Below are 57,671 nucleotides of genomic sequence, written 5' to 3'. Positions count from 1 at the left end.
TCACGAAGAAGGAGCTAAAACAGTTAGAAGAATCACTTCATATTGTGCAAAAATTGGCGTAAAATATCTAACTTTATATGCTTTTTCAACTGAAAATTGGGAAAGACCAAAACTTGAAGTAGAATTTTTGATGAAACTTCTGGATAGATATTTAAAAAATGAATTAAATGTTTATTTAGAAAATAATATAAGATTTAAAGCAATTGGAGATTTAAGTAAGTTTTCAAAGAATTTACAAAAAACGATAACTGAAACAGAAATAAAAACTTCAAATTGCACGGGTTTAACCCAAGTTTTAGCTTTAAATTATGGTTCAAAAGATGAAATTGTTCGAGCTATTAAAAAGTTAAATGATTTAAATCTTGAAATAAATGAAAAAAATTTAGAATCTTGTCTTGATACAGCAGGTATGGGTGATGTTGATATTTTAATAAGAACAAGTGGAGAAATTAGACTTTCAAACTATCTTCTATGGCAAAATGCTTATGCAGAAATGTTTTTTACTCAAACTTATTGGCCTGATTTTACTGAATCTGAACTAGATGATATTTTAAGTGATTTTAGTAAAAGAGAGAGACGTTTTGGAGGTATTTAGTTTTATTTTTGGTATCTGTATAGGTTCTTTTTTAAATGTTTTAATCATAAAACTTCCTAAAAATGAATCTATATTTACAAAAACTAGAAGTAAATGCCCTTCATGTAATCATACAATTCTTTGGTATCATAATATCCCATTATTCTCTTATTTATTTTTAAAAGCTCATTGTGCTTATTGTGGAGTAAAAATCTCATTCCAATATTTTTTAGTTGAATTGTTAAGTGGAATTATTACTTTATTATTATTTTTAAAATTAGGATTAACTTTAGAATTTGTTTTTATGATGATTTTATCTTATGTGTTAATTGTTTTATCTTTTATTGATTTGAAATACAAAGCAGTTCCTGATTATCTACTTTTAGTGGCTTTAATTTTGTCTTTTTTTGCCACAAATTTTTCTATGACAGAAGCTTTTTATAATGCTTTTTTATTTAGTGGAGCAGTTGTTTTACTAAATTTTGTAATAACTTTTTATATTCAAAATATAAAATCAAAACTTTTAAAAGATGAAAGTTTAAAAACGCAAGAAGCTTTAGGAGAAGGAGATATTCCAATCATTGCAATGATTGGAGTCATCCTTGGAAATGCAGGTGTATTTGCTATATTTTTAGCTGCTTTTTTTGCTATAATACCTGCAATCTATTCAAATATAATAAAAAAAGATATTCAAACTCCATTTATTCCTTATTTAGTTTTGGGATTTTATACTGAATATTTTTTTAATTTAAAAACATTTATAAAGGTCTTTTTTTGAAATTAAACCAGTATTTATATTCCCAGTTAGCAGTCACGTTTTTCCCTATTTTTTTAGGATTATTTTTTATCACATCAATTGTATTTTTAGTTAAAATTGCATCTTTAACATCAATCATTACTATAAATTTTATTGAATTATTTACTTTATATGCTTATGTTGTTCCTCAAATTATATTTTATACTATGCCAATATCTTTTTTTATATCATTAGTTATAACTTTAGCAAAACTTGCAAGTGAGTATGAGCTGACTGTTATTACTTCTTTTGGATTAAATCCAATAAATATTTTAAAAATATTTTTACCTATTACGTTACTTTTATCAGCTTTACTCTTGATTGTTTCTGTTGGACTTATTCCTAAAACAAAATTTTTAACAAAACAGTTTTTAGATGTTAAAAAGAAAGAGGCAAATTTTAATATAAAAGCTAGTGAATTTGGACAAAAATTTGGTGATTGGCTTATTTATATTAGTGGTAAAGAAGATAAAGTTTATGAAAATGTAAAATTATTTAAAACAGAAGATAAAAAAGACCAATTTATTGTAAGTGATACAGCTATTTTAGATAATGACAAAGGAAGCTTAAGTTTTAAATTATTAAATGGAAAAGCTTTTATTATTGATGAAAATGAATTTAATCAAATTGATTATAAATCAATGTATATAAATGATTCAATAGCAGATAGTAAAATAGGAGTTTTTACAAATACCTATGAATATTGGAAAAATAATATAAAAAAGAATATTGATATTGATGATTTGACATTTTATATTTTAACTTCATTATTCCCTTTAGTTTCGCTATTTTTAGTAATAACTTTTGGATATTTTAATCCAAGATATGAAAAAAATAGAGCGATAGTTTATTCTCTTATTGCTGTTGTTTTATATTATGTTTTAATAAAAGCAATAGGTGATAAATTACTTTTACATACACTTTATATAATTCCAACTATTTGGCTTATAGGAACATATATTTTATATTCAAAAACAATCAAAAAAGAGTATTGATTCTTATGAATTTAAAATTTATTGTTGCTTATGATGGAAGTTCATATTTAGGAAGTCAAAAGCAACCCAATAAAAATACAATAGAAGATGAATTACTTAAAGCTTTTAAAACTCTAAATATTGATACTTCAATAGTTCTAAGTGGGCGAACAGATAAAGAAGTTCATGCAACAGGACAAGTTTTTAACTGTGTAATTCCAGATTTTTGGACAGATTTTTTTAAATTACAAGAAATTTTAAATAAAAGATTACCTAGTTCTATACAAATAAGACATATAGTAAAAGTAAATGAAGATTTTCATTCAAGATTTCATGCAAAAAAAAGAGTTTATAGATATATAATCACAACAAAGCCAACAACTCCTTTTAATGATAAATTTATTACTTTCGTAAAATCTGTAGATGAAAAACTTTTAAAAGAAGCAATAAAAGAGTTTATTGGTGTTTATGATTTTAAATATTTTCATAAAACAGGAAGTGATAAAGATGTTACAATAAGAGAAATTTTTGAAACAGCTTTTTATAAATATAAAGATATTTATGTTTTTAAATTTGTTGCAAACTCTTATTTACGTTCTCAAATTAGATTAATGGTTGGATTTTTATTAGCAATTAATGATAAAAGATTGACTATCGAAGATTTGAAAATACAGTTGAATTGTGAGAAAAATTTATTTAAAACTCCTATTAAGGCAAATGGATTATACCTAGCTAAAATAAAATACTAAGGGTTAAAATGTTTTTTAAGAAAAAGAAGTTTTATACACTTTTAGATATAAAAAATAAGATAATTTATACACCTTTAATATTTGTTTTATTTCTTTCAGTTATCTCATTTATCTCTATATTCTTGTTTTTAGAATATGAGAAAAAAAATAGGATAAATATTCTTATTCAAAATGAAAATTTTTATAAAAATGATGTTTTAAAAACTTATATTTCAAGTATAAAATATAATACAAGTGCAAATTTTGATGATATTGAAAATGATTTAAGTAATTCAATTTATGAGATTATTGGATTTATAAAAGCAAATCTAAAAGATGGAAAACCTTTTAATATGAGTTTTTTAGAACCATATCTAGATGAAGTAGAAAAACAAAGAAATATAAATTTTTTACTATTTGATAATATTAATTATAAATTATTACATGGTGAGAAATTATTAGAGAGTTTAACAGAACTTACAAATTCTGAAAATAAAACAGCGAAATTTAAATATTATATGTTAAGAAATATTGAATATATCGGTGATAATAACCTGATGTATAGTGTTGATAATCAAAAAAGAAACATACAATTAAGTTTTATAAAATATATAGATTTTTTGAATATTTATATTGGAGCTTATTCAAAAATTGATGATATGAAAGTTCTTACAGAAAAAGCAATTTTTGATTCAATCATTGCAAAAAGTAAAACTTTAAATAACTCATATTTCTATTTTTATGATTTTCACGAAAATAGAGTTTTTAACTACAAAATGAGTGGAAAAATTGAAGATATAAAGGATATAAAAGATTTCGAAGAAAAAAGTGCAAATGATTTTTCATATACATTTCCTAAATATCAATATAAAATTTTTGTAAGAACAAGTGAAAAGAACCAAGAGTTAAAAAATATAAAAGAAGAATATGAAACAAAACTTGTTGGATTTTATCTTTTAGTTACATTTATTGCTTTATTACTTATTACCTCTTTTAATATTTTTGGAAAATTTATTAATACAATTTTTAATAGATACAACAAAAGATTAGAGAGAAAAAATTTCCTTTTTAAAAAATGGAAAGAGAGATATGAGCTTGCAATCATTGCTTCAAATGATGGTTTGTGGGATATGGACTTAGAAACAAATGAAATTTTCTTTTCAAATAAATGGCTTGAGATGTTTGGTTATAAAAGAAATGATATTCAAACTTTTGAAGAATGGTTGAGTTTAATACATAAAGATGATAAATTAAAAGTTATCAAGGAGTTTGAAAAACATATAAATAAACAAAGTGAGCATTTTATTTGTGAATACAGATTAAAAGACAAATGGAATAATTATAAATGGATTTTAGTTCGAGGAAAAGTTTTTAACTCAAATAGAGTTTTAATGATGTCAATGAATATTGATGATAGAGTAAAACTAACAAAAGAATTAAGAGATGTAGAGCTTTTAACTGAACATGGAAGAATTGTAATTTTCAGATGGGAAAATGATGAAAATTTAACTGTTAAATTTGTTTCAAAAAGTATTAATGATTATGGTTATGAAGTAAATGATTTTGAAAATAAAAACAATTTTTTTAAATTTGTTTATAAAGATGATGTTAAACCATTAAAAGATGTTATTAAAAAAGCAGTAAAAGATGACAGCGATTCATTTAATTGTATTTTTAGAGTTATAGATAAACAAAGTAATATAAAATGGGTTTATACAAGAGCTATTTTAATCAAAGATGATTATTCAAATGTTATAGGTTTTTACGGTTATTTAAATGATATAACAAAACTTAAAATGAATGAAGAAGAGTTAAAACAAAAAATTGAAGAAGAAGTTGAAAAAAATCTTGAAAAAGATAGATTATTAGTTCAGCAAAATAAATTAGCTTCAATGGGTGAAATGCTTGGAAATATCGCTCATCAATGGCGACAACCACTAAATAATATAAATCTTTTGATTTATTATATACGAGATTCTTATGGATTGATTTCAAAAGATGAATTAAATGAAACAATAAAAAATGCAAAATTACAAATAGATTTTATGTCACAAACCATTGATGATTTTAGAAATTTTTATAAACCATCAAAAGAAAAAAAAGTCTTTAATATAAAAGACTCAATTATTCAAAGTTCAAAAATAGTGAAATCATCTTTGGAAAAAAATTCAATAGAATTGCTTATAGATGCAATTGATGTTGAAGTAGAAAATTATGAAAATGAATTTGAACAAGTAATTGTAAATATTCTAAATAATGCAATTGATGCCAAAATTATAAAAGATAAAACTATAAAGTTTAAAGCAAGAATAGAAATAAAAATTTATAAAGAAAAAGAAAATATATTCATATCAATTTTTAATAATTGTGGAAATATAGATGAAACAATTATCGAAAGAATTTTTGAACCATATTTTACAACTAAATTTGAAAATCAAGGTACAGGAATTGGACTTTATATGACAAAAGTAATCATTGAAAAAAATATGAATGGCAAAATAGAAGCTGTAAATAAAGATGATGGAGTAGAGTTTTTAATAAAACTAAATGCTTAAAAGCAATTTTGATATAATCTATTTATAATACAAAATAAAGAGAAAATATGCAGAAATTTAAAACAAAAGTTTTATTAGTAGAAGATGAAGAGTTAGCTAGAAAAACTTTAGCTTTTTATCTTAATACAATTTTTGATGAAGTTATTGTTGCTTGTGATGGAGCGGATGCCCTTGAAATTATTCAAAAAAGTTTTGATAATAAAGAGAATTTCGATTTAGTAATTACAGATTTGAATATGCCAAATATAAATGGCATGCAGATGATTGATGAAATATTAAAACTTATTCCAAATCAGAGATTTATCATTGTAAGTGCTCATAAAAATGAAGAAGATTTATTAAAGCTTATAAATTTAAGAGTAAGTGGATATTTTGTAAAACCTTTAAATATTGACAATATGATGGAAATGCTTCAAAAAGCAAAACAAGAAGTTCTTTTGGATAAACAACCAAAAGTTCTTAATGAAATAAGTAATTTAATTAAATTGAATAATAGTTATATGTATGATATGGAAACAAGTAAATTATATAACAATAATATAATTGTTAAATTATCAAAAAAAGAATCAGAAGTATTAGATGTATTGATAAAAAATATTGGAACATTAATCCCAATTGAACGATTTAAAAAAGAGATTTGGAATGATATTTCAATAAATGATTCATCTTTTAGAACGGTAATGAAGAGATTAAAAGATAAAATAAAAGATAATGATTTTATTATCTCTCATAAAGGTTATGGATATATAATAGAAAAAGTGTTATTGAAGTAAAAAGAAAAGAGAATTTCTCTTTTCTCTTTTCTTTTTTATATAGAAGCCTCTTTTTTAACTCTTCTTTTTTGAACTAAATAAATTCCAACGATGATAGCAATACCAATTAAATATGAAATATAATGGTTTGGTATTGGAAGATATGTTTCTATTACTTTTGGTAAAAACATAAAAGGAACAGGAACTAAAAATAATAATCTTTCTAATAATGTAGTTTTTGTTACAAAATATCCAATCATAAATGAAGAGAAAGAAATCATTCCTATAAATGCAGTTGTAAAAATAACAGCTATATCAATTGGATTTGTAATCCATATCCAACCGTGAGGATCACTTGGATTTAAAGGATCAACTCCTGAGATAAGTAGTAATTCTGGATTAAAGAAGAACATAAATGGTAATATGGCTGTTCTAATATTATACATAAATCCAATAATTCCTGTTTTTATAGGGTCTGCTTTTGCAATTCCAGCTGCTGCATAAGCTGCAAGCCCAACAGGTGGTGTAACATCTGCTAAAATACCAAAATAAAATACAAATAGATGTGCAGCAATTGCAGGAATTAAAAATCCATTATCAGCAGCAAGTGTTAAAATAACAGGTGCTGTTAATGAAGCCATAACAATATAGTTTGCTGTTGTTGGAAGACCCATACCTAAAATCAATGAAATAAGTGCAGCAAGTAATAAAATTGCAAAAATATTTCCATCTGCTAAAGTTTCTACAACATCAAGTAAAACTTGTCCTAATCCTGTAAGTGTTATTGAACCAACTACTATCCCTGCAAGAGCTGTTGCAATCGCAATTGGAATCATATTTTTAGCACCACTTATCATTCCAGCTAAAATATCAACAAATCCTGAAAGCCAAATATCTTTAGTAATCTTTTCTTTTGCTAAAAAAGCTCTAAAAGGATGTTGTACAATCATTAAAATCATTAAAAGCATAATTGCATTAAAAGCAGCACTAGCAGCACTTTGTCTTAAGACAACTAATGTATATAATAAGAAAAAAATAGGAATTAAATAGTGAATACCTTGTAAAAAAGTTTTTAGTTTTTCAGGTAAATCCTCTTTCTTTAAACCTTTTAGACCTAGTTTTAAAGCTTCTAAATGAACTATATAAAATAGTGCAAAATAAGAAACAAAAGCAGGAATAAATGCACTAATAATAACATCTGTATATGCCATACCCAAAAATTCTGCCATAATAAATGCAGCAGCTCCCATAATAGGTGGCATCAATTGTCCAATAGTTGAACCTGCAACCTCTACTGCTCCTGCTTGCTCTGGTCTAAATCCTGTTCTTTTCATAAGTGGAATTGTAAATGTTCCTGTTGTTACTGTATTTGCAATTGAACTTCCACTCATAATTCCTGTAAATCCAGAAGCTACAATAGCAGCTTTAGCTGGACCTCCTCTATATTTACCAAGCATTGAAAATGCTAAATTTATAAAATATTCACCAGCACCAGCTTTATCTAAAAGAGAACCAAATAAAACAAATAAAAATACAAATCCTGCAGACACTCCAAGAGGAACACCAAATATCCCTTCTGTTGTGAGATACATATGCCCAGCAAGTTTATTTAAACTAGCACCTTTATGAATAATTAACTCAGGCATATATGGACCTAATAAATCATAAGCTAAGAAAAAAATAGCAATTATACTTAAAGCAAGTCCTAAAACTCTTCTTCCTGCTTCCAATAAGATTATAACAGCAATAACAGCCATAACAATATCTAAAGAAGTATAATCACCAGGTCTTAAAGAGAGTTCTTCATAAAAGTAAGCGATATAAGCAGCAGTAACTAAACCAATAGTTGCTAATGTATATCCAAACCATCTAATTTTTAATAAAAAATATGGTTTTCTTATCATTGGATAAATTAAAAAAGCTAAAATCATTGCAAATGATAGATGCACTGATCTAACTATTGTAGAGTTAGTTGGCTCAACAACAATATATAATTGAAATAAAGACCAAGCAAGAGCAATAATAGAAATTAACCAAAATTCATAGTGTTCTCTTCCAAATACCCTTTGTCCTTCCATTTCATTTAATCTAGCTTCTGTTTCATTAGCCTCTTCGACTTCTAATTGGGAAATTTTATGGGGTTTTTCTTCATAAATCGCCATAGGTTTATATCCTTTGTATATTTTAAATAATATTTTTGTTCTCATACTTCATCTAAAATTCTTTAAATGAAGTATGAAAATAAAAACTAAGGAGTTTTCTCCTTAGTTTAGTTATTTTATTAATCCAATTTCTTGGTAATATTTTTTTGCACCTTCATGTAATGGAGCAGATAATCCATCTAATAAAGATTCTTTTGTGATATTTGCATAAGCTGGATGTAATTGTTTAAATTCATCAAAATTTTCTAATATAGCTTTTACTACAGTATAAACAGCATTTACACTTACATCATCACTTGTTACAAGTACAGCTTTTACCCCAAATGTTGGAATATCAGTATCATTTCCTTTATACATTCCACCAGGAACATTTGCTTTTGCAAAATATGGATATCTTTTAATTAGAGAATCAACATTTGCACCTTCAATTGGAGTAATTTTTACATCAACAGAGTTTGATGCATCTTTGATATTTGCTGTTGGATGTCCTACCATATAAAAATATCCATCAATTTTATTATCTCTTAAGGCATCAGGCATTTCAGAAGCTTTTAATGCACCTGCAAATTTTAAGTCAGATTTTTTGATTCCACTCTCTTCAAATAATCCTAAAACAGTTGCTTCATTTCCACTTCCAGGATTTCCAATATTAATTCTTTTCCCTTTTACATCTATTAAAGAGTTAATATTTGCATCTTTTCTAGTAACTAAAGTAAGTAATTCTGGATAAATAGCCATAACTGATTTTAGTTTTGGAATAGCAGCACCTTCAAAAGCACCTTCTCCTTTACTTGCTTGATAAACAACATCTGATTGCACAATACCAAAATCTAATTCTCCATTTTTAATAGTATTTACATTGTATACTGAACCACCAGTTGACTCAACTGAACATCTTAATTTAGTATCTTTTTTATATTGATTAACTAATCTACAGATTGCTCCTCCTGTTGGATAATAAGTTCCAGTAACTCCACCTGTTCCAATTGTAACAAACTCAGCAGAAAATGCAGGGATTGATAACATTCCAATCAAAGTAGCAGTTGCAATTTTTTTACCATTAAATTTCATAATTTACTCTCCATATTTTAAATTTATTTAATATCGAAACAATTATATCTTTAAAATAAAATGATTTCTATATTAATAGTGTATAAATTATATATAAATTACATAAAAATTGCAATTTTTTATGAATAAATTTTAAAAATCTTTTCAATTTTAAAAATTAAATAAAAAATTAAAAGATAATATAAAAATACTTGACAAATATTGACTCAATAGGTTATAATTCTTTAGCAGTTTAAGAGATAGAGTGCTAAAATACTGGAGTAACATTTTATGTTAGATAAAAAAGAGTTTTTATTACAATCAATTATTAGAGCTTACATTGAGCATTTAGAGCCAATAGGTTCAACTCAATTAAAATCTATGTACGATATAACTTATTCACCTGCAACTATTAGAGGTTATTTTAAAAAACTAGGTGAAGAAGGATATTTAGCTCAAGAACATATAAGTAGTGGAAGAACTCCTACAAGTGAAGCTTTAAAACAGTATTGGAAATCAAAACTTAATTTTAAGCTAAAAGGGATAAATTTACGAGCTTTAGAATATTTTGCATCTCAAATAGGACTGTCTGTTTTTATAAAAAAAGAAAAAAGTGATATATTAAAAAATATTTTGAATGTAGAAAATAAATATATGATATTAGAATTTTCTTCATTTGCAATTAGTGTTAAATATTCCGATGCTCTTTATAGATTTTTGAGAGATATGATAGATATAGATTTAAAAGATATTATAAAAATCTCAAAAGATGTGGGTGCTTATGAGGTTTATGAAGCAATAAACCAAAATATACAAAATACAGATTTTCAAATTTTTAATTATAGAGAATTTCTAAATTTGGCTTTAAATTACAATTTTGATGAATATACAATAAATAGTTTTTTAAAGGGACAAGTATTAGATGATTTGAAAGAAGGATTATATTTTGAAAATTTATTGCCAATAAATTACATAGGTGTTTGTAATTATTGTAAAATAAACAATGAAGATGTAAAGATGTTGGTTGTTGGTGAATTGCCCAAAGATTATGAATTTTTTTATGAAAAAATTACAACTTTTTAGGAGATAACAGTGAGTGAAGAAAAAAAAGAAGAATTAGTAGAACAAGAAAAGATTCAACAAGAAGAGTCATCAGTTGAAACAACAGAAGAAACAGTTTCAAAAGAAGAGAGTTTAGAAGAAAAAGTTGCAAGGCTTGAAGATGAACTAAAGAAAAGTGAAGAAAAATATCTAAGAGTTCATGCAGATTTTGAGAATATCAAAAAAAGACTTGAAAGAGAAAAATATCAAGCTATAGATTATGCAAGTGAAAAATTTGCTAAAGATTTATTAGCTCCAATTGATACTCTTGAAATGGCTTTACATTCAGCAAATGCTGAACTTGATGCATCTGAACTTTTAAGAAAATTAAAAGAAGGAATTGAACTTACTATTAAAAATTTCAATACTACTTTTGAAAAACACAATATTACAAAAGTTGAAACAGATGGTGAGTTTGATCCAAATGTTCACAATGCAGTAATGCAAGTAGATAGTGACAATCATGAATCAGGACAGATTGTTCAGGAATTACAAAAAGGCTATAAGTTAAAAGATAGGTTATTAAGGCCTTCAATGGTTAGTATAGCTAATTAGTCTTAGATAATTTTCTGACCGTGATGTCATAAAACTAGATAGATTTGAAAAATTATAAATTAAATTAAAATAAAACTTTGATAAAGGATTAAAAATGAGTAAAGTAATAGGTATAGATTTAGGAACAACAAACTCTTGTGTTGCAGTTTATGAAAATGGGGAAGCAAAAATTATCCCTAATAAAGAAGGAAAAAATACAACTCCATCAATTGTTGCTTTTACAGATAAAGGTGAAGTATTAGTAGGAGATCCTGCTAAAAGACAAGCGATTACAAATCCAGAAAAAACTATTTATTCAATCAAAAGAATTATGGGTCTTATGATGAATGAAAAAAATGCTCAAGAAGCACAAGGTAAAGTTGGATATAAAATTGTTGATAGAAATGGGGCAGCAGCAGTTGAAATCGCTGGAAAAATTTATACTCCACAAGAAATTTCAGCAAAAATTTTATCAAAATTAAAAGCTGATTCTGAAGAATATTTAGGACAAACAGTAACTGATGCTGTTATTACAGTACCAGCTTATTTTAATGATGCACAAAGAAAAGCTACTCAAGAAGCTGGAACAATTGCTGGTCTTAATGTATTAAGAATTATCAATGAGCCAACAGCTGCATCTCTTGCATATGGTTTAGATAAAAAAGGTGAAGAAAAAGTTCTAGTTTACGATTTAGGTGGAGGAACTTTTGACGTTACTGTATTAGAAATTGGTGATGGAACATTTGAAGTTTTAGCTACAGATGGAAATGCTTTCTTAGGTGGAGATGATTTTGATAATGCAATCATTGATTGGTTAGCAAAAGAGTTCAAAGATGAAAATGGTTTTGATATTAAAAATGACAAAATGGCATTACAAAGACTAAAAGATGCAGCAGAAAACGCTAAAAAAGAGTTAAGTTCAGCTGAATCAACAGAAATCAATTTACCATTTATTTCTATGGGAAGTGCAGGACCAATTCACTTAGTTAAATCTTTAACAAGAGCAAAATTTGAATCTATGACTGAGCATTTAATTGATGAAACTTTAGACCATATTAAAATTGCATTAAAAGAAGCTGGATTAAATAAAGGTGATATTGATGAAATTATTATGGTTGGTGGATCTACAAGACTTCCAAAAGCTAATAAAGTAGTTAAAGAGTTCTTTGGTAAAGAGTTAAATAAAGGTGTAAATCCTGATGAAGTTGTAGCAGCAGGAGCTGCAGTTCAAGCTGGAGTTTTAAAAGGTGATGTTAAAGATGTATTATTATTAGACGTTACTCCATTATCTTTAGGAATTGAAACTTTAGGTGGAGTTATGACTAAATTAATTGAAAAAGGTACAACAATTCCTGTTAAAAAATCTCAAGTATTTAGTACAGCAGATGATAACCAACCAGCAGTTTCAATTCACGTAGTTCAAGGTGAAAGAGAATTTGCAAAAGATAATAAATCTTTAGGTATGTTTGAACTTTCTGATATTCCAGCAGCTCCAAGAGGTGTGCCTCAAATTGAAGTAACATTTGATATTGATGCAAATGGTGTTTTAAATGTATCAGCAAAAGATAAAGGAACTGGAAAAGAAAATAAAATTACAATTTCAGGTTCATCTGGATTAAGTGATGCAGAAATTGAAAAAATGGTTCAAGAAGCTGAAGCAAACAAAGAAGCAGATGCTAAGAAAAAAGCTGTAATTGAAGTAAGAAATCAAGCAGATGCATTATTACATTCAACTAGAAAAACTTTAGAAGAAAATGAAAATGCTGTTTCTGAAGATGAGAAAAAAGCAATTATTGATGCTGCAGCTGATTTAGAAGAAACTTTAAAAAATGAAAATGCAACTAAAGAAGAGATTGAAGCAAAATTAAAAACTTTAACTGAAAAATCTCATAAATTAGCAGAAGCTATGTATGCAAAAGAACAAGGTGGAGCACAACAAGGTCAACCAAATCAAAAAGCTAAAAAAGATGACGATGACGTTATCGATGCAGAAGTAGAGTAACAAACTCTGCTTCATGCAAACTCTTATTTTTATATTAATACTTTTCCTTATTTCTATCTTTTCTGTTCTTTTATATTTTAAAACTAAAAAAAGTAGATTAGATTTATTAAATAGTGGAGAATGTCCAACTTGTAAAGCAAAAACAAAAACTTTTTTTGACAAAAATACAAATACAACTTTTACTTCAGAAGTTATAAATAGTAGAATTTTAAGAAATCATGGCTGTTCAGGAGTTGTAGAAATAGAATATTCTTGTAATAATTGTGGTCTAAAAGAAATTCATTCTATAAACTCTTCATCTTGTTGTTAATGAAAAATTTTATATTTATATTTTTTTTACTTATTCTAATAGCAGGATGTTCTTCTAAAAAAGAGATAATTGAAAAAAAAGAAATAACTCCCCAAAAAGAAGTTTTAAATAAAACAGAACCAATATCTTTTAATGAAATTGAAGGTTTTTTTGATGATGATTTAAATTATGCATTAGATATTTTTAAAAAAGATTGTAAAAGATCAAAAAGATATGAATTATTTAAAGAAGTTTGTCAAAAAGCTGAATTTCAAAGTAATGGAAAAGAATTTTTTATAACAAATTTTCAGCCTTATAAACTATATAATAGTAAATCAAGTGATGAAGGTACTATAACAGGATATTATGAACCACTTTTACATGGAAGTTTGAAAAAAACAAAAAGATATAAATATCCAGTTTATAAAATTCCAAAAAATTTGATTGTTTCTGATGACCCAAATCTGCAAAATTACAAATCTAGAGGAAAAATTGTAAATAATAAGATAGTTCCGTATGATACAAGAAAAGAGATAGAAGACAATCCTAAAAATCCAAATTTAGAAGTAATTGCTTATGTTGATGATAAATATGATTTATTTTTTCTTCATATACAAGGCTCAGGAAAAATTCAACTTGACAATGGAAAATTAATAAATATAGGTTATGCAGAACAAAATGGTTGGCCTTATACAGGAATTGGTAATTATATGCTTGAAAAAGGCTATTTAATTAAAAATGATTTATCAATTCAAGGTATGAAGAAATTTTTTATAAATAATCCTACAAAAATAGATGAAGTATTAAATATAAATGAGAGTTATATTTTTTTCAAAATTTCTAAAGATGGGGCAAAAGGAAGTCTTGGTAGTGTATTAACTGCAAAAAGAAATTTAGCAGTCGATAGAAGTTATATTCCACTTGGGATTCCTGTTTTTATTAATACAAAAAATCCTATAACAAAAAAACCTATAAATCAATTGATGGTTGCAGCAGATGTAGGTGGCGCAATAAAAGGTGAAATTAGAGCAGATTTCTTTTGGGGATTTGGTTCAACTGCTTTTGAGTATGCAGGAAGAATGAAAGAAAAAGGAAAAATGTATATTTTAATGCCTAAAAAATAGTTGTTGCTTACATGCAACAACCATTTCCACAACAATCAGGTTTTAGCTCTTCTTTATAAAATGAGATTACAAAGTTATTAAACATCTCTTGAAGTTCAAAAGAGTGCTTTTTACAAAATTTACTATTCATTATATCTCTCATTTCAATTGCTTTTGTTAATGCTTCCTCTTTTGAATCAAAAGTTAAATTATTTTCTAAATTACTCTCTTTGAAGCAAGAACATTGATTTGCCACAACTATTTTATACATAAAAATATCCTTAAAAATTTTATAAATTATTATGGAAGAGTAGCTAATTTTTTATTAAAGCAATTTAAGAAGAAAAAAAGGATAAAATAATAACTTAACTGATTAAAAAAGGAAAATAATGCATATCACAAATCTAATTTCTCAATACTTTGGAAAATTTGCGAAAAAAGAGTTCCCAACATTTATTCAAAAAATAATAAATGCTAGTTATGTAAAATTAATGGGACTTGATATGAGTGAATTTAAACATTCTAGGTATTATAAATCGTTGAATGATTTATTTACTAGAGAATTAATTTTAAAAAGAGAAATTGATAAATCAAGTGATATTATAATCTCTCCAGCAGATAGCTTAATCACAGAATGTGGAATTTTAAGTGAAGATATAGCCTTACAAATAAAAGGTATGGAATATAGTGTTGAAGAGTTACTAACTTTTTACTGTACAGATAATTTTGAAAAAATAAAAAATGGTTCTTTTATGAATTTTTATTTATCACCAAAAGATTATCACAGATATCATGCCCCTTGTGATTTTAAATTAAATAAACTAATTCATGTTCCTGGGAAACTTTATCCTGTAAATTTAAAATATCTAAATAAAGAGTTCGAACTTTTTGTTCAAAATGAGAGAGTAATTTTAGAGTGTGAAAACAATGGAAAACTATTTTATATGGTTTTTGTGGGTGCATTAAATGTAGGACAAATGGTTTTTGAATTTGAAAATAGAGTAGAAACAAATACTGATGCAAAAGAGATAAAAGTTTATAATTATGATAATATTGAAATAACAAAAGGTGAATGTTTAGGATATTTTAAAATGGGTTCAACTGTTGTTATGCTTTGGGAAAAAGATTCTGTTCAAATAGATGATTTATTGAATAAAAATATTAAATTTGGTCAGAGAATAGGTAAAATGTAAATTCTAAAGAAGTAAGTAATGAATACAAAAATTTTTCTAAAAATTGCTTGGTTGTTTATTTTAGGTCTTTTGACTTATTTGGTTTTTGTAGTTTTTTTTCTATCTCCTAAAATAAATAATTTTTTAAGTGAAACTGAAATAAAAAATACAAAAATTCAATTTGATAAGATAGTTTCAGTAATAAATGAAAAATCTAGAACACTTACTGATAAAGAAGTCTTAAAAGAAGAAATTGAATTACTGCTTTCAGGAGTTACTTTAGGTAAAGCTGGTTATGCTTTCATTTTTGATAATACAGGAAAAATTGTTTTTGATCCTAGTGGTGAATTTTCATCAAAAGAGTTTGATAAAATAGTAATTCCAGGATTAGAAAAAAGATATTTATATGAGGAACTAAAAAAAGCATATTTAAAAAAAGACTCTTTTGAATATGAATGGAATAGAATTTATGATCCATATAATTATACTTATAAAAAATTATCTTGGATACAATACAATCCTCAATTAGATTGGTATATTGTTTCAAATATTTATAAAGATGATTTTGATACTTTTATTGAAGGAACTAATTCTTTAATATTAAATATTTCTATGGTTTTATTTATAGTTTTATCAATGATTGGTATTTTTATTACAATTAAAATAATTACACCAATTAATAAAATGTTTGAAGAAGTTCAAAAAGCAAATGTTCCATCAAATGAGTTAGAAAATGCAGTTAAATCAAAAGATGAAATAGGTTTTTTAGCAACTCAATTTAATACCTTACTTGATCAAGTTGAAAATAATAGAAAAAATTTTGAAGAACAAGTTCAAGTAAAAACTAAAGAGATTCAAGATAGATTATATTATGATGAATTGACAAACTTGAAGAATAGAACAGCTTTAGAAGATGATATAAAAGATAATGATTTTGTTTCAATTGCTTTAATTGATGTTGATTCTTTTGGTGATATAAATGAACTTTATGGGTTTTCAACAGGAAATTTAGTTTTAATTGAAATTGCAAAAGTTTTAAGTGAATTTGCTACAAAATTTAGTGTTAGTCCATATAGAATTTATGGAAATGTTTTTTGTTTAGCAGATAAAAAAATGATGGGCTTTTCAAGATATGATGAGTTTATAAGTGAACTTTGTAAAATATTTAAAAATAGAGCAATACATATTGAAGAGTTAGATATAGATGTATTTATAAATATAACTTTAGGTATTTCAATCGCTCAAGAAGAACCTATAAAAGCTGCAAGTATTGCATTAAAAAAAGCAAAAAAATCTAATATGAAGTTTTTTGTATATAACAATGAAATTGATACAAAAGAGATGATAAAAAAATCTATGTATTGGCGTGAAAAAATAAAAATAGCAATAGAAAAAGATGATGTTATTCCTTTTTATCAACCAATTTATAATAGAAATAATGAAATTGTAAAATATGAAACTTTGATGAGAATAAAAGATATAAATGAAAAAGGTGAAACTGTTTATCTAAGTCCTTATTTATTTCTTGATATTTCTGTAAAAACAAAACAGTATTTACAACTATCAAATCAAATAATATCTAAAGCATTTGCAGATTTATCAAAAACAAAAAGACAAATATCATTTAATTTAAGTTTTAAAGATATTTTAGATGGAGATTTTATAATTTCTTTAGATAAAAATATTGATAAATTAGATAGTGAAAATAGGGAAAAAGTTGTTTTTGAAATATTGGAAAGTGATTATATTTCAGATTATAGTTTATTAGAAGAGTTTATTTTAAAATATAGAAAACAAGGTGTAAAAATTGCAATTGATGATTTTGGGACAGGATATTCGAATTTTGCACATATTCTGAAAATTAGACCAAATTATATAAAAATTGATGGCTCTTTAATAAAAAATATTTATAACGACAAAAATTCTTATGAAATGGTAAAATCAATTATAGATTTTTCAAAAGCTTTAAATATAAAAGTAATTGCAGAGTTTGTACACTCAAAAGATGTTTATAATACTCTATTTGATTTAGGTGTTGATGAGTTTCAAGGTTTTTATTTAGGTGAACCTTCATTAAAAATTGAGTAGTTTTACTTAATCAAAAGCTTATTTAAGTACAATTTAAATTAAAATAATAAAGGATTAACATGTCTACTATTACAGAATTAGGAACACTAGCACTAGCAGGTACAAAAAAAGGAAAAATTTCTATATCTAATGTGACTGAACCTTATGGAAAAGATACTCCTGATATTATTAGTATCGGTATTTCATTAAATGGACAAGATATTCAATGGAAATCACATATCCCTTATGAAAACTTAGAAGAGGTGATTACAATATTACAAAAAGCACTTGATGCCAAAAAGTAATTTATTGTAGTTTTTCTGGAATTTTTTTGTGATATAATTATCTTTTTAAGAGGTAAAATATGTCACAAAAAAAAGTTATAGGAAGAAGAGAAATAGTTGATATTTTAGATTTAGAGTTATTTGACCTAGATGCTAAAATTGATACTGGTGCAGATTCAAATTCGTTACACTGTGATGATATTTTTATAGATAATGACAATAAGTTTGTTTATTTTACATTATTAGATAAAGTTCATCCTGCTTACCATGGCAAAAAAATAAAGATGCCACTTTACAAAATAAAAAAAGTCAAAAGTTCAAATGGAATTATTCAATTAAGAGCAACTATCCAAGTAAGTGTCTCTTTTTTTGGAAAAAAATATAAAACAGATATATCCTTAACTGATAGATCAGATATGAAATATCCGATGTTAATAGGAAGAAAGTTTTTAGCCAACCGTTTTTTAGTTGATGTTTCTAAAGAATATCTAACAAAAGCTATATAAAAAGAGGATTATATGAGAATTTATATATTGTCAAGAAATAAAGATTTATTTTCAACAAAAAGATTAGTTGAAGAAGCAAATATAAAAGGTTGGGATGTAAGAGTAATAGATTATTTAAAATGTACAATTGAAATTATGAAAGGGGAATTAGTTGTAAACTATGAAGGAAAAGTTTTGCCAACTCCTGATGCTATAATTCCTAGAATTGGTGCAAGTAGAACTTATTATGGTGCTGCAATGGTGCGACACTTTGAGATGTTAGATGTATTTAGTACAACAGGAAATTTAGCACTTACACGAAGTAGAGATAAACTTAGAAGTTTACAAGTTTTATCAAGAAATGGTGTAGATATGCCAAGAACAGTTTTTGCTTCAAATAAATCAAATGCGAAAGATGTAATAGCTTTAAGTGGTGGAGCACCTTTAGTTTTAAAAATTTTAGAAGGAACACAAGGTGTAGGAGTAGTTTTAGTTGATAGTGAAAAAGCTGCTAAATCAGTTCTTGATGCTTTTTATGGAATGGATGTAAACTTACTTGTTCAAGAATATATTGAAGAAGCAGGTGGTGCAGATATTAGAGCTTTTGTTGTGAATAATGAAGTAGTTGGTGCAATGAAAAGACAAGGTGCAGAAGGAGATTTTAGATCAAACTTACATCAAGGTGGAAGTGCAACATCATATAAATTAAATAGAAAAGAAAAAGCAACAGCAATTGCAGCAGCAAAGGCAATGGGGCTTGGAGTTTGTGGAGTTGATATGATACCATCACGTAGAGGACCTCTTGTAATGGAAGTAAATTCTAGTCCAGGTCTCGAAGGAATAGAAAAATCTACAAATATAAATATTGCAGCTAAAATAATGGATTATATTGAAAATAGTATAAAACCAAGATGCTCAATTAATCCTAAAAAAAGAAAAATTAAAAAAGATAATATTGGAGCATAGGAGTTTTTTAAACTCCTAATTTTGAAAAAAGTTTATAAGGAACAGTTTCTCTTTGTTCTTGCTCCCATAAAGCCATTCCTCCAAATAAATGAGCACAGTTTTTATATCCTTGTTCTATCAAAAAATTTCCAATGTTTCTAGTTCTATTTGCATGAGCGCAAATTAATACAAAAGTTTGGTCTTTAGAAGTTACAAGCTTTTCAAACTCTTCCATCCATTTTTCTATATTATAATCACCAAATTCATCAAAAAAAGTTAATAAGTGAGCATTTTTTATAACGCCTGTTCTTGCCCATTCATCAGGTCGTCTAACATCTATCATAACTATATTATCATTTATCATTTTTTCAACAATTTTTGGTTGTAAATCTACTAAATTATTCATAAATTTCCTTTTATTAAAATTGGATATTAACATAAAATCTATAATAAAATCTTATAAGTGATAATAAATAGAAAATTATAAATTTCTTATAAACAAACTCTTTATAAAGATTAAATATAATAAATCAAAAATTTTAAGAGTAATAAGGTAAATAATGAAAAAAGTAGTTTTATCAATATTAGTTAGTGCTATTTCAGTTTTTGCATATGAAAACTTGACAATAGATAATTTTGAGTCAAAAATAAAAGATAAAAATGTAATTGTAGATTTTTATGCTACTTGGTGTCCACCATGTAAAATATTAGCAAATAATTTAGAAGATTTTGATGTAATCAAACCAGATAATGTTGAAATTTATAAGGTTGATATTGATGAACAGCTGGTTTTAGCAAAAAAATATGGTGTTTCAAAATTGCCAACGTTATTATATTTCCAAGATGGTAAAGCAATAAAAGAATATGTTGGAGTTTTAAGTAAAGAAGAGTTACTTCAAACAACAAAAGAAGATTTTAAATGAAAAAGATTTTACTATTTTTATTGATTTTTGTTTATTCTTTTTCTTTAGATTTAAACCCAAAGATTTTAGAACCTGAAGAGGCATTTAAAACTACTTTTATAAAAAATCAAGATAATTTAAACATAAAATTGGAGTTAGGTGATAATATATATTTATATGATGATAAAATAAAAATATTTATATCAAAACCACAAAAAATTGATATTACACAAAATATAAATATTCCTGAACCTATATCTTATGAAGAGTTTATTGTTCATTTTAATAGTTTAAATTTGACTATTCCATTTGAATTATTAAAATCAAAAATTGATACAAACAAATATGAAATTGAACTTCATTTTCAAGGATGCTCAAAAGCAGGACTTTGTTATGCGCCAATTAGTGAAAAATATCTTCTAACTTTTGATGAAAGTGCAAAAAAAGAAGAAGTTAAAAAAGAGGTTGAGCAAAAAGTTTCTAATGCTCAAAATTTAAATGAAACAGATACTATTGCAAATAGTTTAAAAGATGGGAATTTACTTTTAGTTTTAGCAACATTTTTTGGATTTGGATTACTTTTATCTTTAACTCCTTGTGTTTTCCCAATGATTCCAATTTTATCTTCAATAATTGTAGGTGCTTCTCAAAAAGAGAGTATGACAGCTAGTCGAGGATTCTTTTTATCTTTAGTTTATGTACTTTCTATGAGTGTTGCTTATACTATTGCAGGAATTATTGCAGGAGTTTTTGGAGCAAATTTACAAGTTGCACTTCAAAATCCTTATGTATTAGTTGTTTTTGCTTTAATATTTGTAGCTCTAGCTTTTTCTATGTTTGGTTATTTTGAAATAAGACTTCCTCAAGCTATTCAAAATAAAGTAAATAAAACAACAGATGGAAAAGAAAAACAAGGAATAGTTGGAATTGCTATTATGGGATTCTTATCAGCATTAATTGTTGGACCTTGTGTTGCTCCACCACTTGCAGGAGCTTTAGTTTATATTGGTCAAACAGGTGATGCGCTTCTTGGTGGAATGGCTTTATTTGTTATGAGTTTAGGTATGGGTGTTCCTTTACTTCTTATTGGTTTAGGCGCAGGTAAATTTATGCCAAAACCTGGTGGTTGGATGGAAGGAATCACTAGAATATTTGGAATAGTGATGTTGGGAGTTGCAATTTGGCTTCTTGATAGAGTTTTAGATGCAACTATTATTATGTATTTATGGGCATTATTACTTCTTGGAAGTGCTATATATTTAAAGATTTATCAACATATTATTGCTCAATTAATAACTGTTGTTTTATTCCTTTTAGGTGGAATATTATTTATTGCAGCAATTAGTGGAGCTACTAATCCTTTAAATCCATTGGAAAAATTTACTTCTGGAATCGCTACACAAGTTGCAAGTGAAAAATTAGTATTTAAAAAAATAAAAAATATTGAAGAATTAAAACAAGCAATAAAAGAATCAGATAAACCAGTAATTTTAGATTTTTGGGCTTCTTGGTGTGTAGCTTGTAAAGAGTTTGAAGAGATAACTTTTAAAGATGAAGATGTTATCAAAAAATTACAAGGTTTTACACTTTTACAAGCAGATGTAACTCAAAATAATGATGATGATAAAGCTTTACAAAAAATGTTTGGAATAGTAGGACCTCCTGGGATAATTTTTTGGGATAAAGACAAAAATGAAGTTACATCTTCAAAAGTTGTTGGATATAAAAATCCAAAAGAGTTTTTAGAAATAATAAATAAAAACTTCTAAACTTAAATCAAATTTTTCTATAATAAGTCTTTTTTAGGATTTATTATGGAATTATCTTCAGACTTCTTTCTTATTCTTTCCATTATACTTTTTATCTCTTCCTTAGTTCATGGAAGTATTGGTTTTGGTTTTCCTATGCTTGCAACTCCTCTTTTAGCTATGGTTACAGATATGAAAACAGCTATTTTATATATAGCTATTCCTACTTTGCTTATAAATTTAATAAGTATATTTAGTGAAGGAGAGTTTCTTAAAGTATTAAAAAGATTTTTTCCTTTGGCAATTATTGGAATGATAGGAAGTGCAATTGGAACACAAATACTAATATATAGTAATTCTGAAATTTTTAAACTTTTGCTAGCTATATCTATATTTTTATATTTGTTTATTCAAAAATTTAAAATTGAGATGTTGTGGGTTAAAAAAAGAAAAACTTTTTCTATGATAGTTTTTGGTTTAGTTGCTGGAATAATAGGTGGATTAACAAATGTTATGGCTTCAATTTTAATCATATATTCGCTTGAATCAAAACATACAAAAAAAGAGATAATTCAATCAACAAATTTATGTTTTTTATTTGGAAAAATTATTCAAATCATTCTTTTTTCAATTCATGGTTCATTTAATCAAGAGTTACTTTTTACATCTTTTAGTAGTTTAATTATCGTAGTTGTTGCAATGTTTTTAGGTTTAAAAATAAAAAATATAATTCCACAAGAAATTTATAGAAAAGTTGTAAAAGTAGTTTTATTTATAATTGCTTGTTTTTTAGTGATTCAAACAATTTTTTAAAAGAGGAAAACCTCTTTTAAATTTTTTAGATGAATATAAATGCACCTAAGATAATAACAGCAAGATAAAGTGCACCAAATATCGCACCTAATCCCCACCATCTAGCTTGTGAAATATATCCTGCTCCATACCAAATAGGTGATGGTCCAGTAGCATAAGGAGTAATAATTCCCATAACCCCAAGACTTCCAGCTAAAATAACAGTAAATGGAACTAATTGTTCAGGTGCAAGTAAACTTGCAGCAATAGTCATAAATATTGGAACAAGAGCTGTAACATGAGCTGTAACACTAGCAAAAAAGTAGTGTAATAAGAAAAAAAGAACAAGTAATGATAAGATAAGTGCAATTGGGCTCATACCTGCTAACATTTCTTGTGTATTTGCTCCAATCCAGTCTAAAATACCAACTTTTTTAAGACCAGCTGCCATAGCAACTAAAGATGCAAACCAAATAAGTACGTTAAATGCAGCTTTATTTGAAATCAAATCATCCCAAGTAATTACATTTGTTAAAACCATAATTGATACAACAGAAATAGCAACAGTTGTAGAATCTACACCAATTTCTTTACCAAAAATCCAAAGAACAAGTGCAACAGTTGCAAGCCCTGCCATAAGATATTCTTTAAAAGTAATTGCACCTAATTTTTTTAACTCTTCTGCTGCCCAAGCAGGAGCTTCAGGAGATTTTTTTTGTGTTGGTGGATAAACAACATAAGTTAACCAAGGAGTAAGTAAGAATAATGGAATCATAAGTGGTAACATAACTCCTGCCCATTCTCCCCAACTAATAACATGTCCTGTACTTTTTCCGATTAAATCTACTGCAAGTAAATTTGGAGCAAGTGCAGTTAAGAACATAGAACTTGTAATACAAGTAGTTGCAATTGCAACCCAAGAGATATATGCACCTAATTTTCTTGGATCTTTATCTGGATAAGAATCAAAAATATGTGGAATATTAATAGCAACTGGATAAACAGATCCCGCACTTCTAGCAGTATTTGATGGCATAAATGGAGCTAAAACTAAATCCGAAAATGCAACTGCATATCCAAGACCAAGTGAACTTTTTCCCATATATTTAATCATAATAAGTGAAACTCTTTTCCCTAAACCTGTTTTTTTATAACCTAGTGCAAACATAAAAGCTGCAAAGATTAACCAAATAACACTATTTGAAAATCCTGAAAGAGCCCATGTAATACTCTCTTTAGGATTTCCTACTAACCCTAAAAGTGCAACTAATGAAATACCAGTAAAACCCACAAGAGCAGCTGGAACTGGCTCAATAATAAGTCCTACAACAACAGCAAAAAATACTGCTAAAAAATGCCATGCATTAGCTGATAAACCTTCTGGTGCTGGAATGAACCATAAGATCAATAATACTGCAACAGGGACAATATATTTTATAGTCTGATTTGACATATAAATCCTCCTTTTGAAATTATAATGTTATTATAATATAATTTAGTTACAAAATAAATATAAGCTAAAATTAAAACAAATATGCATTTATCTAATATTTGTTATACTTCCCAAAAATTATACAAAAAGGCTTCAAATGAATTTTGAAACAATTTTAGGAAAAGTTGATTTTTTAGAGTTCTTAAGAGGTAAAAGAGCAACTTTTTTACTTAGCTGTAGTGTGACAAAAACATGTGAAATACCAAATATTTCGCAAGCTGGAATACCTGGAAAACTCTATCTTACTCCCACTCTTGATGCTGAATTTTTATGTACAAAAGAAGTTCATTCACTTCCTGATATTGCACAAACACCAAAAGGTGTGCCAACACCTGCTCTTATAACTAGAGCAATTCATGAATTAAAACCATACTCAAATATCGAGATTTTAAATTTGGGCTTAGATGTAATTCCTCAAATAGATTATTTTAAGATCTATAATTTTGATATAAATTCAAGTGAAAGTATTGATAAGAATGCAAAAATACCTGCTATGGAAATATTTCAAAAAGGTATAGAATTTGGTCAAAATTTTGAAACAAAAGATGATTATGTGATAATAGCTGAAACAATTCCAGCTGGAACTACAACAGCAAATGCAACTGCAAAAGCTCTTGGATACAAATGTGAAGGATATTTTTCTAGTTCATTTAAAAATTCTCCAAATGATATAAAAAATGAAACAATAAATAAAGCTTTAGATAATCTAGATATAAATGATGATATTTTTGAGATATTATCAAAAGTTAGTGATAATATGATTATTTTTAATGCGGGATTTATTTTAGGAAGTAGAGTAAATGACTTAAAAGTTATCCTTGCAGGTGGAACACAAATGGCTTGTGTTTTACTTGTAGTTAATTCTATTTTACAAAGTATGGATGGCGAAATTGATTCTTCAAATCTTGCACTTTGTACAACAAAATGGATAAATAAAGATGAAGATTCAAATCTAAAAGCAATATTAGAACAATTAGATTTCCCAATAAATGCTTATGCAAGTGATTTTGATTTTAGCTTATCAAACCATCCTGCACTTAAACTTTATGATGAAGGTGAAGCAAAAGAGGGTGTTGGTTGTGGTGGAGCACTTTGTTATGCAACAATCAATGGCTTATCCAAAGAAGTAGTTACAAAAAAAATTGAGAGTTTTTTAGGATAAAAGATGAAAAAGTTAATTTTATTATTAGTTAGTGGAGTTTTGATGTTACAAGCTTGGCAAATACAAGATGATCCATATTATAAACATAAAAAGAGTCAATTTGAAATGTTACAAAATAATGATAAATATGAAACTATGATGTTAGGTGATTCTATAACTGATGAAGGACGTTGGGATGAATTACTTAATAATGACAAAGTACAAAATAGGGGAATTAGTGGTGATACAACAAACGGTGTGTTAGAACGACTAGATTCAATAAATAAAAATATAAAACAAGTTTTTATAATGATTGGTGTAAATGATATTATGCGAGGAAAAGAAGTAGATGAAGTTTATAATAACTATTTAAAAATCATCAAAACTTTTAAAGATAAAAATATAAAAGTTTATATTCAATCAACACTTTTTATTGGTGAAAGAAGAATGGAAAATTTCAACTTTAAAGTTGAAGAGTTAAACAAAAGATTAGAAAAGTATGCAAAAGAAAATCATATTACTTTTATAAATCTAAATCCAATTTTTGCTCCAAAAAAAGTATTAGAGAAAAAATTCACTTTTGATGATTTGCACTTAAATGGCTCAGCTTATGAACTTTGGGCAAAAGAGATTAAAAAATATTTTTAAATTAGGATTTTTATGGATTTATTTATTTCAACATTTTTGAAAATGTTTTTTATTATGACACCTTTTTTTGTTTTATCAGTTTTTTTAACTGTTACAAATGAAGCAACAATAAAACAAAGAAAAGCATTAGCTATAAAAGTTACTATTTCAGTTGTAATTGCAAGTATGATTTTACTTTTTTTTGGGAAAAATCTATTTTCAATATTTGGAATAACACTTGATGCTTTTAGAATAGGTGCTGGAGCTTTACTATTTATAACAGCTGTTGAGTTAGTAAAAGGAAATAAAGATAGTACAAAAGTAGGAGATAAAGATATTTCACAACTTGCAGTGGTACCTTTATCAATTCCTGTTACTATTGGTCCTGGAACTATTGGTATTTTACTTGTAATGGGTGCAACTTTCGAAAATACATCTTCAATGTTAGTTGGAAGTTTAGCTTTAATTTGTGCTGTTTTAGTAATAGGTATTATGCTTTATAGTTCAAGTCTTATAGAAAAAATTATAGGAAAACATGGACTTTTAGTGATTTCAAAAATTACTGGATTATTTCTTGCAGCACTTTCAGCTCAAATCGTATTTACAGGTATTAAAAACTTTTTAGGATTATGATGAAGATATTATATTTTGGTGGACAAAAATCAGGAAAAACAAAAGCAGGAATAAAAAAATCACTAGAACTTTCAAAAGAAAAAAAGCCTTATTATATAGCAACTTATGATAACTCTTTTGGTGATGATTCTATGCAAAATAGAATAAATAAACATATTCTTGAAAGAGAAGAAAATTTTATCACTATTGAAGAACCCAAAGATTTAGTAAAAGTTGTACAAAATAATAATACTTACTTAATAGATTGTGTTTCTATGTGGCTTTTTAATAACTTAGAAGAGAAAGAAGAAGTTTTAAAAGAGCAGTTAAAAAAGATTTGCCAAAAAGAGACAAATATAATTTTTATTCTAAATGATGTATCAAATGGAATAATACCTTTTGATAAAGAATCACGAAGATTTGTAGATTTTACAGGACTTATTGGACAAGAACTTGTACATCTTTGTGATGAGGTTTATGAAGTAAAATTTGGATTAGAAAGAAGATTAAAATGAAACAACTATCAAATGCCTTTTTCTTTGCACTTTCATATTTTTCAATAATTCCAGTTTTTGTGAAAAATATGCAAATTAACAACGAAACGTATAAATATACTTTAGTTTTATTGCCACTTGTTGGAGCTATTTTAGCTTCAATTGTAATTGGGTTAAATTATTTATTAGTTGATTTTTTTCATCCTTTATATGCATCTTTTGTATGTGCAGTAATTTATCTTGCTCTTTATGGATTTATACACACAGAAGCAATTATAGATGTGGTTGATGCTTGGTTTGCATCTTATAGTGGAAAAGATGCTTATAAAATTATGAAAGAGTCAACTATTGGGGCAATTGGGGCTTTATATGGTTTTTCATTTGTACTTTTAAAAGTTGGAATAATCACTTATGTTTTATATGAAAAACAGTATATTTTGTTTTTACTTGTTTGTGTTTTTTCAAGATTAAATCTGATTTATCTTCTTGGATATTTTAAATTTAGTAAAGATAGTTTTTTATCTTTGGCTTTTGCAAATTCTGGGATTTTTCAACTCAAACTTTTTGCTTTGATTTATGTAATAATTGCATTTCTTATTGGAACAAATGTTTTAGTTTTATTTGTTTTATCACTTTTGAGTTTTTATTTTGTATTAAAAGTTTTAAACAATAAATTTGGCTTTGTAAATGGAGATTGTTTGGGATTTACTCTTGAACATACAGAATTGATACTTTTAAATATAGGATTGCTTTTAATATTATGAAAATTTTTGAACATGGTGGGCAGATAGAAAAATTTGCATTTGAATTAGGATGTAATGTAGATGAGATTATAGATTTATCTTCAAATATAAATTTTGTAAAACCTCAAATAAATGTAGATTTTAACACTTTAGATATTTCTTCATATCCAACTTATGATAAGTTATATGAAAAAATCTCATCAAACTATGGAGTTGAAAACTCAGAGATTGAACTATTTAATGGTGGAAGTAGTGCTATTTTTACTCTATTTAAACATCTTTCTTTACAAACTTGTACTATTTATTCACCTGCATATTTAGAGTATAAAAAAGCTGCTTTAAATTTTGGTTATGAGTTAAATCTGATAAATAGATTTGAAAATATAAATCAAGAAGTAAAAGAGAATAGTTTTGTAATTTTTGTAAATCCTTCAACTCCTGATGGAAGATATTATGATTTAGAAGAGTTGATGAAAACTTGGATAGAAAAATCTTGTACCATTTTGATTGATGAGAGTTTTTTAGATTTTTGTGATAAACCTAGTGCTATAAAATATCTAAAAACTTACGATAAATTATACATTTTAAAATCAATGACAAAATTTTATTCAAGTGCAGGCATTAGAGTAGGAACAATAGTTTCTACAAAAGATAATATAGAAAAATTAAAAGAGTTTGAACCTATGTGGAAATTGTCGCAGTTTGATTCAAACTATTTACAAGCTGCACTTGATGATAAACTTTTTAAATCTATTTCAAAGGCTATAAATATCAAAAATAAAATAGAGTTAGAAAATATTCTAAAAAGTTCTAGTTTGATAGATGAAATTTCTGAAAGTAGTGCAAACTATCTTTTAGTAAAATTAAAAAATCTAAATGGCAAAGAGTTTCAAGAAAAATTAAAACCATTTAAAATTATGGTTAGAGACTGCTCAAATTTTGATTTTTTAGATGAACGATTTGTAAGAATTGCAGTAAAAAGCTCAACTGCAAATGAAACTTTACAAAAAGCACTAGATAAAATATGCTAATAAATAGTAAATTATTAAAATATTTCTCTTTTTTAATCTCTGCTATTTTTATAATTTATGTTGTTTATTTGATTGTTAGTTCTTTTTTTATAGTTAAAAATCAGTTTATTGATATTGGTGATGCAACTTATGTAAATCAAGTAAGAACTGACGAATATACAACTAAACTTGCAAATTTTTTAACAAAAGATTGTAAAGGTGATAAAGTTTGTGAAGTTCAATCAATGCTTGATTTTGTTACAAAAATTCCTTATAAAATAAATGAAAGTATTGCAAGAAGTTCAAAACAAGTAGTTGAACAAAATTTTGGGGATTGTGATGATAAATCAAATCTTTTGATTTCTCTTTTAAAAGTAAAAGGTTATGACGAGATTTATTTTGTATTAGTTCCTGAACATATTTTTGTCATAATTCATCTTCAAAATATAAAATTAAATAGTAAAGCTTTATATGTAAATGATAAACGATTTTATATATTAGAAAGTACAGCAACAAACTCTAAAATAGGCTTTCCTTTAAAATATAAATTAGAAGAAATAGATGCGATTGTTGACCCATTTAAAAATAAAAAGTTAGTTGTAAATAAATTGGAATATAAATAAATATTTAGGAGATAAAATGAAAAATATCATAATAACTGGTGCATCACATGGTATTGGAAGAGTTATAGCAAAAAATTTGAGAAAAAAATATCATGTTATAAATATAGATATTGTTGAAAATAAGATGGAAAAAGTTGATTTTTATAAATGTGATTTATCTGATAAAAGCCAGCTTTTAAAAACTATTGAAAAGATAAAAACAAATATTGATTCTCTTCATGCTCTAATAAACAATGCTGCAATATTTTCAATGAAGATATTAGAAAAGCAGACTTTTGAAGAGTGGGAAAATATAATAAATACAAATCTTACAGCTCCATATATTCTTTCAAAAGAGTTTGCAGATTTCCTAAAAGAATCAGAAGGACATATCATAAATATCTCTTCAACAAGAGCTTTGATGAGTGAAGTAGGAACAGAAGCTTATAGTGCTTCAAAAGGTGGAATTAGTTCTTTAACTCATGCTCTTTCTATGTCATTAAGTCCTGACGTAAAAGTAAATTCAATAACACCTGGTTGGATAAATACAAATGAAGATTATTTGCCTACAAAAGATGATAATTTTCAACATCCAAGTGGAAGAGTTGGAACTCCTGATGATGTGGTTGATGTAGTTAAATTTTTACTAAGAAATAAAGGTTTTATAACAGGAAGTGATTTTGTAGTTGATGGTGGAATGACTAAAAAAATGATTTATGTTTAGGAACTTATAATGGGAAAATCAAATCAAAAAAGTTTAGAAAAATATTTAATTGGTGAAAATGGTTATTTAAAAACTGATATTTCTAATGGTAAAGTTATTATGCTTTCTGGAAAATGGGGAAGTGGTAAAACTTTTTTTTGGAAAAATCTTATTGCAACTGATGAATTAAAAAAAGAGTTAAGTGATAAAAATAGTGCATATTCGTATGTAAGTTTATATGGGAAAAGTTCTATTGAAGAGATTGAAAATGATATTTTTGCACAAATATATTTTAGTGCAATTGGTGGAGATAATTTAGTTACAAAAACTTTTTCAACATTTACAAAATATTCAAAAAGATATGGAAATCTTTTTTCTTCTTTTGATTTTTCAAAATTGGCAGAAGGTTTAAAAGAAGAACAAAAAGAGAATAAAGAAAGAGTTGCTCTTGAAAGATTAAAAAATGGGGCGATTATCTGTTTTGATGATTTTGAAAGAAAATCAAAAGATATAGACCTAAATGATTTATTTGGATTTATTACAAATTTAACAATAGAGTTTGATTGTAAAGTTGTGATTATTTTAAATGATGATGTATTTGAAGGTGAAGAGAAAGAAGTGTTTTCAAGAGTAAAAGAAAAATCTGCATCTAAGTTTTTGAAATATGAACCAAGTATCAAAGAACTTTTTGAAACGATTTTTAATAGTGATGAAGAATATAGAAAATTAGATGAATATGAAGAAATTATTTTAAAAACTATTGAAGAAACAAAAGAGTTAAATGCAAGAATTTATATTCAAGTTTTAGATAATTTAGTTGAGTGGATTGATAGAAACCAAGAAACTGATGTTGATAATTTAAGATGTTTAATTTTAGTAAATATTAATTTTATTCTATTTCATACTATATTTTTTAGAGATGGAAAAGTAAAGGATTTATCCGTTTTTAATTTACATAAAATATTAAAACTTTCAAATGAAGATTACGATTATATGAAAAATAATTATGTAGGAATAAGTTCATTTAGAGAACCTGAAACATTTGAAAAATATGTAGTTAAAATTCAAGATAGATATATAAATAAAAAAGATATTAAAGATGAAACAGTTAGGATGAAAATTCAATTTATTGAAAATAATATAACTTTATTTAAAAGTGATTATTTCGCAAATAAATTAAATATTTCAAGAAAAATAGATGATAAAACTTTCCAAAAAATCAACAACTTTATAGAAACAGGAATTTTAATCTAAAACATAAACTATTTTAAAGGCAGTTTGATAATAAATTTTGCACCAAATTGCCCATTTTTTGCTTCAATTGTTCCTTTAAAATATTTTTTGATTATATGATAAGTGATATATAATCCAAGTCCAGTTCCTTGGCTTTGATGTTTTGTTGTAAAGTATATATCAAAAACTTTTTTTAGATTTTCTTCTTTTATTCCACTTGCATTATCTTCAATCTCTATATAAATAAAAGAGTTTTCCACATAAGTTTTTATATAAATCTCTTTATTTTCTATTTGATTACTGATTAGAAAATCCCTTGAATTATTGAAAATACTAAGCAATGCTTGGGATAATTTTGTGCTATTTCCCACTATAAAAATTTCATCTTTATAAAAATCTTTATTTACATTTATGTTGTAGGTTTTTAGACTTGAATCTAAAACAAAAAGAGTCTTTTCAATTATTTGATGTAATTTAATATTTTCCAAAATTTCATCAATCTTTATAAACTCATTAAAATTATTTATTGTATTTGATAGATAATTTACTTTTGACATAATAATATCGATTTTATTTGTAAGTTCTTCATTTGAAATTTTTATACTGCTTGCAACTGTTGATATTATAGATAAAGGCTGTCGCCATTGATGGGAAATATTTACTATTATTTCTTCCATTTGTGAGAAATGAAATTGTTGTTGAATAATTTTTTCTTTTTCTAAATTTTCTTGTATGGCTTCATCTATTTTTGTTTTTAAAGAAGCATTTAATTCATTTAACTCTTTTTCTTTTTGTACAGTAATTCTAATGGAAGGAATAACGATAAATAAAGCTTCAATTAGAAGAGTTATAATAGTTCCAAATAGTATATATTTTTCTCTTTTTAGTAATTGTGCTGTTTTTTCATCACTCTCTTTTTGAAAAGTATAAACAGCCTTATCTAAAAGAGGTAATAAATTAAAAGAATCTTTTTCAATCTCTTTTAAAAGATTAAAATCATTTGATTTATAAAATTTGTCTAATAACTCAAAATAGTTTTTTACTTTTTTATCTAGATTATCATTTTTGGAAAAATAAATCTCAGAAATTTCCTTTGAAGTTAGATTGTTTGAGATATAAAAGTAATCATTCTTCATCAAAGATATCAATTCTTTTAGATGATTTTTCAGACTTTCATCTTTTGTTTCAAAATATCTTTTTGCTATAAGAGTAGTTTTTTGGGAAAGCATTCTTTGTTTCCCACTAAGGTTTATTATTTCTGCATAGATTTCCTGATTGTGAATTTGAGTATTCATTGTAAAATAGGCAAAAAATGCCCATACAATAAGACTTGAAAATATGATGAAGTAAATATATTTGAGATTGAAAACATTTACAATTTTTGTCATTTTTATTCTTTATTTTAAGAATTAATACATATACTTAGCTTTCATATTATATCTGTATTCTTAAATAATTGAGATATTAACTGTATATAAAATAATTAAAAATAATTTTTAAAAAATTGGAAAAAGATGTCTAATAAAAAATTTCATAACATCTCAATATTCGGAACAAGTAGTGACGCTGGAAAATCAACAATAACTTTTGTAATAGCTAAAATTCTTCAAGATTTAGGCTATAAAGTAGCTCCATTTAAAGCACAAAATGTATCAAATAACTCTCACGTTTGTGATGATGGAAGTGAAATAGCAATTGCTCAATATTTTCAAGCAGAAGTTTTGGGTGTAAAAACTTCTTATCATCTAAATCCAGTTTTATTAAAATCGGGTCGAGGAAGTTCGGCTTCACTTATAGTTGAGGGAAAAGTTGTTACAAACAAAGATGTAAGAGAATATTACAGAGATTTAGATTTATTAAAACCAGCTGTTAAAAGATGTTTTGAATATTTAGATGAAAGATACGATTGTGTTGTTGCTGAGGGTGCTGGAAGTCCTGTAGAATTAAATTTGATGGATAAAGATTTATCAAATATTTTTATAGCAACAGAATACAATACAAAAATTATACTTGTGGCAGACATAGAAAAAGGTGGAGTTTTTGCTTCTATTTGGGGAGTTTATAATCTACTGCCAGAAAAACTTAGAAAGAATGTAATTGGTGTTATAGTAAATAAATTTAGAGGTGATTTAACACTTTTTGATGAAGGTATTAGAATCATCGAAGAAGATTTTAAAATCAAAGTTTTAGGTGTTCTTCCTTATATTCCATTTAATCTAGGTTTTGAAGATAGTGCAAGTTTGAAAAACTTTGTTCAAAAACCAAAAACCAAAAAACTTGATATTGCAGTTATTTCTTATCCATATATGAGTAACTACAATGATTTTGAACCTTTGGTTGCCGATGATGAAGTTTTAGTAGAGTTTGTTAGTTCAAATATCTCTTTAGAAAAATTTGATTTAGTGATACTTCCAGGAAGTAAACTTGTAATCAAAGATTTAAAATGGTTAAAAGATACAGGATTATTTGAACAAATAAAAAACTATCAAAAAGATATTTGTGCTATTTGTGGTGGATACGAGATGATGTTTGAAACACTTGAAGATAAATACTCTTTAGAAAATGAACAAGCTATTAGTGAAGAAGGTTTTGGTTTTATTGATGATGTAATAGTTTTTGAAAAAGAGAAAATCTTAGAGAAAAAGAGTTATGAGTTATTTGGCTCAAAAATAGATGGTTTTGAGATACATCATGGAATGTGTCAAAAGTATTCTTTATTTTTTGAAAAGAAGAATTTTAAAGGTACATTTGTACATAAGATTTTTGATAATAATGAGTTTAGAACAAACTATTTTAAATCTATAAAAAGTGATTATGTAGGTTTTGATTTTGCAAAATATAAAAAAAATACGGTTGATAGTTTTATTTCAACTTTAAAAGAAAAGATAGATGTAGAATATCTAATAAAAAATATAAACTAAATTCAAAGTTTTAATTTAATTAAAAAGTTTGTTCCTTCATAATTTTTATTTTTATAAATAAATTTTTCATTTGAAATTAAAATAGTTCCATTTAAAAATTTTTTGATAATTTTAATACTTAGATATAAATCAATTTTAGATTCTCTAAATAACTTTTCATAAGTCATGTTAAAATTATATAAAGCTACTATACTTTCGTTATCTAGTATTTTTATACTATTTTTAATTTCAATAATTAAAAAATTATCTTTTTTGTAAGTTTTTAAGAAAATAATTTTTTTATTTGATATGTTTTGGTTTAAAATAGAATCAATTGAGTTATTTAAAATATTAATTAAAACTAAAGAAAGTTTACTTTTTAAAGAATAAATCTCAATATCTTGTATATTTTTTCTAATCTCAATATTTTTTGAAAAAAATTCTATATTTAAAAGTTTAAATATATGTTCAAAAAGTTCAGAAATAGAAAAAGTTTGCATTGTATTATTTGTATTATTAATAAAATATTTAAACTCATCAATAGAATTTGATAACTCTTGTACAGAGTTATTTATCAATTCCATTGAAGGGATTATTTCTTTATCTTCCAGAAGATTTAGTTCTTTTTTTAGTTTTATTCCTGTTGAAGCTGTTGAGATAATTGATAAAGGAAGTTTCCATTGATAAACTATATCATTGATTATTCTATTAACAAAATCAATTTTATTTTTTTGAAATAAAATAATTTCTATATCTTCCGTAAATTTATCTATATCCGAATTTTTCATTATAAACCAATAATTAAATAATTTATTCCCTATAGGGAATATAGAAATTATTTTATCTTTTATATTCTTACACAAAACTTTCACTATGGGGAATAAAATTGCAATTATATTTAGAAATTGATGAAAGCGAGATTGAAGAACTTCATCGAAAAATTGCTTTTAATGTAAAAAGAAGAAGATTAGAGAAAAATATTTCTCAAATGGAATTAGCTTTGACAATTGGTCATAGATCAGTTAGTACAATTGGAAAAATTGAAGCAGGACTTGAAAATAAACATTATAATATAGAAACTTTGTATAAAATTTCAAAAGTTTTGAATATAAATATTTGCGAATTTTTCCGTTGATAAAAAGTATAAGCTAAAGAGTTTTAGCCTTTTTGATTATACTTTTTATCATATTGTTGAATACAAAATAATGTAGGGGAATTAAAGCATACCAATACAATCTTCCTAAAACACCTTTTGGATAAAAATATGCAGATTGAATTAGTTTATTATCTTTGATTTTAAACTCAAGCCAAGCTTCTCCTGGAATCTTCATTTGAGCATAGAGTAAAAGTCTTTCATTCTCTTTCAAATCAACAACTTTCCAAAAATCAAGGCAATCACTAATTCTTAAATCACATTGACTTCTTCTTCCTCGTTTTAGTCCAACTCCACCGATTAATTTATCAATAATTCCTCTTAATTCCCACAAAAAGTCAAAATCAAACCAGCCATTAGCTCCACCAATACTAATAAATGATGTATAAACTTTTGAAGCATCTATATTTGAAATATCTTCTTCTTTTCTATCTATAAAAATTGCTTTTGATATTTCACTATTACTTGTTTTATCCCAAACTCCATCACCTTTATCATTCCATCTACTAATTACTTGATTCTCTTCTATCTCTTTTATTGCATTTTTTACAGCATCTTCATAAGAAATAGGAATAATATTTGGAAAATATTTTTTAGCATTCTGATTTTGGATTACAACTTCTGATTTTAATCCTTCAATTAGTGCTTTTGCAATAGAAAAAGGAACAGGAGTAAAAAGATTTAACCAATAAGATGAAAGGTTTATACTCATAAATGGAAGTGGAATTATCCATCTTTTTAAACCTAAAACTTTTGCAGTTTTTAACATCATATCTTTATAGCTTAATTGCTCACTACCAATATCAACTATTAGATTTTCTTTTTTTTCTAAATATAATGAATTATATAAATATGAAAGTACATCATTTACTGCTATTGGTTGTGCTTTTGTAGTTACCCATTTTGGAGTTGTCATAATTGGAAGTTTTTCTGTTAGATTTCTTATTATTTCAAAACTTGCACTTCCTGAACCAATTATAACTCCTGCTCGAAGCCAAATAGTTTGAACATTTTTATTTGAACTTAAAATTTCTCCAGTTTCAATACGACTTAATAAGTGTTCACTTGTATTTTCATTTTTAACTCCTAAACCTCCAAGATAGATAACTCTTTTAACACCACATTCATTAGCTATATCTAAAAAGTTTTGAGCAGAAATTTTATCTAGGTCTTTATAGTTTTCATTACTTAAAGAGTGAATTAAATAATAAGCAGTTTCTACATCTTTTAGAGCTTCTTTTAAAGAGTCTTTATTAAAAGTATCACCTTCAATAATTTCTATTTTATTTTGTAAGTTTGAACGTACACTATTTTTATTTCTAACAAGGAGTTTTAATTCTATATTTTTATCTTCTAGAAGTTTTTGTTTTAGTCTTCTTCCAATATAGCCAGTTGAGCCTGTTAATAATACTTTCATTTTTAACTCCTTTCAATAAACAAATGATACTATTGCATTTTAGAAATTATAACATTTATTAAAAAATTAAAATCGTAGGATATGTAAGTTCAATGTATTATGAAGTAGCATTAATAGCATATATTTTAGATAGAATTTTTAGAGAGTTTGAAGAATTGAAGTTTTTTAAACATCCCATTATTTTGATGGGAAATTATATCTCTTGGTTTCAAAAATATTTTTATAAGGACTCTATTTTTAGAGGAGTATTACTTACTTCTTCTCTTTTGTTTATTGTATTTATAGTCTCATATCTATTATCTTTATTTGATAATATTTTAGTTCAAGGATTTTTAGCCTCATTTACTTTGTCTTCAAAATTACTTTATGATAGTGTAAAAGATGTAGTTTCAAGTGATGATATAAATATCAAAAGAGAAAAAATTTCAATGCTTGTAAGTCGTGATACAAAAGAATTAAGTGATAGTGATATAAATAAAGCTGCTATTGAAACTTATGGAGAAAATCTTAGTGATGGAGTAATTGCACCTCTATTTTATCTTTTATGTTTTGGAATAGTTGGCGCATTTATTTATAAAGCTGTGAATACTCTTGATTCTATGGTTGGTTATAGAAATGAAAAATATGAAAAATTTGGAAAGTTTAGTGCAAGAGTTGATGATGTTTTAAATTTCATTCCAGCAAGAATAACTGCTATTTTGATTTCAATACTATTTTTTAGTTTAAAAGCATTGTTTGAGTTTAAAAAATATGGAAAAAAACATGATAGTCTTAATGCGGGGCTTCCAATATCAGCTTTAGCACTAGCTATAAATGTTAAACTTGGTGGTCCTACTTCATATTTTGGTAAGTTGAAAGATAAACCATATTTTGGAGATGGAAAAGAAATAATAGAAAAAGATGATGTTTTAAAGGCATTATCTCTTAGAAACCGTTTAGATATATTTATAATAATTGTTTTAAGTTTAGGAGTATTTATATGACTTATGAAGAGTGGTTTTTAAAACAAGGAAAACTACATGCTAAAGTGATGGAAAAATTGATAGATAAATCTGTTGATGAGGTAATAGAGTATTTTAGATTTGAAAATATGGTAAAAAATGAACCAGATTTTTGTCCACTTTATAAAGATAATAAAAAATGTCATGATATGGAAGATTTAAATTGCTATTTATGTGCCTGTCCAAATTTCAGATTTAAAGATGATGGATTTGAAAAAACAGAAGATGGAAAAACTCTATTTTCAGTTTGTAATATCAAATCACGTGATGGAGCACAATATATTGGTGAGGATTATATTCATCAAAATTGTTCAGGTTGTATAGTGCCACATAGAGCTAAATATATTAAAAAATATTTTAATAGAAATTGGTTTGAAGTTATGAAAGACGTGAGAAATTAGAAACTTAGAAAACTACTTTTCCATATTTATGATAAAGTAGTTTTTCCCATCTTCGTATTTATATTCAAGTTTAAATCCATGTAAACTTACTATTGTTTTTACAATATAAAGCCCTAATCCAAAACCATCACTTCTTTTTTCTTCTTGTGAAAATGCTTCTGTATAGTATGATAATTCATTTTTAAGTGGTTCACCGAAAGAGATTATTTCGATATGTTTTTTATTTGCATTGATTATTGCTTTTTTATTTGTTGAAAATTTTATTGCATTATCAATTAAGTTTTTTAAAGCAATTGACATCATATAAATATCAACATCAAATTTGAAGTCTCTTATTTTAGCTGCAATATTTTCTGGATTTATCATCATTAATTCTAAAGTTTTAGAGTAAATATTAAAAAAGTTAGTTTCCTCTTTATAAATCATTGTATTTTTAGAAGTCAGTTTTTCAACAGTTGCTAACTCTTTGATAATATCATCCATTCTTTTAAATGCACGTTGAAGATTTTCTCTTGTTTTATCATCTTCAAGTGTTTCAGCGATGAACATAGCTTTTGTGATAGGAGTTTTTAATTCATGCATCATATTTCGCATAAACAAGTCTTTTGATTTAGATTGATTGTTTATAATGTTTATAGCTTCATTGAAATTTCTAGCAATCGTTCCAATTTCATCATTGCTTGTATAGTTTAGTTTTATATCTTTATTTCCATTCGAAAATTCAATAATTTGTTTATTTAATGTGTTTAAAGGTTTTAATTTTCTTTTTAAAATTTCATATAAAAATAAAAATGTAAATAAAGATATAGCAAATCCCACAATTATAAAAGCCATACTATAGTTATGGTTTGCAGAGTCTTTTAACATTAGATTGTAACCATATTGTTGAACATAAATATAGTATATGTCATTATATTTATAAACTCTATAAGTTCCTAAATAGTTTTGAGTGATTGTTAACTCTTGAGCATTTTTAATAATTTCTAATTTTTTATCTCTATCTTCAATAGGCATAACTTGGAACTTTTTATATAAAGCTATAAGTGATTCAACAGTTGGTTGATTTTGGAATGAACTTAAAAAATTTTCTGCAATTAGTTCGTATCTATTTTGAAGTGATAGTTCATGTTTTTGTTTATCGTAATTAATAAACATTGCAAAAGTTATAAAAATAGAGATAAAAGCCAATGTAAATATGATATTTACAAAAGTAGAAATAGAGATATTTTTTATCATATTAACTGATATCCAATACCTCTTACTGATTTAATATAAGTTTGACTATCATCAATTTTTGATAGTTTTGTTCTAATTCTTGAAATAATTACATCTATATTTTTAAGCGATGAATCATCTTCTATATTATCACTTGCATAAATAAAATCTTCTCTTGCAACAACTCCATGATTTCTTTGAATTAATAGTTTTAAAATATCATATTCAGCTAATGTAAGAGTTAAGGCAACACCTTTAAAAAGTATTTGCATATCACTATCTTTTACTTCAAATAAAGAGTTTTGTTCAGTTTTTTTAGGTTCATCTTTTGATTCTACTCTTTTTAAAATAGTTTTTATTCTAGCTTGCAATTCTCTTGGATTATATGGTTTTGGAAGATAATCATCAGCACCTCTTTCTAAACCCATAACTTTATCTAAAATATCATCACGAGCTGAACTAATGATAATTGGTATATTTGATTTTTCTCTAATTTTTGGGATTAATTCTAATCCATCAATTTCAGGAAGGGTTAAATCAAGAATAATAAGTTGATAATCTTTATGCACATTAAGCATTGATAGTCCATTATATGGACTATCAGTATTTATAACTTCTATGTCGAATGATTTTAAATAATCTGTGATGATTTGGGCTAACTCTAAATCATCTTCTATCATAAGTACTTTTATTATGGTCTATCCTTTTATTGAATTACAAACATTATAGTTTGTCCATATCTATTTACATAAACTCTTTTATATTTATTATTATATCTTTTTAATGCTGTTTCAACATTTGTAAAGTTTTTAATTTCGACATCTTCTATTTGAATAATAACATCACCAGCTTGGAAACCAGCTTTTTCAGCTTTAGATTTTGGTTCTACATCAGAAATTAAAATTCCTGTTATATCAGAAGATAATCTAAATTGTTTTTGTGTTTCTGCATCAATTTGACTAAGTTTTAAACCACCTAGGAAAGTATTGTTGTCTGATTGAATTTGTACTAAACTTGTTCTATCTCCTAAAACAATGTTTAATGACATATCTTTTCCATCTCTTTCTATGTCTAATTTAATTTTTTCATCAGGTTTAAATGATGCAATTGTGTTTTGTAAAGAACTTCTATCTTTGATAGCTTTTCCATTTATTGCATAAATTAAATCACCTCTTTTTAATCCATATTTAGCAGCTGGCGTTTCAGCAGAAATATCTAAAACTAAAGCACCTTCTTTTCTTTTATAAACTTTTGATAACTCATTTTCTAAATCGGCAATTGCAACACCTAGATAACCTCTAGTAATTTTTCCATCAGCTACAAGTTTTTCCACAACATCTTTTATCATAGCAACTGGAATTGCAAATCCAATACCATTATTCCCACCACTTTTTGAAATAATAGCTGTATTAATACCTATTAATGCACCTCTACTATCAACTAAGGCTCCACCAGAGTTTCCAGGATTTATAGAAGCATCAGTTTGAATATAGTTTTCATATCTATTTATTCCAACTTTATTTTTATTTAAAGCTGAAATAATACCTTGAGTTACCGTACTTCCAATACCAAATGGATTTCCAATAGCAAAAATAACATCACCAACTAATAAACTATTAGAATCTCCTAATTTAATAGGACTAAGAGCTACTTCTGACTCAATCTTAATAACAGCAATATCACTATCCGCATCTTTTCCTATTAATTTTGCATTATATTCTGTATTATCATCACCAATAGTTACAGTAATTTCCTCTGCATTTTCAATAACATGATTATTTGTAACAATGTATCCATCTTTTGAAACAATAACACCTGAACCTAAAGATCTTTGAACTCTATTTTGTTTTAATTGATTACCAAATTGGTCACCAAAAAATCTTTTAAAGAATGGATCATTAAACATTTGAAGAGGCAATGTATCCAAACTCGAATCTACATGTTTTTTAGCAGAAATATTAACAATTGAATTTAAAGAATTTTTAATACTACTATTAAAAGATAAGATTTCACTTGTAGAATTTGGAGTAACTCTTACTGGATTTTTATCCATCATCTCAAAATCTATAGTTTTAGCAAATAATTGAGTTGCAATTATTGTAGAAATAATTAAAAGTTTTTTCTTCACTTTTATATCCTTTTTTCGATTTATTATTCTGACATTCTAAAGTATAAGAGTAAACTATTTTCCAATCAATGGTTAATAGAGGGTTAATATTTTAAAATAGGGCAAAAGCCCTACTTATTATAAATCAGTTTTTAAAACAGCTCCGCAACTTGCGTTTGTTACAAGTGCTCTATATTGTCCCAACCAAGAAGAGTTAAGAGGTTTTTTTAGAGGTACAAATTCATCTCTTCTTTGAGCAATCTCTTCAAATGTAAGATTTACACTTAAAATATATTGGTCAACATCAATATGAATTTCATCACCATCTTTTAATAATCCAATCATTCCACCTTCAGCAGCTTCTGGAGATACATGCCCAATTGAAGCACCTCTTGTTGCACCTGAGAATCTTCCATCAGTAATTAACGCAACTTTATCTCCAAGTCCCATTCCCATGATTAAAGAAGTAGGAGCAAGCATTTCTTGCATTCCAGGTCCTCCTTTTGGACCTTCGTATCTGATAACAACAACATCACCAGCTTTTACTTTTCCAGAAACAATTCCTTTAATAGCCTCAGGTTGTCCATCAAAACAAACAGCTTTCCCTGTGAAAACTCTTGAACCAGTAATTCCAGCAGTTTTAATAACAGCACCTTGTTCTGCTAAGTTACCATAAAGAATTGCTAATCCACCAACTTGTGAATATGGATTATCAATAGTGTGAATGATATTTGTATCTTTGATATAAGCATCTTTGATTTTTTCTAATATAGTTTCACCAGAGATTGTAAGGTTATCTAATAAAATATCATCACCTCTTTTTGTCATCTCTTTCATAACTGCATTTACGCCACCGGCTTTGTTTATATCTTCCATATGAACTGTACTTAATGATGGAGAAATTTTTGCAATATGAGAAACTTTTTTTGAAATACTATTTATATCTTCTAAATTAAAATCAACATTTGCTTCTTTTGCAATAGCTAACATATGAAGAACTGTATTTGAACTTCCACCCATTGCCATATCAACAGCAAAAGCATTTTTAACTGCATTTTCATTTAAAATATTTTTTAATTTATATTTTTCTCTAGCTTGAGCATCAAGTGCAATTTCACAAATTCTTCTAGCTGCTTTTCTATATAACTCTTCTCTTTCAGGCGTTAGTGCTAAGATAGTTCCATTCCCTGGAAGTGCAATTCCCATGGCTTCCATAAGTGTATTCATAGAGTTAGCTGTAAACATCCCTGAACATGAACCACCACTTGGACATGCATTACACTCAATATCTTTTAACTCTTCATCACTCATTTGTCCAGCTTCATGTTTTCCAACAGCTTCAAATGCAGTCGCTAAGTCAATTGGAGTTCCATCTTTTGTGTAACCTTTTTCCATTGGTCCACCTGATACAAAAATAGTTGGAACATTAACTCTTAAAGCTCCCATAATCATACCTGGTACGATTTTATCACAGTTTGGGATAGCAATCATTGCATCAAGTTTATGTGCATTCATTACTGTTTCAATAGAATTTGCAATTAATTCTCTTGAAGGAAGAGAAAATAACATACCATCATGTCCCATTGCAATTCCATCATCAACACCAATAGTATTAAATTCAAATGGTACACACCCATTTGCACGAATCTCTTCTTTTATGATAGCAGATACTTTATCTAGGAAAAAATGTCCTGGAATTAATTCAATAAAAGAGTTTGCAACACCAATAAATGGTTTATCAAAATCTTCATCTTTAAGTCCTGTTGCTCTTAACAATGATCTATGAGGTGTTCTATCGAACCCTTTTTTTACTTCATCACTTCTCAATGTAATATCCTTTTAAATATACGTAAATTATATGAATAAATTATACATTTATTGCTGTTCAATTTCCATTAAAATGAGGTATTTTTTAGAAATTTAGAAATTTATTCAAAAAACTCTTGACAATAAATAAAAAACCTATTATAATTCCAGTCCGATTTGAGTAAAAGACTTAAATTGTCTTACCTATAAAAAGCGAGTGTGGCGGAACAGGTAGACGCGTTGGACTTAAAATCCAATTCCCGTTTGGGAGTATCGGTTCGATTCCGATCATTCGCACCATTATTAATGAGTAGAGAGTTGACAGAGTTGGTCGATTGTACCGGTTTTGAAAACCGGCGAGGTTCACGCCTCCGAGGGTTCGAATCCCTTGCTCTCTGCCATTTTTTAAAATTAAATCATTTAACTTTTTATCATTATTTGATTTAACTTATCCAATATTTTGTTGGAGGTATAGCAAAGCTGGTAATGCCTCGGATTGCAAATCCGACATGCGTTGGTTCGAGTCCGACTACCTCCTCCACTTAAAATTCTTCCGTAAATTATTTAAAAATAATTTTTCTTTTATACTATTATTATTTCAATTAACATATAATCTAAAATAAATTCTTTAATTTTAGGAATCTCAAATGTCAGAAAAAATATATATCTTATACATAGAAGATGACAAAATAGTGGCTGATTCTGTTTCTAGGACTTTACAACTTTTAAATCAAAAAATATTTACAGCATATGATGGTGAAGAAGCTTTAGGTATCATAGAAAAAAATCCAATTGATATAATTATTACTGATATTAGAATGCCAAAACTAAATGGTACGCCAATTCAAGAGATAAATGCATAAATTCACCAAACTAAGCTGTTAAAACTTTTGCAACTTTAGCATAAAAAACCTCAGATGGAGTTTTGTAACCAAGAGATTTTCTAGGTCTGTTATTTAACCTGTTTTGTATTTCTCTAATTTCTCTTCTTTTGACTTTAGTGAAATCTGTTTGTTTTGGTAAATACTGACGTATTAAACCATTTGTATGTTCATTTAATCCTCTTTCCCATGAATGATATGGATTTGCAAAGTAAAACTTTGTATCTAAAGCTTTTGATACTTCTTCATGATAAGCAAACTCTTTACCATTATCAGAAGTAATTGTATGAGTAATTGCTTTTATTGGATAAAGCATATCAATTAAAGCTTGTGTAACCACATCAGCTTTCTTAGAATCAACTTTTTTGATGAGAGTAAACTTTGTTGCTCTATCAACTATTGTAACTAATGCTCCAATATGGTTTTTACCAATGACTGTATCAATTTCAAAATCACCAACTCTTTTTTTGTATTCAACAACTTTTGGTCTTTTCTCAATTGATACTCTATTTTTAATAATTCCTCTAGAGTTATAGTCATTTCCTCTCTTGTGATACTTTTTGTTTTTATGACGTAGCATTAAATATAACTTTCCACCATGGCATTTATTTTTGTAGATATATTGATAAATAGTTTCATGTGATACATAAGAAAGCTTTTGTAATTTCATTACTCCTGATATTTGTTCAGGAGACCAATCTAATTTTAATTTATCTTTGATGTAATTCATTACTTTTCTAGTAAGCTTTAAATGCTTTGATTTATATTTGTGTCTATAGAAACTAAACTGTTCAGCAAGTTCTGGTTTATAAATACCTTCAGAACTATTTCTCTTTATCTCTCTACTAACAGTGGATTGTGAAATACCTAAAGTATTTGCTATTTGAATTTGAGTGTATCCAACTTTAGTGTAAGCAGATATTTGATATCTTACTTTTAGGGTTAACTGTGTGAATTTTCGCATAAATATTTTTCCTGTTTTTGGCGAAATAAGGATAACAAAATATTTGTTAACCCCACTTACACCTTTTCTTCAGAAATTATGCATTTATGATTTGAACTTAGGGTATAAATTTAGTAGAAAAATTAAGGCAGAAAGATTTAGATATTCCTGTAATAATTACAACAGCTTTTAACGAAATAGATTATTTAAAAAAAGCTATAGAATTAAGTATAGAAAGTTTTATAGAAAAACCTATAGATTTACGAAAATTATTACAAACTGTTTCAAAAATTTCTCAAAGAGTAGAAACAAAACGGGAACTAGAGAGAAAAAAAATCCAAATTGAACATTTTAAAGAAGCGATTAGTAAAAGCAATCTAATAATAAGTACAACTAAAGATGGTTTAATTAAAGATATAAATTTTGATTTATTCTCTGATTTAAGCGATCAAATTTCAAAATATAAAATAGAACATATTTCTTCTTTAATAGATGAAAAAGATTTAAAAATAATTTATGAATTTGTAAATAAGTATGAAGTTTACAATAAAACAATAAATATAAATTTTCAAAATAAAATATATATTGTAAATTTGACTGCTTTCGCTTTAGAATTTGATTATGATGAAATTAGTTCAATTAGTTTTATATTTAAAGATATAAGTTTAGTTGTAAGAGAAAAAGAAGAGATAATAAATTCATTATATCTTGAACCAATTACTAAACTTCAAAATAGATCTTCTTTAATTAAAAATATAAATGAGAGTAAAGATTCTCTAAATTCTTTAATTATTATAGATATTGATAATTTTGGAAGATATATTAAAATGTATGGTTATGAAGTTGGAGATAAGATTTTAAGAGATATCTCTTCTAAATTAGAAGAATTTATAAAATTAAATAAAAGACAAAATTTACATTTATTCAAATTAGATAGTGATAAATTTGCAATTTTACTAAAATCTTCAATAAAAATAAAAGAACAAGATTTAGCAAAACTTTCAAATGAATTATTGAGTTTTTTAGAATCTTCAACATTTTTGATAGATGAAACGATAAATTTAGATTTATCGTTTACTTTTGGTGGAGCTTATTTTGAACAATTTGACATTTTAACAGAAGCTTTAATAGCTAAAGATGTGGCTCAAGATAGAAAATTAAACTATATTGATTTTTCAAATGTTACTGATTCCAGAGAAGCTTTTCAAAAAAATATTGAACTTGAAAAAAAGATAAAAAATGCATTTTTAAATGATGAAATTATCACTTATTTTCAAGCAATAGTTGATAAAGATAAAAATATAATAAAATACGAAGCTCTTGCAAGAATATATGATAGTTTTGAAAAAAAAGTTTTAACACCTTATTCTTTTTTAAATAATATTCAACATTCCAAAAATTATACAAAATTTACAAAGATTATTATTAAAAAAGCTATGGAAGGAGAATCACTTTTACATAAAGAAATTTCAATAAATCTTTCTTATGAAGATATTATAAATCCAGAAATTATTGATTATTTAGAAAAAATATTAAAAGAACACAAATCAGTTATAACTATTGAACTTTTAGAAAGTGAAGGTTTAATTGATATGGAAAAAACTATAAAATTTTGTACATTAATGAAAAGTTATGGTGCAAGAATTGCAATTGATGATTTTGGAAGTGGATATTCTAATTATGAATATTTTTTATCTTTACCTATTGATAAAATAAAATTAGATGGTTCCTTGGTTAAAAAAGTTGGTGAATACAGAGGTTTTATTTTGATTGAATCAATTATAAATTTTTGTAAAAAATGTGATATAAAAGTAGTTGCAGAATTTGTTGAAGATGAGAAAACTTTTAATATTTTAAAAAATTTAGGAGTTGATTATTTTCAAGGTCACTATTTTAGCGAAGCAAAATCTTTAGATGAATTATTAAAAGAGAAACAATGAAATTTTTAAATAGAGTTAATTATTTAAGTAGATTTACATATTTATTTATTTTAGCAGGAATTAGTCTATCAAGTTTAATTCTGGTTATTCTTTTTGCAGAATTGTCAAATTATCAGAAATTATCAAATCTAGATAAAGCAAAATTTGAATTTGAGCAAAAGAAAAAGAATATTACAAAATTTTATGAACAATATAAAAGATTTTTAATTTCTTTAGATGAAAATACAATATTTCTTAAATATCTAACAAATCCAAATGAAGAAAATCATGAGAATTTATTGAGTCTTTTTGATACTTTAATGAGTGATAAACCAGAGGTTACACAACTTAGATATTTAGATGAGACAGGAAAAGAAAAGATTAGAATAGATAGAAACTTTTATGGTGAGATTCCAAATATAATTTCAGAAGTATCTTTGCAAGATAAAAGTAAAAGAGATTATTTCATAGAAACGATGGCTTTAGAACAAAATATGATATATGTTTCAAAACTAAATTTAAATATCGAAAATGGAAAAATAGAAAAACCTATAAAACCTGTTTGGCGATTTGCTATACCCATCGTATATAAAAATAAAAGACGTGGAATTTTAATTGTAAATATTTTTGCAAATAAATTTTTGCAAGAACTTATCCAATCAAATACTTTTAATGTTGATGTTTTTGACCAAGATAATCAAGTTTTAGTTTCAAGTTTTGAAAATAGACCTCAATGGACTAAAGATTTAGAAAAAACTCCAATATTAGAAAAAGATAAATTTATTTTAGAAGATATATTAATTGATAATATAAATAATGAAGTTTTACACATTGGGTTTACTCCAAAAGATTGGGCTCTAAGTTTTTTTGAATTTGTAAATAGTAAAATTATTATTTTAATTTTTGTAATATTTATTATCTCATTTATTTTGGCTTATTATTTAGCAAAAATACCAAAAAAATTATTTGATGAATTAGAAAGTCAACAAAAATTTATTTTACAACAATCAAAACTTTCAGCAATGGGAGAAATGATTGCGATGATTGCACATCAATGGAGACAACCATTAAATGGAATTTCTGTATTAATTCAAGAAATAGAAATAAAAAAAGAGATGAATATTTTAGATGATGAACAATTTAATTTTGCAACTACAAATATAAAAAATACGTTAAATTATATGTCAAAAACAATAAATGATTTTAGAAATTTTTTCAAACCTTCTAAAAATAAAACAGAATTTAATTTCTTAGATGCTGTTAGCCAATCTTTTGAATTATCAGAAGTTAGATTAAAAGATAAAAATATAGAGTATGAAATTAAATATTCACATAAACTTGATTTAAATTGTTTTTTAATTTTATCTTTTGAAAGTGAAATAAAACAAGTATTTCTGAATTTAATAAATAATTCTGTAGATGCATTTTTAAGTAAAAATATAGAAAAAAGAAAAATAATTGTGAATTTAAAATGTGATAATGATTTAATATATATTGAATTTATTGACAATGCAGGTGGTATTGATAATAAATTAATAGACAAAATATTTGAACCATACATATCTTCAAAGGAGTCGCAAAATGGAACAGGTTTAGGTTTATATCTTTCAAAAATGATTATAGAAAAGAATATGAGAGGTACTATTATTGCTGAAAATATAGAAAATGGAGCAATTTTTAAAATATCAATTCCAAAGATAAAATAATAAGTATAACAAAAGAGTTATTTTTATAGATATAACACAATTAATACACGATTAATCTGATATTATTCCACATTGTTTTTTAAGGAAACAAAAATATAAAAAAGGACGCAATACCATGAAAAAAATTTTATTAGGAACAGCTGTAGCATTAGTTTTATTAACAGGTTGTAATGAAGAGAAAAAAGCACCTGCAACTCAAACAGAAGTAACAGCACCAGCAGCACAAACTACTGAAGCAACTGCACCTGCACAAGAAGAAACTGCACCAGCAGCACAAACTGAAACAACAGCTCCTGCACAAGAAGAAACAGCTCCAGCTGCACAAACTGAAAGTAAATAATTATTTTTTATATTCCGTGTTGATAAATTCAGCACGGATTTTTATAAAAAAACTCCATTAATCAAATAATATTTAATCACATAAAAAGAGCATAAGAGTATAAAAAGAGTATTAAATATTAAAGAATATTTGTATGTATATGCTAAATCTTTATTAATAAAAGTTTTTAAAATGAAACTTGAAACACCAAAAAAAGTTCCTAAAAATAGAGTTCCCCAAATAAAATATCCAATAAAATAATACTCTTTTTGAAGCATACAAAAAGGACATTGATGAGTTGGAAGTTGATATATGTAAGTTGAAAAAAAGTAAGTTACTGCATAATAACCAATATATAAAAACATAAAATTTATTATTAGATTTAAAAAAGATGATTTTTGAATACTTAAAATTGTTGTTAGAACATATAATAGATAAAAAACAATCAAAAGATTTGTAATTGATAAATCAAAAGGGATTTTGCTTCCTGTATTATTAACTCCAAATATTACAGAACAGCACATTACTGGCTCTTTTGTAGAGATATTATTTAGAAATGAAAAATCTAAAAAGAGTTCAATAATAGATAAAATAAAAATAAAAATGTATAAAATATATTTTTTTTGTGTATATGGATATGTTTTTGCTTTTAAATCTAAAGTGTTTATTATTAACCAAACACCAATAAAAAATAAAATTAAAATCTTTAAAGCAAGATTTATTTGTCCAAATTTATTTGCTCCAACAATTCCAGCTGCACACATAGCACCTGGGACAATATTTGATAAATTATCTAAACTATAAGCAAAATAGGGAAATAAAACTATTTTTACAATTAGCGTGAAACTAATGATTAGAATCACTAAATAAGAGGTTTTTTCAAGTTTATATTGTTTGTTTGTTGTTTTATTAAAATCCCAATTTTTTATAATAGAGAGAGAAAAATAAAAAGCAATTGTTAATAAAATAAAAAGAATAATTTGCACAAATAAAAATATAATTACTTCATTTGATAATAAAATACTACTCACTAATTATTCCATTTTTTATATTTATAACGTTGTCAATAAAATCAAGATTGTCAAAAATTGGGTCGTGAGTTGCAACAATAATTGTTTTGTTTAATTTTTTTAACTCTTTTAAATTTTCAATAAATTTGATTGAATTGTCAAAATCAAGATTTGCAGTTGGTTCATCACAAAGAATAATATCAGGATTATTTACAATTGCTCTTGCTATTGCACATCTTTGTTTTTCTCCACCTGAAAGATTTGATACTAACTCATCTTTTTTATGTGAAATATTTGCTAGTTCTAAAGCTTTTAAAACTTTTTCATTTATCTCTTTTTGAGAAAAACCAACTGGAATTAATGGAATTGAAACATTCTCTTTTACACTTAATTCATTGAATAGATTATATGATTGAAAAATAAATCCTAATTTTTTTGCTCTAAAATTAGAACTATGTAAATCAGGAAGTTTAGCAACACTTTCATCATCAATAATAATTTCACCACTTGTTGGTTTTTCCATAGTTGCAATAAGTGATAAAAGAGTTGATTTCCCACTTCCACTAATACCTTTTAAAATTACACAAGTTGAAGTTTCTATCTCTAAATTTATATCTTTTAGAGCATAAAACTCTTTTTTTGTATTTTCATAAAATATTTTATTTAGGTTTTTTATTTGTATCATTTCATACTCTTTGTAGAATCAATAATAGCAACTTTCCAAACAGGAATTAAAACAGCACTTAAAAATGGAATCATAAAAAATAAAAATAGGGTGATTAAACTACTTATTTCAATATTTGAAGATATTGTAAAATCATTCTGAATATTTGAAAAACCAATAAAAATATTTTTTAAAATAGGTGCATTTAAAATGAATATAAAAATATAAGCAAAAATAACTCCAATAATAAATGCCATAAAAGCAACTATAAAATTTTCCATGATTTTAAGTTTGATAATATCTTTTATACTCCAACCAACAGCTTTTAAAATACCAATTTCTCTTTTATCAGTTGAACTTATCATTGAATATCTTTGATATAAAATCAAAATAAAAGTAAATAAAACAACAATAAATAAAATCAAAAAAATTCCACCTTTGTAGTTGAACATATTTTCATACATTTTTTTTAATTCATCTTTTTGTAAAACTCTAATATTTGAGTGTTTTATAAGTATTTGTTCTTTTACATTTTGTCTTTCTAGATTATTGGGAACATTTAAAATAATATCTGTTGCTTCATCTTCATTTATATTTAATATTTGTTTTGCAAGATTTATATCCATTATTATTAGATCATTTGCAACTAAATTTGCTTCTTTTGGTAAATCTTTGAAAATTTTGATAGTTTCTAAATTGTTATTTGAAAGTTTAAAATCATAAAAATCAAAATAGTGATATTTATCAAAGATTTTTTTTACACCATTCCCAATAATCATAGAATTTGTACTTAAGAAATCAGAGATATTTAAAATGTTTAGAAGTTCTTTTATATTTTTATTTGTAGTTTCTTCAAAAAAATCAACTCCAATAATTGTAAAATAAATATTTTCTGGCATAAAATAGTATAAACCATAAACTCTTTGTTGAACAGAAGTTACACCATTTATAGAACTAAAATCATCTATCCAAGAAGTAGGAATATTTTGTGTTTTTCCACTATTTATTTTTTGTATTACAAAATCACTTTGATTTTCTAAAGTAGAATTTACTTCTTTTTGCAAAGAGTTTTTTAAAAATAAAATTGATGATGTTAAAAAAACTATTAATATAGAAATTATAAAAATAGCTATATGTTTTGATTTATGTTTACTTAAAAGTAAAAATAAAAAATTAAAAAAAACACTATTTTTCATATACAAAATCCAAATAATTTATTTGTATAGAAAGTGGATAAAGATTTGTTGAATAATCTTTGTACTCTTTTATTCTTGCTTCAAAAATATTATTTGAATAAGCAAGATTAGGAATTTTTGTAATATTAGTAATTTTTGATGAATAATTAATCTTTTTATTTATTAAAGAATGAATAAAAATAAGAAAAGTAAAAATTGATAAAGTAAATATTATAAAAAAAATAAAAGTTTTTGATAAAGTAGTAATAATAACTCCTTTTAATTTATATGATTTTATCTTTTTTTAGTTAATTATGAGTTAAATAAAATTAAGAAAAATCAATAAAATATTAAAATTTTATGATTTTAATTATTATTTATTTTTTCTAAAAAGTCCTATAAATCGTACCTTAAACACTTCTTAATAAATAATACATAATAAAAAGTATATAATTGCGCGAATATTTAAGGAGAGAGTATGCCAAATAAAAATCAAATTGACGAGTTAAAAGCAATTTTACTTGAAAGAAAAGATAATATTTTAGCTAATATACATAATAGTAGATCAAATATTGACCAATTAAAAGATCAAGATATAAATGATGATTTAGATTATGCAGAGCTAGTTAGTGACTCTTTTACAGAGGGGATGATAGCAAATCATCAATTAGAAGAGTTAAATCAAATAGAAGAAGCATTGAAAAAAATAGATGCTGGAACTTACGGTATTTGCGATATGTGTGGAGTTACTATTCCTCTTGGTAGATTAAAAGCAAAACCTTTTGCTAAATTTTGTACAGAGTGTAGAACAGTATATGAACAAGAGTTTGTAAAAAGAGCTAAGAATTGATAAAAAGATTTTATCCTTTAAACGATAAAACTTTAAATTTCAAATTTATTCAAAATGAAGAGGATTTTATAGTTGAGGAACAAGCTATAAAATTTTCTCAAAGTGGAAGTTTTTTAGTTTTAAAAATAAAAAAAACAAATTGCGATACTTGGGAACTAATTGATAGATTAGCAAAATTCCTCGGTATTTACTCAAATGAGATAGGTTACGCTGGTCTAAAAGACAAAAGGGCTACAACTACTCAATACATAACAATTCCTAAAAAATATTCAAAAGAAATAAAACTTTTCAAAAATAAAAAAATTGAAATACTTGAAACTTTTTTACATAATCAAAAATTAAATATTGGTGATTTAGAAGGGAATAGATTCAAAATAAATTTACATGACGTGGAAGTTGCTGATATAAATCATATTCAAAAGATTATTAAAATAATTACTAAAAATGGTATGCCAAATTATTTTGGTTATCAAAGATTTGGAAAAGAAGTTATTGAAAATCTTGAAAAAGCAAAATCTGTAATTTATGGTGAAGAAATTATAAAAGATAGAAAATTAGCGAAAATGTTAATATCTGCTTATCAAAGTAGTTTTTTTAATGCTTGGTTAGTAGAAAGACTTAAATTAGATGAAAATGAATTTAAGTTACTTGATGGAGATATTTTTTTAGATTTAGAAAAAGATAAATTATTTACTCCAAAAACAATAACAGAAAAAATAACAAAAGATTTTAAAGAGTTTAGAATTGTTCCAACAGGATTACTTCCTGGAAGAAAGGTTTTTAAAGCAATGGGAGAGGCTTTAAAAATTGAAGAAAAATATGATGATTTATATATTCAAGAAAAAGGTTATAGAAGAGAAGCTATGGTTTTTCCAAAACATATAACTTGTAAATATGATGCTTCAAGAAAAGTTTGTAGTTTAGATTTTATTTTGCCTAAGGGTTCTTATGCAACAGTTTTTGTAGAGTTTCTAGCAAATAGAAATTTTTCTTAATTATATTAGGTCTAAAATATTTTAGACCTATATAATTTTCTTAAGGAAGAGTTATATATTTTGAATCAAAATATATTCTATTTCCAATAGCAATCATTCTTTCTTCATTATCAAATCCAAAATCATAAACTGTGTCTTGTTTAAAATCTTCACTAATATTTATTATAAATCCTTGTGATTCAACAGCATATAAAGAGTCAGTAAATGCAAGTGCATGAATTTTGGCATATTTATATTTTTTCTTAGCTACTTCTTCTAAATTAGCTGTTAATTTGATAATTTGTCCATCAATAGTTGCTATATAAATATTTTCTTTATTTACAATAATATCTCTTAAGTCATACTCTTTAGATAAAATTTCTTTTGGTGAAATTGAAACAATTTTATTTGGACTTGCAACAATTAAAGTTTGAGTACTTTCAATTACATTTAACGAAATGATATTATTAAATTCATTATCAGGATCAACAGCAATGTTTTTTACTGATTCATTATTAAGTGCTGAAACAATAATAACTTTTCCGTTTAATGTAGGGAACAAAATTAGATTACCCATAAAATATGGATTTGCAATTCTTGTATCATTTGCTAATGATAGTGGTAAATACTCTTTAAATAAAGTTTTATCGCTATTCATATCTATTAGTTCAATTGTATTATTAGAATAAACAACTGCTAATTTACCATTTTTTATAGATGCTGCTACAACAACATCTTTTACAGTTCTTTCTTCATTTCCTATTAATAATTTATCAACATAGTTAGTTGCAATGATTCTGCCATCATCAGTAACATTTATAAAATCAAAACCTTCAGGTAATTCAAATTCAGAAATACCATTTTTTGTAATAATTCTATTATCATCTAATGTTGCACCAATTTTATTCATCGATTTTATTGATGAAGACATAGATTCTTTATTTAATTCAATGTTGCTACTTACATCTTCTGGTTCATAATATTTTTTACTAGAACAAGCTGTAAATAGAAGTAGAGTTGATAATGAAATTAAAAGATATTTCATGTTTTTTCCTTATTTTGTAAGTAAATAGTGATTTAATAAATTTGCTAATTCAAATGCTTTTGAAGTTTGAGGGATTTGTTTTAAAGTAGTTTTTGCTTCTTCAAATTTTCCTTCATTTACCAATAAAAGTGCTTTATTAAATATAGCGAATTCTTTTAGTAAAAAATCATTTTGTAATGATAAATTATCTAATTCTTTTTGATCATTATTTGTTGTTGCTATTTGAAATTTAAGTAACTCTTTTAGTAAAGGGATATTTATTTCAACAGATTTATTTTCTTTTTTAGCTTGTAAGTATAGTGCAACTTCATATAATTCTTCATTTTTATCTTTAAGCGTAGTTAGTGCTTTTTCATCACCACTTTCTAAAAATTTGTTTAGTGCAATATTTGCGTCAAATTTATTTGCTTCGTCAATATTTTTTTTGATTATAGTTCCAATTGAACCTATGATGATGATTACTATAAATCCAAAGATTAATGTTTTATATTTTTTAAAAAATCTTTCACCTTTCACGAAATTTTCAAGAAATTTTTCTTCGCTACTCAATTCATTTTTTACATAATTAACATCTTCTTTTATACTCATATCAGTGACCTTTTTCTAAAGTAGGTGATATGGTACAAAATTTTTAATAAAATCTTACTTTTATAAACTTTTTTGTATAATTTTTTTCTATAAATTTTAAAGGTTATTAAAGAAATGAAGAGATTACTACTAGCTTCTACAATTGCATTAATTTTATCACAATCACTTTTTTCAAAAGAGGAAGTTGCTGAGCCAGAACAAACAAGATTTGAATCATTGTCAAAATTGACAAAAGTTATTGGAACAGTTGAAAAGTATTATGTAGACGATATTAAACTACAAGAAATAGTTGATAAAGCACTAAAAGGTTTGATGCAGGAACTAGATGCACACTCTAGTTATCTTGATAAAAAAGCATCAAAAGAGATGAACATACAAACAAAAGGTGAGTTTGGTGGACTTGGAATTACTGTTGGTATGAGAGATGGTGCATTAACTGTTATTTCTCCTATTGATGATACCCCAGCTTTTAAAGCAGGTATTAAAGCAGGTGATATTATTTTAAAAATAAATGATACTTCGACTATTGGAATGACTTTAGATGAAGCAGTTAATATAATGAGAGGTGAACCTAAAACTGATATTTCAATAACAGTTGTTAGAAAAGGTGAATTAAAACCTCTTGAAATAAAAATGAAAAGAGATATCATAAAAATACAATCTGTATTTGCAAAAACTATAGAAAATGAAAATGTTGTGTATTTAAGAGTTTCAAGTTTTGATACAAAAGTTACAGAAGATTTAGAAAAAATTATAAATGAAAATAAAAATGCAAAAGGATTTATTTTAGATTTAAGAAATAATCCTGGAGGATTATTGTCTCAAGCAATAGGTACAGTTGATTTATTTGTTGATAAAGGTGTAATTGTTTCTCAAAAAGGAAGAACAGCTGAAGATGAAGAAAAATTTGAAGCATCAAGTTTTAATACAAAAACAAAGTTACCTTTAGTAGTTCTTGTAAATGAAGGTTCAGCATCTGCTTCTGAAATCGTAAGTGGTTCTTTACAAGATCATAAACGTGCAGTTATTGTTGGAGAAAAAACTTTTGGAAAAGGTTCAGTTCAAGCTGTACTTCCTATTGATAATGAAAGAACAGAAAATATAAAATTAACAATTGCAAAATATTATTTACCAAGTGGAAGAACAATACAAGCAGTAGGTGTAACACCTGATATTGTTGTTGCAGCAGGTAAAGTAACACAAACAGAAGATAATGCATTTAAAATAAAAGAAGCTGACTTAAAAAAACATCTAGAAGGAGAACTTGAAAAAGTAGATGATGTAAAAAAACAAGAAAAAATATTAGATGATGAAACAAAAAAAGTAATTACAGGTGAAGACTTGTTGGAAGATAATCAATTGAATACTTCATTAGCAATCTTGAAAAGTTTAATAATTATGAATAAAGAATAGGAAAATAGATGAAAATTAGTGAAATTATTGCGCTTGGACTTTGGCCAGAATCGAAAAAGATTACATCTCAAAAAGGTATTGAAGAACTTGAGCAATTAGGTTACAATTTATTTTATATAGGAAAAAATGCAGATCTTTATACTTGTCCAGGTGATGATGCAAAAGTTTTATTAGTAAGAAGTGATAGATGTTCGGTATTTGATATTCCATTAAATCTTGAAATTGAAGGGAAAGGTGTTTCTCAAACGGCAATTTCAAATAATGGTGCAAAATTTGCTAAAAAATTAGGTGTAAGAACAGCTATTTTAGATGAAACTGTTGATCAAAATTTAAGTGTTGCTCCAAGATGTCAATTAATGGAATTATGTAAAGCATTAGAAGCCCAAATTGATGGAGAAGTTGTTCAATTTGAATTGATTTTTAGAAATTATTTAACAGGTTCTTTATTTGAAGCGACGCAAAAAGGTCAAGATCCATATGGATTAAATCTCTCTTCAGATTTAAAAGAGTGG

General features: G+C 25.7%; 58 protein-coding genes, 3 tRNA genes and 1 pseudogene (2 of these 62 only partly in view). 44 read left to right on the top strand and 18 right to left on the bottom strand.

The features are described 5' to 3' along the window. The 6 genes in view from ABLL_RS13680 to ABLL_RS13655 are tightly spaced (at most 47 nt apart) and all read left to right on the top strand, a layout consistent with a single transcriptional unit that may run on beyond the window. A protein-coding gene (locus tag ABLL_RS13680) for a di-trans,poly-cis-decaprenylcistransferase (RefSeq protein ID WP_014475377.1) crosses the window boundary here: on the top strand, nucleotides 1-595 show its 3' portion. 92 nt of this gene lie to the left of the window's left edge; only the last 595 of its 687 coding nucleotides appear in the window; its start codon lies beyond the left edge, outside the window; it ends in the stop codon at nucleotides 593-595. Beyond that, nucleotides 582-1,352 carry an A24 family peptidase gene (locus ABLL_RS13675; RefSeq protein ID WP_014475376.1) on the top strand — a complete coding sequence of 257 codons (771 nt, stop codon included), beginning with the start codon at nucleotides 582-584 and terminating at the stop codon, nucleotides 1,350-1,352. Before ABLL_RS13680 ends, ABLL_RS13675 begins: the two co-directional genes overlap by 14 nt. Then, entirely contained in the window at nucleotides 1,349-2,365 is a 1,017-nt protein-coding gene (locus tag ABLL_RS13670) for an LptF/LptG family permease (RefSeq protein ID WP_041654932.1), read from the top strand. Before ABLL_RS13675 ends, ABLL_RS13670 begins: the two co-directional genes overlap by 4 nt. Before the next feature lie 5 nt (nucleotides 2,366-2,370). Then, nucleotides 2,371-3,093, top strand: coding sequence for a tRNA pseudouridine(38-40) synthase TruA (gene truA, locus ABLL_RS13665; protein WP_014475374.1), 723 nt, complete (start codon nucleotides 2,371-2,373; stop codon nucleotides 3,091-3,093). Between the two features lie 8 nt (nucleotides 3,094-3,101). After that, nucleotides 3,102-5,627 (top strand): PAS domain-containing sensor histidine kinase, encoded by a 2,526-nt coding sequence (locus ABLL_RS14825; RefSeq protein ID WP_014475373.1) that lies wholly within the window; start codon nucleotides 3,102-3,104, stop codon nucleotides 5,625-5,627. Nucleotides 5,628-5,674: 47 nt separating this feature from the next. Next, nucleotides 5,675-6,400: a response regulator transcription factor gene (locus tag ABLL_RS13655; RefSeq protein ID WP_014475372.1), complete on the top strand. Its 726-nt coding sequence runs from the start codon at nucleotides 5,675-5,677 to the stop codon at nucleotides 6,398-6,400. A gap of 35 nt (nucleotides 6,401-6,435) precedes the next feature. Here the strand turns inward: ABLL_RS13655 and ABLL_RS13650 are convergent, their stop codons facing one another. Both ABLL_RS13650 and ABLL_RS13645 read right to left on the bottom strand, forming a co-directional pair. Next, a complete protein-coding gene (locus tag ABLL_RS13650) occupies nucleotides 6,436-8,541 on the bottom strand; it encodes a TRAP transporter permease (RefSeq protein ID WP_014475371.1) in 2,106 nt (701 codons plus the stop codon). A gap of 111 nt (nucleotides 8,542-8,652) precedes the next feature. Then, a complete protein-coding gene (locus ABLL_RS13645; RefSeq protein ID WP_014475370.1) occupies nucleotides 8,653-9,612 on the bottom strand; it encodes a TAXI family TRAP transporter solute-binding subunit in 960 nt (319 codons plus the stop codon). A gap of 270 nt (nucleotides 9,613-9,882) precedes the next feature. Between ABLL_RS13645 and ABLL_RS13640 the strand changes: the two genes are divergently transcribed. The 5 genes from ABLL_RS13640 (at nucleotide 9,883) to ABLL_RS13620 (ending at nucleotide 14,641) form a co-directional block, all read left to right on the top strand. Further along, on the top strand, nucleotides 9,883-10,674 hold the full coding sequence (locus tag ABLL_RS13640) for a heat-shock regulator (protein WP_014475369.1): 792 nt from the start codon (nucleotides 9,883-9,885) through the stop codon (nucleotides 10,672-10,674). 9 nt (nucleotides 10,675-10,683) lie between these two features. Next, on the top strand, nucleotides 10,684-11,247 hold the full coding sequence (gene grpE, locus ABLL_RS13635; protein WP_014475368.1) for a nucleotide exchange factor GrpE: 564 nt from the start codon (nucleotides 10,684-10,686) through the stop codon (nucleotides 11,245-11,247). A gap of 94 nt (nucleotides 11,248-11,341) precedes the next feature. Further along, the gene (gene dnaK, locus ABLL_RS13630) at nucleotides 11,342-13,228 is read left to right on the top strand and encodes a molecular chaperone DnaK (RefSeq protein ID WP_014475367.1); all 1,887 of its coding nucleotides are present in this window, start codon (nucleotides 11,342-11,344) and stop codon (nucleotides 13,226-13,228) included. A 13-nt stretch (nucleotides 13,229-13,241) separates the two neighbouring features. Continuing rightward, nucleotides 13,242-13,538 (top strand): hypothetical protein, encoded by a 297-nt coding sequence (locus ABLL_RS13625; protein ID WP_041654931.1) that lies wholly within the window; start codon nucleotides 13,242-13,244, stop codon nucleotides 13,536-13,538. Next, nucleotides 13,538-14,641 carry a murein transglycosylase A gene (locus ABLL_RS13620; RefSeq protein ID WP_014475366.1) on the top strand — a complete coding sequence of 368 codons (1,104 nt, stop codon included), beginning with the start codon at nucleotides 13,538-13,540 and terminating at the stop codon, nucleotides 14,639-14,641. Before ABLL_RS13625 ends, ABLL_RS13620 begins: the two co-directional genes overlap by 1 nt. Nucleotides 14,642-14,648: 7 nt before the next feature. On the opposite strand, the gene ABLL_RS13615 is transcribed toward ABLL_RS13620, so the two are convergent. Next, nucleotides 14,649-14,891, bottom strand: coding sequence for a hypothetical protein (locus tag ABLL_RS13615; protein WP_014475365.1), 243 nt, complete (start codon nucleotides 14,889-14,891; stop codon nucleotides 14,649-14,651). 118 nt (nucleotides 14,892-15,009) lie between these two features. Between ABLL_RS13615 and ABLL_RS13610 the strand changes: the two genes are divergently transcribed. The 5 genes from ABLL_RS13610 to rimK are packed head-to-tail and all read left to right on the top strand — an operon-like array spanning nucleotide 15,010 to nucleotide 19,594. Beyond that, nucleotides 15,010-15,813 carry a phosphatidylserine decarboxylase gene (locus tag ABLL_RS13610; protein ID WP_014475364.1) on the top strand — a complete coding sequence of 268 codons (804 nt, stop codon included), beginning with the start codon at nucleotides 15,010-15,012 and terminating at the stop codon, nucleotides 15,811-15,813. 18 nt (nucleotides 15,814-15,831) lie between these two features. After that, nucleotides 15,832-17,880 carry a sensor domain-containing phosphodiesterase gene (locus ABLL_RS14955; protein ID WP_014475363.1) on the top strand — a complete coding sequence of 683 codons (2,049 nt, stop codon included), beginning with the start codon at nucleotides 15,832-15,834 and terminating at the stop codon, nucleotides 17,878-17,880. 59 nt (nucleotides 17,881-17,939) lie between these two features. Then, a complete protein-coding gene (locus ABLL_RS13600; RefSeq protein ID WP_014475362.1) occupies nucleotides 17,940-18,164 on the top strand; it encodes a hypothetical protein in 225 nt (74 codons plus the stop codon). Nucleotides 18,165-18,223: 59 nt separating this feature from the next. Continuing rightward, nucleotides 18,224-18,649 carry a RimK/LysX family protein gene (locus ABLL_RS13595; RefSeq protein ID WP_014475361.1) on the top strand — a complete coding sequence of 142 codons (426 nt, stop codon included), beginning with the start codon at nucleotides 18,224-18,226 and terminating at the stop codon, nucleotides 18,647-18,649. A 12-nt stretch (nucleotides 18,650-18,661) separates the two neighbouring features. Continuing rightward, nucleotides 18,662-19,594, top strand: a complete 933-nt coding sequence (gene rimK / locus ABLL_RS13590) for a 30S ribosomal protein S6--L-glutamate ligase (protein WP_014475360.1) — start codon at nucleotides 18,662-18,664, stop codon at nucleotides 19,592-19,594. A gap of 7 nt (nucleotides 19,595-19,601) precedes the next feature. Here rimK and ABLL_RS13585 read toward each other — a convergent pair whose 3' ends face one another. Then, nucleotides 19,602-19,979, bottom strand: coding sequence for a rhodanese-like domain-containing protein (locus tag ABLL_RS13585; RefSeq protein ID WP_014475359.1), 378 nt, complete (start codon nucleotides 19,977-19,979; stop codon nucleotides 19,602-19,604). A 154-nt stretch (nucleotides 19,980-20,133) separates the two neighbouring features. Between ABLL_RS13585 and ABLL_RS13580 the strand changes: the two genes are divergently transcribed. The 3 genes from ABLL_RS13580 to ABLL_RS13570 are packed head-to-tail and all read left to right on the top strand — an operon-like array spanning nucleotide 20,134 to nucleotide 23,036. Then, the gene (locus ABLL_RS13580) at nucleotides 20,134-20,496 is read left to right on the top strand and encodes a co-chaperone YbbN (protein ID WP_014475358.1); all 363 of its coding nucleotides are present in this window, start codon (nucleotides 20,134-20,136) and stop codon (nucleotides 20,494-20,496) included. After that, nucleotides 20,493-22,244, top strand: coding sequence for a protein-disulfide reductase DsbD (gene dsbD, locus ABLL_RS13575; RefSeq protein ID WP_014475357.1), 1,752 nt, complete (start codon nucleotides 20,493-20,495; stop codon nucleotides 22,242-22,244). Before ABLL_RS13580 ends, dsbD begins: the two co-directional genes overlap by 4 nt. 45 nt (nucleotides 22,245-22,289) lie before the next feature. Then, nucleotides 22,290-23,036 carry a sulfite exporter TauE/SafE family protein gene (locus ABLL_RS13570; protein ID WP_014475356.1) on the top strand — a complete coding sequence of 249 codons (747 nt, stop codon included), beginning with the start codon at nucleotides 22,290-22,292 and terminating at the stop codon, nucleotides 23,034-23,036. 25 nt (nucleotides 23,037-23,061) lie between these two features. On the opposite strand, the gene ABLL_RS13565 is transcribed toward ABLL_RS13570, so the two are convergent. Then, complete coding sequence (locus ABLL_RS13565; RefSeq protein ID WP_014475355.1) at nucleotides 23,062-24,468, bottom strand: DASS family sodium-coupled anion symporter; 1,407 nt, start codon at nucleotides 24,466-24,468, stop codon at nucleotides 23,062-23,064. Between the two features lie 136 nt (nucleotides 24,469-24,604). Between ABLL_RS13565 and cobT the strand changes: the two genes are divergently transcribed. The 9 genes from cobT to ABLL_RS13520 are packed head-to-tail and all read left to right on the top strand — an operon-like array spanning nucleotide 24,605 to nucleotide 31,693. Continuing rightward, a complete protein-coding gene (gene cobT, locus ABLL_RS13560) occupies nucleotides 24,605-25,669 on the top strand; it encodes a nicotinate mononucleotide-dependent phosphoribosyltransferase CobT (protein WP_014475354.1) in 1,065 nt (354 codons plus the stop codon). Nucleotides 25,670-25,672: 3 nt separating this feature from the next. Further along, nucleotides 25,673-26,296, top strand: coding sequence for a GDSL-type esterase/lipase family protein (locus ABLL_RS13555; RefSeq protein ID WP_014475353.1), 624 nt, complete (start codon nucleotides 25,673-25,675; stop codon nucleotides 26,294-26,296). A 12-nt stretch (nucleotides 26,297-26,308) separates the two neighbouring features. Further along, nucleotides 26,309-26,908 (top strand): MarC family protein, encoded by a 600-nt coding sequence (locus ABLL_RS13550; protein ID WP_014475352.1) that lies wholly within the window; start codon nucleotides 26,309-26,311, stop codon nucleotides 26,906-26,908. Beyond that, nucleotides 26,908-27,402: a bifunctional adenosylcobinamide kinase/adenosylcobinamide-phosphate guanylyltransferase gene (locus tag ABLL_RS13545; RefSeq protein ID WP_014475351.1), complete on the top strand. Its 495-nt coding sequence runs from the start codon at nucleotides 26,908-26,910 to the stop codon at nucleotides 27,400-27,402. The genes ABLL_RS13550 and ABLL_RS13545 overlap by 1 nt, the downstream gene beginning before the upstream one ends. Continuing rightward, the gene (locus tag ABLL_RS13540; RefSeq protein ID WP_014475350.1) at nucleotides 27,399-28,145 is read left to right on the top strand and encodes an adenosylcobinamide-GDP ribazoletransferase; all 747 of its coding nucleotides are present in this window, start codon (nucleotides 27,399-27,401) and stop codon (nucleotides 28,143-28,145) included. Before ABLL_RS13545 ends, ABLL_RS13540 begins: the two co-directional genes overlap by 4 nt. Beyond that, on the top strand, nucleotides 28,142-29,155 hold the full coding sequence (locus ABLL_RS13535; protein WP_014475349.1) for an aminotransferase class I/II-fold pyridoxal phosphate-dependent enzyme: 1,014 nt from the start codon (nucleotides 28,142-28,144) through the stop codon (nucleotides 29,153-29,155). The genes ABLL_RS13540 and ABLL_RS13535 overlap by 4 nt, the downstream gene beginning before the upstream one ends. Further along, the gene (locus ABLL_RS13530) at nucleotides 29,149-29,757 is read left to right on the top strand and encodes a hypothetical protein (protein WP_014475348.1); all 609 of its coding nucleotides are present in this window, start codon (nucleotides 29,149-29,151) and stop codon (nucleotides 29,755-29,757) included. Before ABLL_RS13535 ends, ABLL_RS13530 begins: the two co-directional genes overlap by 7 nt. A gap of 16 nt (nucleotides 29,758-29,773) precedes the next feature. After that, nucleotides 29,774-30,460, top strand: coding sequence for an SDR family NAD(P)-dependent oxidoreductase (locus tag ABLL_RS13525; protein ID WP_014475347.1), 687 nt, complete (start codon nucleotides 29,774-29,776; stop codon nucleotides 30,458-30,460). Nucleotides 30,461-30,469: 9 nt separating this feature from the next. Then, on the top strand, nucleotides 30,470-31,693 hold the full coding sequence (locus ABLL_RS13520; protein ID WP_014475346.1) for a P-loop NTPase fold protein: 1,224 nt from the start codon (nucleotides 30,470-30,472) through the stop codon (nucleotides 31,691-31,693). 8 nt (nucleotides 31,694-31,701) lie between these two features. On the opposite strand, the gene ABLL_RS13515 is transcribed toward ABLL_RS13520, so the two are convergent. After that, nucleotides 31,702-33,060: an ATP-binding protein gene (locus ABLL_RS13515; RefSeq protein ID WP_041654926.1), complete on the bottom strand. Its 1,359-nt coding sequence runs from the start codon at nucleotides 33,058-33,060 to the stop codon at nucleotides 31,702-31,704. A 126-nt stretch (nucleotides 33,061-33,186) separates the two neighbouring features. Between ABLL_RS13515 and ABLL_RS13510 the strand changes: the two genes are divergently transcribed. Next, nucleotides 33,187-34,593, top strand: a complete 1,407-nt coding sequence (locus ABLL_RS13510; RefSeq protein WP_014475344.1) for a cobyric acid synthase — start codon at nucleotides 33,187-33,189, stop codon at nucleotides 34,591-34,593. Nucleotides 34,594-34,595: 2 nt separating this feature from the next. Here the strand turns inward: ABLL_RS13510 and ABLL_RS13505 are convergent, their stop codons facing one another. Next, nucleotides 34,596-35,360, bottom strand: coding sequence for a HAMP domain-containing histidine kinase (locus ABLL_RS13505; protein ID WP_014475343.1), 765 nt, complete (start codon nucleotides 35,358-35,360; stop codon nucleotides 34,596-34,598). A gap of 98 nt (nucleotides 35,361-35,458) precedes the next feature. On the opposite strand from ABLL_RS13505, the gene ABLL_RS13500 reads away from it, so the two are divergent. Next, a complete protein-coding gene (locus ABLL_RS13500) occupies nucleotides 35,459-35,707 on the top strand; it encodes a helix-turn-helix domain-containing protein (RefSeq protein ID WP_014475342.1) in 249 nt (82 codons plus the stop codon). 13 nt (nucleotides 35,708-35,720) lie between these two features. On the opposite strand, the gene ABLL_RS13495 is transcribed toward ABLL_RS13500, so the two are convergent. Continuing rightward, nucleotides 35,721-37,142 carry an SDR family oxidoreductase gene (locus tag ABLL_RS13495; RefSeq protein ID WP_014475341.1) on the bottom strand — a complete coding sequence of 474 codons (1,422 nt, stop codon included), beginning with the start codon at nucleotides 37,140-37,142 and terminating at the stop codon, nucleotides 35,721-35,723. A 92-nt stretch (nucleotides 37,143-37,234) separates the two neighbouring features. Between ABLL_RS13495 and cbiB the strand changes: the two genes are divergently transcribed. After that, nucleotides 37,235-38,125 (top strand): adenosylcobinamide-phosphate synthase CbiB, encoded by an 891-nt coding sequence (gene cbiB / locus ABLL_RS13490; RefSeq protein ID WP_014475340.1) that lies wholly within the window; start codon nucleotides 37,235-37,237, stop codon nucleotides 38,123-38,125. Further along, nucleotides 38,122-38,544, top strand: coding sequence for a hypothetical protein (locus ABLL_RS13485; RefSeq protein ID WP_014475339.1), 423 nt, complete (start codon nucleotides 38,122-38,124; stop codon nucleotides 38,542-38,544). Before cbiB ends, ABLL_RS13485 begins: the two co-directional genes overlap by 4 nt. Before the next feature lie 12 nt (nucleotides 38,545-38,556). On the opposite strand, the gene ABLL_RS13480 is transcribed toward ABLL_RS13485, so the two are convergent. From ABLL_RS13480 to ilvD, 4 genes are all read right to left on the bottom strand, one after another. Further along, nucleotides 38,557-39,780, bottom strand: a complete 1,224-nt coding sequence (locus tag ABLL_RS13480; protein WP_014475338.1) for an ArsS family sensor histidine kinase — start codon at nucleotides 39,778-39,780, stop codon at nucleotides 38,557-38,559. Further along, nucleotides 39,777-40,454 carry a response regulator transcription factor gene (locus tag ABLL_RS13475; RefSeq protein ID WP_216833238.1) on the bottom strand — a complete coding sequence of 226 codons (678 nt, stop codon included), beginning with the start codon at nucleotides 40,452-40,454 and terminating at the stop codon, nucleotides 39,777-39,779. Before ABLL_RS13475 ends, ABLL_RS13480 begins: the two co-directional genes overlap by 4 nt. Nucleotides 40,455-40,465: 11 nt before the next feature. Then, on the bottom strand, nucleotides 40,466-41,887 hold the full coding sequence (locus tag ABLL_RS13470) for a Do family serine endopeptidase (RefSeq protein WP_014475336.1): 1,422 nt from the start codon (nucleotides 41,885-41,887) through the stop codon (nucleotides 40,466-40,468). A 117-nt stretch (nucleotides 41,888-42,004) separates the two neighbouring features. Beyond that, a complete protein-coding gene (gene ilvD / locus ABLL_RS13465) occupies nucleotides 42,005-43,693 on the bottom strand; it encodes a dihydroxy-acid dehydratase (RefSeq protein ID WP_014475335.1) in 1,689 nt (562 codons plus the stop codon). Nucleotides 43,694-43,885: 192 nt separating this feature from the next. On the opposite strand from ilvD, the gene ABLL_RS13460 reads away from it, so the two are divergent. The 4 genes from ABLL_RS13460 (at nucleotide 43,886) to ABLL_RS13445 (ending at nucleotide 44,535) form a co-directional block, all read left to right on the top strand. Further along, nucleotides 43,886-43,972, top strand: a tRNA-Leu gene (locus ABLL_RS13460). A gap of 12 nt (nucleotides 43,973-43,984) precedes the next feature. Further along, a tRNA-Ser gene (locus tag ABLL_RS13455) sits at nucleotides 43,985-44,073 on the top strand. A 64-nt stretch (nucleotides 44,074-44,137) separates the two neighbouring features. After that, nucleotides 44,138-44,213: transfer RNA gene (locus tag ABLL_RS13450), tRNA-Cys, on the top strand. A gap of 106 nt (nucleotides 44,214-44,319) precedes the next feature. Further along, complete coding sequence (locus ABLL_RS13445) at nucleotides 44,320-44,535, top strand: response regulator (protein ID WP_014475334.1); 216 nt, start codon at nucleotides 44,320-44,322, stop codon at nucleotides 44,533-44,535. Nucleotides 44,536-44,545: 10 nt separating this feature from the next. Here ABLL_RS13445 and ABLL_RS13440 read toward each other — a convergent pair whose 3' ends face one another. Then, nucleotides 44,546-45,517 (bottom strand): IS30 family transposase, encoded by a 972-nt coding sequence (locus ABLL_RS13440; protein ID WP_014473003.1) that lies wholly within the window; start codon nucleotides 45,515-45,517, stop codon nucleotides 44,546-44,548. 104 nt (nucleotides 45,518-45,621) lie between these two features. Between ABLL_RS13440 and ABLL_RS15270 the strand changes: the two are divergent. The 4 genes and pseudogenes from ABLL_RS15270 to ABLL_RS13425 form a co-directional block, all read left to right on the top strand. Then, a pseudogene (locus ABLL_RS15270) lies at nucleotides 45,622-45,768 on the top strand (response regulator); the annotation flags it as partial. A 321-nt stretch (nucleotides 45,769-46,089) separates the two neighbouring features. Further along, nucleotides 46,090-47,436: an EAL domain-containing protein gene (locus ABLL_RS13435; protein WP_014475333.1), complete on the top strand. Its 1,347-nt coding sequence runs from the start codon at nucleotides 46,090-46,092 to the stop codon at nucleotides 47,434-47,436. After that, nucleotides 47,433-49,121, top strand: coding sequence for a sensor histidine kinase (locus ABLL_RS14820; protein ID WP_014475332.1), 1,689 nt, complete (start codon nucleotides 47,433-47,435; stop codon nucleotides 49,119-49,121). Before ABLL_RS13435 ends, ABLL_RS14820 begins: the two co-directional genes overlap by 4 nt. Nucleotides 49,122-49,236: 115 nt before the next feature. Further along, a complete protein-coding gene (locus tag ABLL_RS13425; RefSeq protein WP_014475331.1) occupies nucleotides 49,237-49,461 on the top strand; it encodes a lipoprotein in 225 nt (74 codons plus the stop codon). A gap of 41 nt (nucleotides 49,462-49,502) precedes the next feature. On the opposite strand, the gene ABLL_RS13420 is transcribed toward ABLL_RS13425, so the two are convergent. From ABLL_RS13420 to ABLL_RS13410, 3 genes are read right to left on the bottom strand one after another with little or no spacing between them, the layout of a single operon-like run. Then, nucleotides 49,503-50,471, bottom strand: a complete 969-nt coding sequence (locus tag ABLL_RS13420) for a hypothetical protein (protein ID WP_014475330.1) — start codon at nucleotides 50,469-50,471, stop codon at nucleotides 49,503-49,505. Then, nucleotides 50,464-51,135: an ABC transporter ATP-binding protein gene (locus tag ABLL_RS13415; RefSeq protein ID WP_014475329.1), complete on the bottom strand. Its 672-nt coding sequence runs from the start codon at nucleotides 51,133-51,135 to the stop codon at nucleotides 50,464-50,466. Before ABLL_RS13415 ends, ABLL_RS13420 begins: the two co-directional genes overlap by 8 nt. Continuing rightward, nucleotides 51,132-52,310 carry an ABC transporter permease gene (locus ABLL_RS13410; RefSeq protein WP_014475328.1) on the bottom strand — a complete coding sequence of 393 codons (1,179 nt, stop codon included), beginning with the start codon at nucleotides 52,308-52,310 and terminating at the stop codon, nucleotides 51,132-51,134. The genes ABLL_RS13415 and ABLL_RS13410 overlap by 4 nt, the downstream gene beginning before the upstream one ends. A 457-nt stretch (nucleotides 52,311-52,767) precedes the next feature. On the opposite strand from ABLL_RS13410, the gene dksA reads away from it, so the two are divergent. Together dksA and ABLL_RS13400 are read left to right on the top strand one after the other, a co-directional pair. Beyond that, nucleotides 52,768-53,139: an RNA polymerase-binding protein DksA gene (gene dksA / locus ABLL_RS13405; protein ID WP_014475327.1), complete on the top strand. Its 372-nt coding sequence runs from the start codon at nucleotides 52,768-52,770 to the stop codon at nucleotides 53,137-53,139. Then, entirely contained in the window at nucleotides 53,136-54,134 is a 999-nt protein-coding gene (locus ABLL_RS13400; RefSeq protein WP_014475326.1) for a tRNA pseudouridine(13) synthase TruD, read from the top strand. Before dksA ends, ABLL_RS13400 begins: the two co-directional genes overlap by 4 nt. A gap of 40 nt (nucleotides 54,135-54,174) precedes the next feature. Here the strand turns inward: ABLL_RS13400 and ABLL_RS13395 are convergent, their stop codons facing one another. After that, complete coding sequence (locus ABLL_RS13395) at nucleotides 54,175-55,158, bottom strand: hypothetical protein (RefSeq protein WP_014475325.1); 984 nt, start codon at nucleotides 55,156-55,158, stop codon at nucleotides 54,175-54,177. A 9-nt stretch (nucleotides 55,159-55,167) separates the two neighbouring features. Beyond that, nucleotides 55,168-55,746 carry a hypothetical protein gene (locus tag ABLL_RS13390; RefSeq protein WP_014475324.1) on the bottom strand — a complete coding sequence of 193 codons (579 nt, stop codon included), beginning with the start codon at nucleotides 55,744-55,746 and terminating at the stop codon, nucleotides 55,168-55,170. A gap of 114 nt (nucleotides 55,747-55,860) precedes the next feature. On the opposite strand from ABLL_RS13390, the gene ABLL_RS13385 reads away from it, so the two are divergent. Both ABLL_RS13385 and ABLL_RS13380 read left to right on the top strand, forming a co-directional pair. Next, nucleotides 55,861-57,159: a S41 family peptidase gene (locus tag ABLL_RS13385; RefSeq protein ID WP_014475323.1), complete on the top strand. Its 1,299-nt coding sequence runs from the start codon at nucleotides 55,861-55,863 to the stop codon at nucleotides 57,157-57,159. A gap of 8 nt (nucleotides 57,160-57,167) precedes the next feature. Further along, nucleotides 57,168-57,671: the 5' portion of a phosphoribosylaminoimidazolesuccinocarboxamide synthase gene (locus ABLL_RS13380; RefSeq protein ID WP_014475322.1), read on the top strand. It continues 447 nt past the right edge of the window; 504 of the gene's 951 nt are visible here — the first part of the coding sequence; its start codon is at nucleotides 57,168-57,170; the stop codon falls past the right edge of the window.

It is taken from the genome of Arcobacter sp. L (assembly GCF_000284235.1).
Classification (GTDB): domain Bacteria; phylum Campylobacterota; class Campylobacteria; order Campylobacterales; family Arcobacteraceae; genus Aliarcobacter; species Aliarcobacter defluvii.
Note: the sequence above shows the minus strand (reverse complement) of the source record. Positions and strands in the feature narration are given on the sequence as shown.

Bases quoted from the DNA above. Each gene is read 5' to 3' on its own strand.
- truA (WP_014475374.1), top strand. From the start codon at position 2,371: ATGAATTTAAAATTTATTGTTGCTTATGATGGAAGTTCATATTTAGGA.
- ABLL_RS14825 (WP_014475373.1), top strand. From the start codon at position 3,102: ATGTTTTTTAAGAAAAAGAAGTTTTATACACTTTTAGATATAAAAAAT.
- ABLL_RS13655 (WP_014475372.1), top strand. From the start codon at position 5,675: ATGCAGAAATTTAAAACAAAAGTTTTATTAGTAGAAGATGAAGAGTTA.
- ABLL_RS13650 (WP_014475371.1), bottom strand. From the start codon at position 8,541: ATGGCGATTTATGAAGAAAAACCCCATAAAATTTCCCAATTAGAAGTC.
- ABLL_RS13645 (WP_014475370.1), bottom strand. From the start codon at position 9,612: ATGAAATTTAATGGTAAAAAAATTGCAACTGCTACTTTGATTGGAATG.
- ABLL_RS13640 (WP_014475369.1), top strand. From the start codon at position 9,883: ATGTTAGATAAAAAAGAGTTTTTATTACAATCAATTATTAGAGCTTAC.
- dnaK (WP_014475367.1), top strand. From the start codon at position 11,342: ATGAGTAAAGTAATAGGTATAGATTTAGGAACAACAAACTCTTGTGTT.
- ABLL_RS13625 (WP_041654931.1), top strand. From the start codon at position 13,242: ATGCAAACTCTTATTTTTATATTAATACTTTTCCTTATTTCTATCTTT.
- ABLL_RS13620 (WP_014475366.1), top strand. From the start codon at position 13,538: ATGAAAAATTTTATATTTATATTTTTTTTACTTATTCTAATAGCAGGA.
- ABLL_RS13615 (WP_014475365.1), bottom strand. From the start codon at position 14,891: ATGTATAAAATAGTTGTGGCAAATCAATGTTCTTGCTTCAAAGAGAGT.
- ABLL_RS13610 (WP_014475364.1), top strand. From the start codon at position 15,010: ATGCATATCACAAATCTAATTTCTCAATACTTTGGAAAATTTGCGAAA.
- ABLL_RS14955 (WP_014475363.1), top strand. From the start codon at position 15,832: ATGAATACAAAAATTTTTCTAAAAATTGCTTGGTTGTTTATTTTAGGT.
- ABLL_RS13600 (WP_014475362.1), top strand. From the start codon at position 17,940: ATGTCTACTATTACAGAATTAGGAACACTAGCACTAGCAGGTACAAAA.
- ABLL_RS13595 (WP_014475361.1), top strand. From the start codon at position 18,224: ATGTCACAAAAAAAAGTTATAGGAAGAAGAGAAATAGTTGATATTTTA.
- rimK (WP_014475360.1), top strand. From the start codon at position 18,662: ATGAGAATTTATATATTGTCAAGAAATAAAGATTTATTTTCAACAAAA.
- ABLL_RS13585 (WP_014475359.1), bottom strand. From the start codon at position 19,979: ATGAATAATTTAGTAGATTTACAACCAAAAATTGTTGAAAAAATGATA.
- ABLL_RS13580 (WP_014475358.1), top strand. From the start codon at position 20,134: ATGAAAAAAGTAGTTTTATCAATATTAGTTAGTGCTATTTCAGTTTTT.
- dsbD (WP_014475357.1), top strand. From the start codon at position 20,493: ATGAAAAAGATTTTACTATTTTTATTGATTTTTGTTTATTCTTTTTCT.
- ABLL_RS13570 (WP_014475356.1), top strand. From the start codon at position 22,290: ATGGAATTATCTTCAGACTTCTTTCTTATTCTTTCCATTATACTTTTT.
- ABLL_RS13565 (WP_014475355.1), bottom strand. From the start codon at position 24,468: ATGTCAAATCAGACTATAAAATATATTGTCCCTGTTGCAGTATTATTG.
- cobT (WP_014475354.1), top strand. From the start codon at position 24,605: ATGAATTTTGAAACAATTTTAGGAAAAGTTGATTTTTTAGAGTTCTTA.
- ABLL_RS13555 (WP_014475353.1), top strand. From the start codon at position 25,673: ATGAAAAAGTTAATTTTATTATTAGTTAGTGGAGTTTTGATGTTACAA.
- ABLL_RS13550 (WP_014475352.1), top strand. From the start codon at position 26,309: ATGGATTTATTTATTTCAACATTTTTGAAAATGTTTTTTATTATGACA.
- ABLL_RS13545 (WP_014475351.1), top strand. From the start codon at position 26,908: ATGAAGATATTATATTTTGGTGGACAAAAATCAGGAAAAACAAAAGCA.
- ABLL_RS13540 (WP_014475350.1), top strand. From the start codon at position 27,399: ATGAAACAACTATCAAATGCCTTTTTCTTTGCACTTTCATATTTTTCA.
- ABLL_RS13535 (WP_014475349.1), top strand. From the start codon at position 28,142: ATGAAAATTTTTGAACATGGTGGGCAGATAGAAAAATTTGCATTTGAA.
- ABLL_RS13530 (WP_014475348.1), top strand. From the start codon at position 29,149: ATGCTAATAAATAGTAAATTATTAAAATATTTCTCTTTTTTAATCTCT.
- ABLL_RS13525 (WP_014475347.1), top strand. From the start codon at position 29,774: ATGAAAAATATCATAATAACTGGTGCATCACATGGTATTGGAAGAGTT.
- ABLL_RS13520 (WP_014475346.1), top strand. From the start codon at position 30,470: ATGGGAAAATCAAATCAAAAAAGTTTAGAAAAATATTTAATTGGTGAA.
- ABLL_RS13515 (WP_041654926.1), bottom strand. From the start codon at position 33,060: ATGACAAAAATTGTAAATGTTTTCAATCTCAAATATATTTACTTCATC.
- ABLL_RS13510 (WP_014475344.1), top strand. From the start codon at position 33,187: ATGTCTAATAAAAAATTTCATAACATCTCAATATTCGGAACAAGTAGT.
- ABLL_RS13505 (WP_014475343.1), bottom strand. From the start codon at position 35,360: ATGAAAAATTCGGATATAGATAAATTTACGGAAGATATAGAAATTATT.
- ABLL_RS13495 (WP_014475341.1), bottom strand. From the start codon at position 37,142: ATGAAAGTATTATTAACAGGCTCAACTGGCTATATTGGAAGAAGACTA.
- cbiB (WP_014475340.1), top strand. From the start codon at position 37,235: ATGTATTATGAAGTAGCATTAATAGCATATATTTTAGATAGAATTTTT.
- ABLL_RS13485 (WP_014475339.1), top strand. From the start codon at position 38,122: ATGACTTATGAAGAGTGGTTTTTAAAACAAGGAAAACTACATGCTAAA.
- ABLL_RS13480 (WP_014475338.1), bottom strand. From the start codon at position 39,780: ATGATAAAAAATATCTCTATTTCTACTTTTGTAAATATCATATTTACA.
- ABLL_RS13445 (WP_014475334.1), top strand. From the start codon at position 44,320: ATGTCAGAAAAAATATATATCTTATACATAGAAGATGACAAAATAGTG.
- ABLL_RS13440 (WP_014473003.1), bottom strand. From the start codon at position 45,517: ATGCGAAAATTCACACAGTTAACCCTAAAAGTAAGATATCAAATATCT.
- ABLL_RS14820 (WP_014475332.1), top strand. From the start codon at position 47,433: ATGAAATTTTTAAATAGAGTTAATTATTTAAGTAGATTTACATATTTA.
- ABLL_RS13425 (WP_014475331.1), top strand. From the start codon at position 49,237: ATGAAAAAAATTTTATTAGGAACAGCTGTAGCATTAGTTTTATTAACA.
- ABLL_RS13415 (WP_014475329.1), bottom strand. From the start codon at position 51,135: ATGATACAAATAAAAAACCTAAATAAAATATTTTATGAAAATACAAAA.
- ABLL_RS13410 (WP_014475328.1), bottom strand. From the start codon at position 52,310: ATGAAAAATAGTGTTTTTTTTAATTTTTTATTTTTACTTTTAAGTAAA.
- dksA (WP_014475327.1), top strand. From the start codon at position 52,768: ATGCCAAATAAAAATCAAATTGACGAGTTAAAAGCAATTTTACTTGAA.
- ABLL_RS13395 (WP_014475325.1), bottom strand. From the start codon at position 55,158: ATGAAATATCTTTTAATTTCATTATCAACTCTACTTCTATTTACAGCT.
- ABLL_RS13390 (WP_014475324.1), bottom strand. From the start codon at position 55,746: ATGAGTATAAAAGAAGATGTTAATTATGTAAAAAATGAATTGAGTAGC.
- ABLL_RS13385 (WP_014475323.1), top strand. From the start codon at position 55,861: ATGAAGAGATTACTACTAGCTTCTACAATTGCATTAATTTTATCACAA.